Genomic DNA, 57,671 nt, shown 5'->3' on the forward strand with positions numbered 1-57,671 from the left:
TGTGCGCCGTGGTTCCAGGAAGGCCGGAAAGTAGGAACCGCGCCGCAGCTTGGGGATGCGCAGGTCGATGGCGCCGGCGCGGGTCTCCCAGGTGCGATCTCGGTATCCGTTGCGCTTGGTCTGCCGATCCTCACTGCGCTCGCCATAGCCGGCGCCGCACAGGTTCTCGACCTCCAATTCCATCAGGCGCTGGGCGGCGAAGCCGACCATCTCGCGTGAAGCAAGTCAGCGTCAGCACTCTTCCCAATCAGCTCCTGAAGAGCGATCCTGTCCTCGGTCATCGTGGTCTCCGTTACGGTTGATGGTCGTCAAGCAACCTCAACTTAGCCGAAGAACACAGTGACCGCCCGCTTCCGAACGGCCGGCCCGCCTGCGCCAGCTATGGGGGAGCGCTCCGGCGGGCCAGCCTCACGCCTCAGAAACCACGCGCTGGGACGCGACCTTTGCCCCGGTCCCGCCCTCGGCATCGGCGAACCAGCGCGCCATCTGCGTCAGGTTGGGCTGGTCGCGCGCGTCGAGATAGGCGGCGACGAGTTCATCCTTGCTCTCGAAATGGTAATAGAATGGTAATAGAGCGTGCGCTTGGTGATCCCCGCTTTTTCGGCGACGGCATCGACGCTGACGCGGCCGATACCTTCCGCATAGAAGAGCTTGGAGGCGGCCTGGATGATCCGTCCGCGCGTGTCCGCATAACGTGGCATGGCATCGAAAGTATACCGTACAGTGAGTATACTCAAGCAGCTTCGGCGGCGATCCTGTCCTTCTCACCAGCAAGGAGGAGTCGATCATGACCGAGTGTGTCGTTAAGGAAATCAGCGGAGCGATTGCGACGTTGACGCTCAACCGTCCGGAAAAGCTGAACGCCCTTAATTACGAGACCATCGACGCCTTGCTCGCCGCTCTCGACGGGATAGAGGACGATTTCCAAGTGCGTGGGGTGATCCTCACCGGAACCGGGCGCTCCTTTTCCGCCGGCGGCGACATCCCCGAATTCTCACGTTCCGTGGCACAGGGTCCCGAAGCGGCACTTCGGGACTTCGTAGCACGCGGCCAGCGGCTCACCGCCCGCATCGAAGCCTTTCGCAAACCCATCCTGGTGGCGGTCAACGGTCTCGCCTATGGCGGCGGCTGCGAAGTGACGGAAGCCGCACCGCTCGCCATCGCCAGCGAGCGCGCTGTCTTCGCCAAGCCCGAGATCCGTCTCGGCATGCCGCCCACCTTCGGCGGCACACAGCGCTTGCCGCGGCTGGCCGGGCGAAAGCGTGCCATGCAGCTGCTTCTCACCGGCGAGAGCTTCCCACCCGACCGGGCGCTGGAACTGGGACTCGTCAACGCCGTCGTTCCTCACGAGGAGCTGCTGCCGGCGGCACGGGCGCTGTTGGAGCGCATCCTCGTCCACTCGCCGCTCGCCGTCGCCACCATCCTCACCGCCGTCACGCGGGGCGTCAATCTGCCCATCGGCGAAGGATTGCTGGTGGAGGCCGAGCAGTTCGCCCGGATGGCGCCGACCGCCGACCTGCGCGAGGGGCTCGACGCCTGGATCGCCCGGCGGGTTCCGGCCTATGGCGGTACGTGGTCATCCACGGTCAGGAACTGAAAGATGGAAGGCTATACCAGCTTCACGAAGCAAGTCTCCGAAACGCTCCGGGCCGCTGATCGGCCTGGTCCGGTGCACATGCTCAATCTCATCCGCCTGCTCGGGCGGGCCGCCTACCAGGACGGCCCCGACGCCACGGGCCTTCAGGCCTACGAGGCGTACAGCCGGCTGAGCGCGCCGGCTTTTTCCCGAGCTTGGCGGGCCCATCCTGTGGCGCGGGGGGGCGAACTCTCCCTGGTGGGTCCGCCGGATACCGCGTGGGACATCACCTTTATCGCCGAATATCCCAGCCCGGCGGCGTTCGTGGAGATGCTCCGCGACCCGCGCTATCGCGAGCCGATGGCGCACCGTCAGGCAGGCGTCGCCGACAGCCGGCTCATCCGTTTCTCCGCATTGCCGCTCGGAACCAGCTTCGAGGGGTAACCGGACCGAAGCGGCGAAGGAGGCAGGCATGACCCGCACCGGATCCAGACGCTAGTGGTCCGCGCCTGACGCTCGTTTAGCCTTGTTGATGCTGGCGATGATGCGGTCTGGATCGGCGGGCCAGACGAAACGCTTGGCCGTCTTGTTGTGCTCGGCAATGAAGCGGTGGATGGCGGCCTGCAGGTCCACGATGCCGCGGAAGCTGGCTCGCCGCAGGCGTTTGGCCGTCAACTTGGCGAAGAAACCCTCCACTGCGTTCAGCCGGGACGCCGAGGTCGGGGTGAAATGGAAAACCCAGCGCGGGTGCTTCTCCAACCAAGCGCGGACCTTCGGGTGCTTCTGGGTGGCGTAGTTGTCGAGGATCACATGCACCACCTTGCCGACTGGCACCGCCGCCTCGACGACGTTGAGAAAGCGGATGAATTCCTGATGCCGGTGGCGTGCTGCGCATTGGCCGAGCACGGTGCCGTCCAGCACGTTGAGCGCCGCGAACAGCGTCGTCGTGCCATGCCGGGTGTAGTCGTGGGTCTGCGTCGCCGGCTGCCCCTTGGCGGCACACACCCGGGTCAGGGTCCCTTGCTGGCCGACCCGGGCTTCGTCCTGCCACCAGAGTTCCAGCAGCTTACCCTTGGCAGTGTCGGGGAGGATGCCGGCAACCAGGGCAGCGAAGTTCTTTGTGCTCCTCAAGCGCTTCGTCATCCTGCTGAGGATGCTGGGGACGCACCGACAGGCGACGGAACCCCGGGCGGCGCGGCAGCCCGCCACCGCAGCACGCCATCCTCGGAGAGAGTCGGGCCGGAGCGGACCCAGGACGCCACCTCCGCTTCCTGCTCCGCAGACAGCTTGGGCTTGGCACCCGGTGTCTTGCGATCCCGCAGCCCCGCCACGCCGTGAGCGTTGTAGCGGTGAACCCAATCCCGCAGCGTCTGCCGATCCACCCCGCATGACCGCGCCGCATCCTCCCGAGGCCGCCTCTCTAAAACCGGGGCCAGGGCGAAATGACGCCGTGCTACATCCACATCGCCACAGCGCACCGCCCGGAGACGCAACTCCGTCGAACCCATACCGGCCCACAGTTGGCCCAGCCGAAGCGTGCCGTCGTGGCGAGCCGCATCAGCTCGCCGACCTCCATCTGGCGCGGGCGCCGCAATTGTCGCTCTATTGCCAACCGGTGGAGGAGGCAACGGAATCCCCGGTGCGCGGCTGCTTCATCCATATGCCGGTGGTCGGAACGCTGCTCGACCTGACGCGCGACACCGAAGGAGTTGGATGCTGCGCACGCTGATCCGACAGGGATGGATAATCCGAGTGGCCCGTCGCGCCCCGGCGATCCATTTCGGCGCGTTGCGCGTTGTACCACCATGATCCATACAGCCGCCACGCCGGACGCCCGCCTGCGCCTCTCCTTCCATCCGCATGACGCGGTCGATCCCGCGCTGGACAAGCCTGTCCGCAGCAACATCTCGGTCGCGGTGGCCATCGGGCGCTGCCTGTTCGTCGCCTCCGATGAGGGCGCGCGGATCGAACGGCTGATCGCCGGTCCCGATGGGCACTACGCCGACCACCGATCCTTCGCCCTGACCGACTTCTTCGATCTGCCCGCCGGTTCCGAAGGTGAGGCGGATATCGAAGGGCTGGCGGTCGATGACGGCTGGCTGTGGGTGGTCGGTTCGCACAGCCTCGCCCGCCGCAAGCCCAAACCGCAGGAGCACAGCGGCGCCGACTGCCTGAAGCGGCTGACTGAGGTCAAGCGCGAGGCGAATCGCTGCCTGCTCGGCCGCATCCCGCTCGCCGCCATCGGCGACGGCGTGTTCGATCCGGTGCGCCGGCATGAAGGCCGCCAGGCTGCCTGTGTGAAGATGGGCCGCAAGCGCAACGCCTTGGCGAAGGCGCTGAAGGACGACGAGCATATCGGGCGCTTCGTTCACATACCGGCCAAGGAGAACGGGCTGGACATCGAAGGCATCGCGGTGCGCGGCGACCGCGTGTTCCTCGGCCTGCGTGGACCGGTGCTGCGCGGCTGGGCCTGCATCCTGGACCTCCGCATTGTCGGCAGCGGCTCCGACCGGCTGAAACTCCGGATGCCGGACGGCAAGCCCCCGGAGTATCGCAAGCGCTTCATCGATCTGGACGGGCTGGGCATTCGCGAACTGACCTTTGACGGCGACGACCTCCTCATCCTCGCCGGGCCGACCATGGATCTGGACGGGCCGGTCCATGTCTGGCGCTGGTCCGGCTGCCTGGACGCGGATGCCCCCACGGTGATTCCGCGCGACCGCCTGACCCGCGTGCTGGACGTGCCCTTCGGTACCGGCTTCGACCATGCCGAAGGAATCGCATGGCTGCCGGGCGGCGCCGGCAATTCGGAGCGGAGGCTGATCGTCGTCTATGACAATCCGGGACGTGACCGGTTGCATCCCGATGGCACCGGGGTTGACGCCGATATCTTCGCCGTGGCGGCTGATCTGTCTCCCCGCGGAGCATAGGCCCGAACTGATTCCTGCACCGGCTTCGCGGCGTTCCGGTCCCGGACGCCGTTCAGTCGGCCCCATGAACCTCCCGTTCCACCCGCGTCAGCAGGTCGGTGAAAAAGACCACGTCTTCCGGCGTCAGGCCGAGTTTGGCGTGACGGGGCAGGAAATCGGCGACGGGACGACCGCTTTCCCGCCCCCGCAGCACACCGTCACGGTTCACCAGCGATTCCCGCGCCAAGTCGGCGGCGGACTCGTGGCAGCGACCGCACTGTTCCTTGAAGCGGGGCGATGTGCTGGCCTGGGCGAGCAGCATCTCGTACATCGGCTGAACGAGATTCGGCGGCAGATGGTGATTTCCCAGGAAGACGAGCAGGTCGTCCTTGTAATGGCCGCCCTGGAGCCTGCCGTCCTTCACCGTCAGAAACCGCTGGGCGAAAGGACCGGCGTGGGCATGGCAGTCCCCGCAGGTCTGTTCCCAGAATCGGTGCAGGTCCGTTGCCTCGCCCGCCGACGCCGAGAGGAGCAACGCAACCACCGAGACCAGAAGCCTCGCTCCCAGGGCGAAGCCGGTTATGTGCTGAGCCATTTCGCGACATCCTCCGCTTTCGGCAGGCCGCCCGCATGGACCACCTTCCCGTCGATGACGATGCCCGGTGTCGCGACGATGCCGTACCCGGCGATGGCCGCATAGTCGGTCACCTTCTCCACATGGACGGGCACGCCCAGCCGTTCGGCTTCCGCCCGCACCATGTCTTCGGTCGTCCGGCAGCGTTTGCAGCCGGGTCCGAGAACCTTCACGTCCTTCATGGTTTTGTTCCTTCTCTCAGGCGAACAGGGCATTGAACAGGAAACCGACGGCGAGGATACCGAGCCCGACGACGCCGACGAACACGGCGATCAGGCGCGGCGACAGGACCTTGCGCAGGATGATCATCTCCGGCAGGGACAGCGCGATCACCGACATCATGAAGGCGAGCACTGTGCCGAGCGCCGCGCCCTTGCCGATCAGCGCCTCGACGACCGGGATGATCCCGGCGGCGTTCGAGTACATGGGAATGCCCATCAGGACTGCGGCCGGAACCGACCACCACGCATCCCGCCCCATGATGCCGGACAGCAGATCGGCGGGCACATAGCCGTGGATGAAGGCCCCGGCCGCGATCCCCGCGACGATCCAGAGCCAAACCTTGCCGACGATGTCCTTGACCGCGTCGATGCCCGCCTGGATGCGATCGACGATGGAGAGCTTGGCGACCGGCAGATCGACAACGCCGGAGCGGATGTCCCGCACCCACTCCTCCAGCCAACCTTCCAGATGCAGGCGGCCGATGACCCAGCCGGCCAGGATGGCGACGGCGAGCCCGAAACCGAGATAGGTGAGGGCCACCTTCCAGCCGAGCAGCGCGAACAGAAGGCCGAGCGCCACCTCGTTGACCATGGGCGCGGCGATCAGGAACGAGAAGGTGACCCCCAGCGGCACGCCGGCCGAAACGAATCCGATGAACAGCGGAACGGCGGAGCATGAACAGAAGGGGGTGACGATGCCGAGGCCCGCCGCGGCGACGTTGCCGACCCCCTCGCGCCGTCCGGCCAGCAAGGCCCGCGTGCGCTCCGGCGAGAAGAAGCTGCGCACCACGCCCATGGCGAACACGACCAGCGTCAGGAGCATCAGAACCTTGGGCGTGTCGTAAACGAAGAACCGGATGGCGTCTTCCAGGCGGCTGCCGCGCTCCAGCGGCATTTGCGACACGACCCAGTTCGAGACGGGCACGAGCTGGCTGTAGAGCACGAACCAGAGCGCAAGGGCAGCCGCCGTGGCGGCGCTCCAAAGCCAGGGGTTCGGCGGTGGCGATCCCGCTTGCGGGACCAGAGAGGTTTCGGTGCTCATGCCGCTTCCTTTCGTTCTGCGGCCATCGCGGCGATCACGGCATCGATGATGGCGACGATCCGCGGGCTGAGCGCCGGGTTGCGGCGGTATCGGACCCATTGGGCGTCGCGACGGTCGACGACGAGCCCGGCGCTCTTGAGGGCGGCCATGTGACGGGACATCCGGGACTGCGTGGCGGCAAGACGGTCCATCAGTTCGCACACGCAGTGTTCCTGCCCATCCCACAACAGGCGCAAGGCGCCGAGGCGGGTCGGGTCGGAGAGGACGGACATCAGGGAGGTCACCGCATCCACGCCCATGCTTTCACCCGCTTATGCTAATAAGCGCATTATCGCGCCTGCCGGACCCCGCGCGTCAATGTGACGACGGTGGGGCATCCTGTCGCAGGGCGCGGACCGGCGGCCGGCAGTGGTCCCGTAGGGTCACATCATGGCCGCATCCGACGCTGCCTCGGCGCGTTGGCGCGGGGTCGTGTCCGGGGAAATCGTATCGAGCCTCCGGGAATCGCCGCGCGTGGCCTTGAGCGCGTACCGCTCGCGGTTGATCTCCGCGGTGGTCGAGTGATGGGCCGAACAGGCACGGGGACGCGCCATATGTGATCCCGGGCCGGTTGAAAGCGACGGCGGAAGAGTGTATGCGGCGCCCAGCGGGGTGATCCATCGCGCGGCGTCGCGCCGGACACCGCGCGACCGGACTTCCCGGTCTGTCGTCCCAATGCCGGCCCGAGGAAATGATGCGCACCATGCCCCGACCGAGCCGCTCGACGTTGGCCGGGGCGCTCGTCGCCCTGTGGGCCGGGTTGGCAATGGTTGATGCAGCCGCAGCCGAGCCGCCCGTCCGCGTCGGCGTGCTGGCCTATCGGGGCGGTGACCATGCGAACGCCGCCTGGGAACCGACCGTCCGCTATCTGGCCGAGCGGTTTCCCGACCGCGGTGCCGAAATGGTGCCGCTGGACCTGCCCGGCATGGACGCCGCCGTCCGCGCTCGATCCCTCGACTTCGTGCTGACCAACACCGGCAACTACGTGGAGCTCGAGGCGCGCTATGGTGTCACCCGAGTCGCCACGCTTCATTCATCCCGTGCCGGGGCGTCCGGCGCGTCGATCGGCTCGACGATCATCGTCCGGGCGGAGCGCACGGACATCCGCGATCTGGCGGACATCAAGGGACGGACCGTCCTGGCCGGCGACCCGGATGCCTTCGGCGGCTTTCAGATCGCCTGGGGCGAGATGCTCAAGGCCGGTGTCGACCCCTATCGCGATCTGAAGGAACTCCGCTTCTCCGGCTTTCCCGTCGACCGCGTCGCCTTCGCGGTCCGGGACGGCACGGCCGATGCCGGCGTGCTGCGGGCCTGCCTGCTGGAGGAACTGGCGGCGGAAGGCCGCCTGGACCCGGCACGCTTCCGCGTCCTGGCGCCGAAGACGGTGCCGGGCTTCGATTGCGCCGTATCGACCGATCTCTACCCGGATTGGCCTCTGGCCCGGCTGGCCTCGACGCCGGAGGATTTGGCGAAGGCGGTCGTCGTCGCGCTGTTCGAGATGCCGGCCGATCACCCGGCGGCCAAGGCCGCGGGGTACGAGGGCTGGACGGTGCCGCTCGATTACCAATCCGTCCACTCGCTGTTCCGATCCCTGCGCATCGGGCCCTATCGCCACCTGCGCGAGGTCTCGCTGGTGGAACTCGCCCGCGAACATTGGGAATGGCTGGCGGTGGGCATGCTGGCCCTGCTGTGGTGGGCGATCCATTCGCTGCGGGTCGAGCACCTGATCAAGGTCCGCACCGCCGAACTTCGCGCCGCCAACCGCGACCTCGTGCACGAGATGGCCGAGCGCCGCCGGGCGCAGGAGGATGCGCGCGAGCGGCAGAAGGAGATGGACCATGTCGCCCGCTTGTCCATCCTCGGCGAAATGGCCAGCAATCTGGCGCACGAGCTCAACCAGCCGCTTGGGGCCATCGCCAACTACGCCCGCGGATGCACCCGCCGCCTCGAAGCGGGGACGGGGAACCCGGACCAACTGCTGGAGGTCACGCGGGCCATCGCGGAGCAGGCGGACCGCGCCGGCCAAATCATCGCGCGCATCCGCAACTTCGTGCACAAACGGCCCTCCCAACTGGAACCGATCGACGTGAACGATGCCATTCGTGCGGCGGTAGCGCTGTGCGAGGGTCAGGCGCGCAACGGCAACGTTCCGATCATCCTGTCCCTCGGTGACGATCTTCCACCCGTGCCGGCCGACCGTGTGCAGATCGAGCAGGTGGTGCTGAATTTGGTGAAGAACGCCCTCGACGCCACGACGGAAGCGGCGACCGGCCCCTCCGACCGCACGGTGACCGTCCGCAGCGGGCGCGATGGGGAGGGGCGGGTGGAGGTTGCGGTCGCCGACCACGGCCATGGCATGTCGGAAGAGGCGCGCAGCCGGCTGTTCGACCCGTTCTTCACCACCAAGGCAGGGGGAATGGGCTTGGGATTGTCGATCTGCCGCAGCATTGTGGAAACCCATGGCGGCAATCTCCGGGCGACCGACAATCCCGGGGGCGGTGTCGTCATGCGCTTCGTTCTGCCGGTCGCGAACGGAGCCCCGCCGTCCGGAGAGGAGCACCAGCACCATGGCTGACGCGAACCGCACCGTCTACATCGTGGACGACGATCCTGCGATGCGGCACTCGCTGGCGTGGCTGGTCGGCGCGCTGGGTGTGCCGGTGGAGACCTTCGCCTCCGGCGAGGCGTTCCTTGGCGTCATCCGTCCGGACCGGCCGGGCTGTCTGGTGACCGACGTGCGCATGCCCGGCATGAGCGGGCTGGAACTGCAGGACACCCTCGCCCGCTGCGGCTCGCTGCTGTCGGTGATCGTCATTTCCGGCCATGCCGACGTGCCCATGGCGGCACGGGCCTTCCGCGCGGGCGCCGTCGACGTCATCGAGAAGCCCTTCAACGATCAGGTGCTGCTCGACCGGGTGCATGAGGCGCTGGAGAAATCCACACGCGCCGCGGCGCTGCAGGCCCGCAAGGCCCACGTCCAGGCGCGCCTGGCACGTCTCACACCGCGGGAACGGCAGGTCGCCGAACTGGTGGTGGCTGGCAAGCCGAACAAGGTGATCGCCGCCGAGATCAACCTCAGTCCGAAGACGGTCGAGGTCCACCGCCACAACGTGATGGAGAAGCTGGAGGTCGGATCCGTCGCCGATCTGACGCGCTTGCTGATCGAGACGGATTGAGGCCGCATCGGCGCCGCAAGCCGCGGCATGATGTCACTGGGGATATCCCTAAAAAGTCTGGGGAAGCTCCCAATGGGAGCTGCGCAGTGCCGCCGGTACCTTTGCACGAGAACGCCTGCTGAATGGCAGGCGCTGAGGATCAGGTGCGAAGGGGTCGATCATGGACCAGTCACGGCGCAACTTCTGTCGCGGCATCGGCGCCGCCACGGTGGGAGCGGCCACGCTCGCGGCCGCTCCCGGTGAAGCTGTCTCGGGCGAGGTTGCCGGGCCGCGCAAGGGCGGCGATGCGGCGCACCGCTGGGCGATGGTGGTGGACGTGCGCAAGTGCGTTGGCTGCCAGGCCTGCACCGTCGCCTGCATCATGGAGAACGACGTCCCGGAGAACAGCGTCCGCACCATCGTCTCGACCTACGAGGTGACGGAGCAGGGCAAGACAGGCTCCTACATGCTGCCGCGCCTGTGCAACCACTGCGAGGACGCGCCCTGCATCCCCGTCTGCCCGACCGGCGCCACCTTCCAGCGCAAGGACGGCATCGTTGTGGTCGACAACACGGTGTGCGTGGGCTGCGCCTATTGCGTTCAGGCCTGCCCCTACGACGCGCGCTTCATCAACCACGAGACCCAGACCGCCGACAAATGCACCTTCTGCGTCCACCGCGTGGACGCCGGGCTGCTGCCGGCCTGCGTCGAGACCTGCGTCGGCGGCGCACGCATCTTCGGTGACCTGAACGATCCCGACAGCACCGTGTCGAAGCTGATCCGCGAGCAGGACCCGAAGGTGCTGAAGCCGGAGCAGGGCACCCAGCCGCGGGTCTTCTATATCGGTCTCGATCCGAAGTTCCAAGGCAAGGTGGACGGCACGCCGACACTGTGGCGACCGAGCGCCCAGCCGCATGCCGAGGCCCACGTCGAGAAGGAGCATGCGTGATGGACACGAACATCGTCGAAATCATCAACGTGACCCGCGAGGTCGCGTGGCTTCCCTGGGCCGTGCAGTATTTCTTCTTGATCGGCCTGTCGGTCGGCGGCGTGCTGCTGAGCCTGCCCGGCTACGCTTTCGCGAATGACGAATGGCGCAAGCTCGGCCGCGTCGCTCTGCTGGTGGCGCTGACCTGCGGGCTGGCCGCACCGGTCGCGTTGCTGTCCGATCTGCACCAGCCCGGCCGCTTCTGGCATTTCTACGCCGTGCTCCGTCCGACGTCCTGGATGTGGTGGGGATCGCTGATCATTCCCTTCTACGTGACCGGGCTGCTGGTCTATGGCTGGACCTGCTTCCGCGAGGAGTTGCAGGAGCATGGCCGGGTGGACAGCCGCCTCGCCGCGCTCTACCGACTGGCCGCGCTGGGCGGTGGGCGCGACGACCGGCTGATCCGCTATACGGGTCTCGTCGTTCTCGCCGGAGCCGTCCTCGTGGCCCTCTACACGGGTGCCGAGGTCGCGGTGGTCAAGGCGCGCCCGCTGTGGCACACCCCCTTCCTGCCGGTGCAATTCCTGACGACCGCGCTGGTCGGTGCCGCCGGTCTGGTGCTGATCCTGAACCGCTTCGCCGTCGACAACGACCGTGCGGTGGAGGCCCGGGCGAACCGGCTGCTCGCCGGGTTCCTCGGCGCCGTGATGGCGGTCGGCGGGCTGTGGCTGGCGCTCGGCCTGTTCGGGATCGACCGGACGCATGCGGAAGCTTTGGAAAGCGTGGCGAATTCCGAGGCATGGCGGGTGACCGCCGTCTGGGCGGTGCTGGCAACCGTGGTGCCCTTCGTCGTCGCCGTCGCCAAGCCGGCGGGGACGGGGCTGCTGACCGGCCTGATCGCCGTCCACAGCGCCTGGATGTTCCGCTGGACCGTCTTCATCGGCGGCCAGACCGTGCCGAAGACCGGTGCCGGCTTTTACGAGTACGCGCTTCCGGCCGGTCCGGACGGCCTGCTCGGGATCATCGGCACCGCCGGCCTGTGGCTCTTCCTGCTGCTCGTCATCACCGCCGTCCTGCCGACCCCGCCCCAATCGGCGCCCCGCCCGGTCCGTGCCGCTCATACCGCCGACCGCACAGTGGCCGCTGCCGAGTAACCGCGCAGGGGATCAACGGAGTCACCATCATGTCCATCACCCGTCGCCTCCTCCTGAAGACCACCGCCGCGGGCGGCGCGCTCGCCGCCTTTGTCGGCGGATTCTCCGAAACCGGCCGCAAGCTGGTGAAGGGCGCCTGGGCCGGGGAACAGCCCGACCACCCCATCTCCGGCAATGCGCCCAAGCCCGAGTTCTGCGTCGATCCGAAGAGCGGCGACATCGCCCTGACGCCCGGCCAGATCGTCGCCAACGTCGCCTGCCTCGGCTGCACCACGCTGTGCGGCGTGCGCGTTCGCGTGGACGTCGAGAAGAACAAGGTGCTGCGCGTCGCCGGCAACCCCTACAGCCCGCTGTCCACCGACCCCTTCCTGCCCTATGGCACGCCGATCAGGGAGAGCTTCAAGTCGCTGTCGCGGCTGGACGAGAAGGGGCTTCAGGGCCGCTCGACCGCCTGCGGGCGCGGCAACGCGGCGCTTGAGATGCTGACCTCGCCGTTCCGCGTCACCACGCCGATGAAGCGCGTCGGGCCGCGGGGCTCGGGCAAGTGGGAGCCGATCGCCTTCGAAAAGCTGGTCGAGGAGATCGCCGAAGGCGGCGACCTGTTCGGCGAGGGGCATGTCGATGGTCTGCAGGCTCTGCGCGACATCAAGACTCCCATCGACCCGGCGGCGCCGGAACTGGGACCGAAGGTCAACCAGGTGGCCCTGCTGTCGTCGGTGAACGGCGGGCGCGAGCCGTTCGTGCGGCGCTTCTTCAACCAGGCGCTGGGCACCATCAACTTCGCCGGCCACGGCTCCTACTGCGGCGGCGCATATCGCTCCGGCTCCGGTGCCGTGTTCGGCGACGCCAAGAAGATGCCGCATGCCAAGCCGGACCTGCAGAACGCCGAGTTCGTGCTGTTCATCGGCACCGCGCCGTCGAACGCGGGCAACCCGTTCAAGCGGCAGGCCATGCTGCTCGCCAAGGGGCGCACCGACGGCGTGCTGAACTACGTCGTCGTCGATCCGGTGCTGACCAACGCCGACAACCGCGCGGCGGCCGAACGCTCCAACTGGATCCCGATCCGGCCGGGCACCGACGGCGCACTGGTCATGGGCCTGATGCGCTGGATGTTCGAGAATGGGCGCATCGACGCCAACTACCTGTCCCAGCCCAACGGCAAGGCTGCCGAGGCCGCGGGCGAGGCGGGCTGGTGCAACGCCACTCACCTCGTCATCGTGCAGAAGGGCCACCCGCGCGAGGGCCGCATGCTGCGCGCCTCCGACATGGGGTGGGTGACGCTGGACGAGAAGGAGCGGTACGGCGACAGGGACGCCTTCGTGGTGCTCGACCCGGCAGGCACGCCTGCGGCCCACGATGTCCTGGCGGGACCGGCGGCGCTGTTCCACGACGGCAGGGTGGCGGCGCCGGGTGGCGACCTCGCCGTGAAGACCAGCCTGACCCTGCTGCGCGACGAGGCCTCAAGGATGGACCTGCGCGGCTATGCCGAGATCTGCGGCATCCCGGCCGACGTCATCGCCGGTCTGGCGCACGAGTTCACCAGCCACGGCAAGAAGGCCGCCGCGAACGCCCATGGCGGCATGATGGCGGGCAACGGCTTCTACAACGCCTTCGGCGTGGTCACGTTGAACACGCTGATCGGCAACCTGAACTGGAAGGGCGGCACCATCTTCGGCGGCGGCCGGTTCCCGGACGAGCAGGACGGCCCGCGCTACAAGCTCGCCAGCTTCCCCGGCGCCGTGAAGCCGTCCGGCACCGCGATCAGCCGTCCGGTGCCCTATGAAAAGTCGTCGGAGTTCAAGGCGAAGAAGGAGGCGGGCAAGCCCTATCCGGCAAAGGCGCCCTGGTACCCCAATGCGCCGCAGTTGACGACCGAGTATCTGACCAGCGGTGTCGTGGACGGCTATCCATACCCGCTGAAGGCGCTGTTCCTGTGGAACAGCAACCCGGTCTATGGCATCCCCGGAATCCGCGCGGCGGTGGAAGCGAAGCTGAAGGATCCGAAGGCGCTGCCGCTGATCGTGGCCATCGACCCCTTCATCAATGAATCCTCGGCCTTCGCCGATTACATCGTGCCCGACACGGTGCTGTACGAGACCTGGGGCTGGGCCTCGCCCTGGGCCGGCGTGCCGACCAAGACGACGACCGCGCGCTGGCCGGTGGTGGACTCCCGCACCGCCGCGCTGGCGGACAGGCAGCATGTGCAGATGGAGACCTTCCTGATCGCCACGGCCCGGCGCCTGGGCCTGCCGGGCTTCGGCCCGGACGCCATCGAGGACATGGAGGGCAACAGGCATCCCCTGAACCGGCCGGAGGACTGGTACCTGCGGGGCGGCGCCAACATCGCATGGCTCGGCAAGCAGCCGGTGCCCGACGCCTCCGACGAGGACATCGCGTGGTCCGGCGTGGAGCGCGTCCTGCCTGCGCTGAAGGCCACGCTGAAAGAGGAGGAGTGGCGCAAGGTCGCCTTCATCCTCGCCCGCGGCGGCCGCTGCCAGAACCAGGCCGAAGGCTTCGAGGGCGACAAGGCGACCCACCGCTTCAAGGGCGGGCTGCTGGTCTACAACGAGGCGCTTGGTGCCTCGAAAAGCAGCGTCACCGGCAGGCGGTGGACCGGAACGGCCAGCTGGATGCCGCCGGTCTTCGCCGACGGCACGCCGGTGAGCCGTGTCCACCCGCCGGAGGACTGGCCCTTCCAACTGGTCAGTTCCAAATCGGTGCTGGTCAGCGCCTACATGATCGGGGCGACGCGGCTGCGCCACCTGCACCCGGAGAACCCGGTCGGCGTGAACGTCGAGGACGCCCGGCGGTTGGGCATCGAGACTGGCGACCGCATCCGCATCGCCACGCCGGGCGGGACCGAACCGGCGACCGCCATCGTCCGCCACGGCGTCATGGCGGGCGTCCTCGCGGTGGAGCATGGCTTCGGGCACAAGGAATTCGGCGCCCGCGCCCATGTGATCGGCGACCGCCGGCAGCCGGACGTGCCGGAGATCGCCGCGGGCATCAACCTGAACGACCTCGGCCTCGTCGATCCGACCCGGGCGGGCGCCTCGGTGTGGGTCGATCCGATCGCCGGCACCGCGGTCCGCCAGGGCATTCCCGCCAGGCTCGAGCGCGTCGCCGCGGCGTAGTGGCCGCGATGCCGCTGTCTCGGTGCCCTGGTCCCGATGCTTGCGGCTAACCGACGGGCCGTTTCCGTCCACGACGTGCGGCGTTTCGCCCCGGCTGCTTCGGTGACTGTCTCACCGACACGGCCGGGGCCGGGGGGTACGATGCCTGCGGTTGGGGGAATGGCCAAGAGGAAGCCGGTGATGCGTCGGTGGCGGTTGGGTCTCGTGCTGATGCTGCTCGCCGTTGCCCTCGCCGCGGGTGGGTGGGCGGTCTGGCTCCGCCCGGTCGCCGTCGCCGTCGCAGCGGTCGAGCATGACGTCGCCATCGAGGTCTACGGCATCGGTACGGTGGAGGCGCGCGTGCGCTCGGCGGTCGGGCTGGAGGTTGCCGGCACGGTGACGGGGCTGTTCGCCGACCACGAGGACCGTGTGCCGAAGGGCGCCGTCCTCGCCCGGCTCGACACCCGCCAGCAGGACGCCCGCGTCGCCGAGGCGGAGGCCGCGCTGCAACAGGCCCGCGCGGCGCGCGCCAAGGCGGAGGCTGCCATCCTCAAGGCGAACTCGCTGCTCGACAAGCGTCGGCAGGCCGCCGGACGACGGCAGGAGCTGTTGTCCAAAGGCAGCGTGTCGGTCGAGGTGGCGCAGGACAGTGCCGCCGACCTGCGCGTCGCCGAAGCGGAACTGGCGCTGGCGCGATCCGACCTTGCGCTGGCCGATGCCACGGTGGCCGACGCCGAAGCGCGGCTGCGTTACGAATCCGCGCGGCTCGACAGCTACACCCTGACCGCACCGTTCGAGGCGCTGGTGATCGCCCGCCACAAGGAGCTGGGCGCCGCCGTCAATCCCGGCGAACCGTTGTTCACCCTGATCGCTCCGGACAGCGTGTGGGCGCTGGTCCACATCGACGAGGCCTCGGCTGGCGGCCTGACGGAAGGGCAGGGGGCGGCGGTGCGGCTGCGCTCGCTGCCCGGCCGGACCTTCGCGGCGCGCGTGGTGCGCATCGACCTGGAGAGCGACCGCGTCACCGAGGAGCGGAAGGTCTACCTGAAATGCGAGGTCTGCCCGTCCCGCGTCCACCTCGCCGAACAGCTGGAGGCGACCATTGCCGTCGGTTCCCTGCCACGTGCCGTGCTGGTGCCGCAGGCGGCGGTCGACCGTTTCGACGGGCGCAACGGCATGGTGTGGACCGTCGAGGACGGCCGGCTCGCCCGCCGCACGCTGAGCTTCGGCCGCCACACGCTGGACGGCCGGCTGGAAGTGAGCGGCGGCTTGCCCGACGGCGCGCGACCGGTCGTCGCCGCGGTGTCCGGCCTGCGCGAGGGCCGGCGCGCCGAACCGCTGGAGACGGCGCCATGAACCTCGCGCTGCGCGATGTCCGCCACAATCTCGGCCGTTTCCTGCTGACCTGCCTGGGGCTGAGCCTGCTGCTGGGGGTCGTGCTGTCGATGATCGGCATCTACCGCGGGCTGGTGGACGAGGCGCTGACGCTGGTGCGCCAGCCCGGAGCCGATCTGTGGATCGTCGAATCCGGCACCCGCGGACCCTTCGCCGAGGCCTCGCGCATATCCGGCGATCACCGTGACGCGGTGGCGCGACTGGCCGGGGTGGCCGCGGCCGGCTCGCTGACCTTCCAGTCGGTGGAAACGGAGCATCGCGGGCGGACGTTGCGCCTGTACGTCGTGGGCTACGAGCCGGGCCGGCCCGGAGAGCCGCGGCGCCTCGCCGCCGGCCGGCCGATCACCCGCAGCCATTACGAGATGCTCGCCGACCGTCGCGCCGGGCTGGAGATCGGTGAGCGCGTGCGGCTGGGGCGGGACGTCTACGAGGTGGTCGGGCTGACCGACGGCATCGTCGCGTCCGGTGGCGATCCGGTCGTCCACCTGACATTGCGGGACAGCCAGCGCCTGCAGTTCGAACTCGATCCGCCGGCCGCCCGCCGCGAACTGGCGCGCGGCGGCCTGCCGGCCGGGCTCGACACGGTGAACGCGGTGGTGGCGCGTATGCTGCCCGGCGTGTCCGAGGCCCGCGTGGCGGCGGAGGCGGCGCGTTGGAAGCACGTCGCGGCGCTCACGCAGGGCGAACAGGAGGGGCTGCTGCTGAAGTCGGTGGTCGAGAAAGCGCGCCGGCAGATCGGCCTGTTCACGGCGCTGCTGATGGCGGTGTCGGCGGTGGTGATCGCGCTGATCCTCTACACGCTGACCATGGACAAGGTGAAGGCCATCGCCACGCTGAAGCTGATCGGCGCACCCGACCGCACCATCGTGGCCCTGATCGTGCAGCAGGCGCTTGCCATGGGCGCGATCGGCTGGGGCGCCGGCACGCTGCTGATCCTTCTCGCCAAGGACCATTTCCCGCGCCGCCTGCTGCTGCTGCCGGACGATGCCTTGATGCTGGGAGCGGCGGTGCTGGTCATCTGCGTGGTGGCGAGCGGGCTTGGCGTCCGCCTAGCCCTCAAGGTCGACCCCGCGACCGCGCTCGGAGGCTGAGCCGATGGCGGCACCGCTCGTCGAGCTTCGGGGGATCGCCAAGACCTATGGCAGCGGCGAGGCCGCCGTGCACGCGCTGAAGGACACGGACCTGCGGGTCTATCCGGGGCAGGTGGTCGGGCTGCTCGGTCCGAGCGGTTCCGGCAAGACGACGCTCCTGAACCTGATCGGCTGCATCGTCGAGCCGACGCGCGGCCGCATGGATCTGGACGGCGAGACGGTCTATGACGGGCGCTGGCTGAAATCCGACCTGCGCCGGCTTCGCCTGGAGAAGATCGGCTTCATCTTCCAGTTCCACAATCTTCTGCCGTTCCTCACCGCCGAGGAGAATGTCGCCGTCGCCCTCGATCTGGCGGGTGTTTCCGGCGGGGAGGCGCGGCGGCGGGCACGGGCCCTGCTCGACTATCTAGAGGTCGGGCACCGCCGTGCGTCGCTGCCGTCGCGGCTGTCCGGCGGGGAGGCGCAGCGGGTGGCCATCGCCCGCGCGCTCGCCAACCGCCCGCGCATCATCCTGGCCGACGAACCGACGGCGGCACTCGATTCCGGACGGGCCGGCATGGTGATGGACCTGCTCCGCCGGCTCGCCCTTGAACAGCAGGCCGCGGTCCTGGTGGTCACGCACGACGAGACGATCTTCGGCCGCTTCGACCATGCGGTGTCGCTGCGCGACGGGCAGGTAGACCTTCCGTAGCCGGTCGCCGCCTGCCAGCCCATTCGGTCCTACTCGGCGATCCGCTGAATATGGCGGTCGCGCTGTGCGGAATTCATGGCGTCCGCCCGCCGACCCTCGGCTTCGTCAGCTCAGACCTGGAGCGATACCTGGCGGAATCGCTTCAATCGGTGTTGGTGAGGCGCTGCGTGATGTCCCCGGCAAGGGCCCAGTCATACGCATCGATAGCTCGTTCGCTTGCCTTCGACCCGAAATCGATCTTCGCGAGATCGACCCAGTAAAGATTGGGAGATCTGGCGGAGTGAAAGAAATAAGTCTTGTTGGTCGAGTCGGCCAGCGTGAACCACAGTGTCGGCCATGCATCCTCGGCAACGCCGCCGGAGGTATCTTTGGCGCCCGGCGGGACTGCTACGGTGCGGGCAATGGATTGAGCGCCGGCGATGGCTTCCGGCACGCTCCTGGCCGGCGGCAAAGTTTTCAAATACGAAGCAGCCCGGACGAACCGGCTTTCCGGATCGATATCGCCCGGCATCGGTTTCGTGCCGCCGAAAAGCTTGTAATTCCGGACGTTGTTGAGCTGAGTCTCCAACGGCGGCTCGTTGGTCATCACGGTAAACTCTTTGCCCTGATGAACGGCCATTTTGCCGTCGACGAACTCGACGATGGCTGAATCCCCTTCGGCATCCGATATTGCGAGATGAAGCGGCCATTGCTTGCCGTCGTGCGCAACAGGAACGATCTGAACGTCCTTCAATCCTTCGACCGCTTCCTTGACCGAAGCGAAGTTGTCGAGCACGTATTGGGCCCATAGCAGATTCGACAGTCCGGGCCGACCGTCACGCTGCTCGTATCTGGTGTCGCCAAGATAGAGCAGGTTGGCCACGAGCCCCTTTTCGTTCATGCCGTCGCTCGTCGCGCTTCCAAACGAAGTGACGGCCACGCTTCCCAGTTTCGACGCCCAGTTGAAGGACTTGCCGTCACCGGTCTTCGAAACCCTCTCCAATCCGCGCGGATAGACGACCATCTTCGCAGCATCCGAGCGGTAAAGATCCATGGTCCGAGCGACGACATTGGCCTGACCATTCGTATTCGACAGGATGCGGGAACAGGCCGATGCGCCATGGATTGCTGTTGTTGCAAAGAAAGCAGCGACAAGCCCAACAGTCGTAACACGGGCCACTTTGTTTGCCATAACAAAGTCCTCATCCTGTGCATCCGGAACCGATATGGGGTTCCGTCAGCTTTCGCGCCAGCTTGATCGTCGTGGTGCTGCCGCAGCAGCGGTTCCCCTTCCTCTTGGAGGAGACGCATGCGCGGCCCGCACCGCCACCCGACGGCGACGACCGGACGTTCGGATCGTACGGCACAGGACTTTGGTGCACAAATCGGCGTGAGAGCGGAATTCACCAGCGGGTTGCGGTGATCAGGCGATCTTGCGGGAGACAGGCATGACACGGCCGGTCATGGAGACCCCATCCTCTCCGGAAACGGGGCCTCCGACAAACCCGGAGCGGTTCAACGCTTACCTGGGATTTGGGTATGACAAGACCACGATTCAGGCGTCGAAAAGCTCGAAGGTCTCGACGATCGGTGGCTTTGCCAGGAAATCCATGAGCAGCTTCAGGTCACCCGTCTGCTTGCGCCATGCGACGTAAGCCTGCTGCTGCGCCGCTGAGTCCCAGCCCTGGATCAGGATGAACTCGGTCGGATTTTGCGGATCCTGAAAGGAGTGGCTGTAGCGGCAGCCGGAGGCGACCCGCGTCACGGGAACCGTCTTCATGAGATGCGCCTTGAAGGCCGCGGGATCTTTGGCGCTCAGCCGCAGCACCACGGTCACGGGGTGCGATCCCGCGGGCGCGGCGGCGGCCGGTGGCTTTTCCGTCGCCTGGGCGTGTGCGGCAGACGACACGGCGACGAGGCCCAGAGTGGCAAAGCCCGCGCCCATGAAGACGGCACGACGATTCATGGAGGTCACGATGGTTTCCTTTCTTCCTTTGTTTATGGTGATCGGCAATTGCGGCGGGGGAGGGGGCGGAAGGCCGGGCGTTTACCCCATCCTTTCGGTCAGAAGCGGATGAAGTGAAAGGACGAGCAGAACGGCCATCGCGACGTTGAAGACCCGGTTGGCCTGCGGGTCGCTCAGCCAGCGCCGCAGCACCACCCCGAACCCGGCCCACGATCCCACGCAGGGACCGTTGATCAGGCAGAACAGGACGGTGATCACCATAAGATCGCTCACGTCGCCGGTCGGCGGCATGTAGGTCGCTATGGCGCCCGTTGCCATCACCCAGCACTTCGGATTGACCCACTGGAACGCTGCGGCCTCAAGGAAGGTCAGCGGATTGGCGTTCGTGGCCTCGTCTTTCATCGCACCCGAAACGGCGATCCTCCAGGCGAGCCAGAGCAGGTATGCCGCCCCGACCCAGCGCAGCACGGTGTGCAGCGCTGGAAAAGCCACGAACAGGCTGCCAAGGCCGGAGCCGACCGCGAACACCATGGCCCCGAAACCCAGGCTTACGCCGAGAATATGAGGAACCGTCCGCAGCAGCCCGTAATTGACGCCCGAGGCCAGGAGCATGGTGTTGTTCGGTCCCGGAGTTATCGAAGTGACGAAAGCGTATGCAGCAAAGGTGAGAATGAGTTCGAACGTCATCGAAGCGTCCTCAAGGAACGACTGCATTGCGGCGACCCTAAAACCATGACACTCTTGGGCATAACGTTATTGTGTCATATGACACTATTAGGGTGTTACGATGCGTCTTGCCTCGCCTTGGTCGGCGCGAATGGCCGATGTCCCCGGCCCGGTCCATGAACGGCTGGCAGCGGCCTTGGCCGACGACATCGCCCAGGGCGTCGTGCCGGCCGGAGCGCGCCTGCCGTCGCATCGCGATCTTGCCTACCGCTTGCGAATCGGGCTGGTGACCGTGACCCGCGCCTATGCCTTGCTGGAGCGCCGCGGACTGGTGAAGAGCGAGCGCGGGCGGGGCATGTTCGTTGCCGGCGGCACCGGCGCGGCGGCGAACGTCGTCGACATGTCCGTCAACACGCCGCCGCAAATGCTCGCCGACCGGTTGCTCGCCGCCACCTTTCAGGCGCTCGCCCGCGAGATGGATGCGGCAACCTTCGGCAGCTATCACCCGCCCATGGGCAGCCTCGCGCATCGCCGCACCATGGCGCGCTGGCTTTCCGATCATCGGATGGAGGTTCCGCCCGACCGGCTGCTCATCACCAACGGTGCACAGCATGCCCTGGCCGTCGCCTTCGCCGTCGCACTCGGGACGGGTGGCCGGCTGTTCACCGAGGCGGTGACCTATCCAGGCGCGATCTCGCTCGCCCGGCATGCCGGGATCGCCATGACGCCGGTCGCTCTCGATGACGAGGGCCTGCGGGCCGATGCGCTCGACGCGGCCCTGGCTGCCACGGCCGGCGCCGCCGGCCGGCGTGCCGTCTACGTGACGCCGTCCTTGCACAACCCGACGGGCGCCAGCATGGCAGCCGCCCGGCGCGCCGACATCTTGCGGGTCTGCCGGGCGCACGACGTGCTCGTCGTCGAAGACGATATCTATTCGCTGTTCGCACCGCGCGACCTCCCGACGCTCGCCGACCTCATGCCGGAGCGGACATTCTATGTGAACGGCCTTTCCAAGACGCTGAACCCTGGACTGCGCCTCGGCCTGCTGGCCGTGCCGCCGGCATACCTCAACGCGGCCCGCGCCGGGCTCCAGGCCACCTGCTCCATGGCATCGCCGATTTCCTGCGCCATTCTGGAGCGCTGGGTCGTCGATGGCACCGCGGTCTCCATCGGCACGTCCATCCGCATGGAGGCGGCGTGGCGCATGGCGTTGGCCCGCGAGACTCTGCCCGAACTGCGCGTGCCGTGCGACCACGCCGGCTTCCACGCCTGGCTACCCATGCCTCTCCTCGCCGCCGAGCGGACGGCCCGCCGCGCGGCGACGGCGGGCGTCATTCTGACGCCGCCCACTGCGGTGATGCCGGACCCGGACGTCGGCGACTCCGGCCTGCGCCTGTGCCTCGGCGGACCGTCGCGCGCCGACCTGTCCCGCGCGCTGACCACCCTTCGCAATCTGCTCGACAGCAGGGCGGACGAGGGGGAGGAGCGCTCCGTCGCCGTGTGAGGGCGGGTTGCCGGGCCGCGTCGTCACAGCCGGCACTGCGTCACGCAATGGTCTTCCGACGTCTTCACCAGGACGCCGACCTCTCCGAACAAGCCGGCCTCTTCGGTCAGCTCCGGCCGCAGCCTGAAGCTCAGCGCCGTCGCGGATGCCTCGGTGCAGGTGACCTCGTTGAATTCGACGACGCGCCGCACGCGGCTGTGGATCGCCTTGTAGACGGCCTCCTTGGCGGAGAAGAGAACGGTGAACGCCATACGGCGTTCGTGGAACGGCGCCAGCAGAGCGAATTCGCGCTCCGTCCCGATGTCCGGGGCCAACGCCGTTGCGTCGTCGCTGGAGACCACATGCTCGATGTCGATGCCCAAGCCCAGGTAACCGGGGCGCAGCCCGGCCATGCACACGACCATGCCCTGAGAATGAGAGATGCTGCCCACCACGTCCCCGGGCCAAAGCGGCGCTCCCCGCTTGCCGACCGGCAGCGGAGCGGGTGCGAGGCCGAGCAGCCCCAGAGCCCGTGCGGCGCAGGTCCGTCCGGCCAGGAACTCGATCTGGCGTTTCGGCACGGCCCTGCGCAACGCCTCCGGCAACGCGATGTCGCCATGGGCGAAGACCGCCCCGTCCGGCACGCGGTAGGCTCCCGTCACGAAGGCCAGTGGTCCTCCGGGCGCGCCGATGTCGAGGCGCATCTCACAAAGCCGGATCATGCCGAGGATTCCGGCCTAGGCCTTTTCCGGGACGATCCGCCCGTCCTCGACCGCCTTCAGGAAGTTGATCAACGGCTGGTCGTTGTAGGCGTCCAGGACGTGGGAGTAGGAGCGCAACTTCTGCAGCGTCATCAGCGAGCCGGGGCCGTCCGGTTGGGCCGTCGTCACATAGTTGCCGGCGATGATGTCATCCCATTTTTCAGCCAGAAGCTCGATGGCCGACAGAATCTTCTTGTAGTAGGTGGACCTTAGGGTCTCGCGCTCGATATCGAAGCTCAGGCTCTTCTGACAGATGATCCGGCCGGTGTCGTAACTGCCGTCCATCTCGTGAATGGTCACCCCATGAGGCTCGCCGTTCAGCCAGCTGGAGAAGTTCGGATTCAAGCCGCGCCCGTAGGGGAGCAGGCTGGTGTGCAGATTGACGAAGCGAACCTTGCCGAAATGCGGGTCGGAGACCGGCAGGACGCGGAGATACCCGAAGCAAATGAGCAGATCGAACGGGTATTCGGCATAGAACTTATAAATGTCGAAGGTCCGAACGTCGCGGTGGTAGACGATCTCCAGGTCGCGCTTCGGTACCTCGTTCTCGATGATATCGGAGAATTGGCTGAGCACTAGGATCTTCATTCGGACGCCGATCGTCTTGGGGTCTTGAAATCGCATCATCATCGGGCTGTCGGGGAGCGCGGGGCCGGAGGGCATCCATTCCGATGGGCGATGCGTGCTCCGGCCCTTCAGCTTCGACAAGCCTCTTCCGGCCGGGGCGCCGGATCAGCCTTCCGAGACCGTCCCGGCGCCCTCGTTCCGCGCGCGCTGCTCGGCCAGACGCTGCTTCAGTTCCTTGACGGTGACGCCCCCAACCGCGATGTCCTCGTCCGGCAGTTCGTGGATCGACACCAGGAAAAGCTCCTTCGGAATCCCGGTGATCTTCACGGAAATATCCGTCAGCTGCTGGATCAGCTCGGCCTTGACCTCCTTCGTCAGCGCTCCGGATTCAAAAACGATCACAGGCATGACTTGTCCTCCGACATGTGTGGTAGCGGCGACGGAATGAGAATCCCGGCCGATACCGATAGTTAGCAAAGGTTGAAAAATCATCCGCCGACACACCCGGACGCCATGTGACAGTTCGTCTCACGGCGGCCGGGATGCGGTCGGTCCGGCTATGCCACCGCCTTGGCGGACACCAGGTCCCGCAGCAAGCCGTGCAGGCCGGAAAGCTCATATACCGCGAGCGGGTTCTCCATGATCACGGCGTGCTCCCCTTCGATCTCCGCGAAGGTGAAGCGTCCGTCAGTCAGGTTGCTCCAGGCGATCATGTCCTGCCGCCCGCAGGAGACGTCGTAGCGCGGCCAGATCGAGGTCAGTTCGCACCGGCGCAGGGGCTTGGGGTCCGGCCGGTAGCTGGCCGCCAGCTTCGACATGCCGCGCAGCTTGACGAACACTTGGGCGAGCAGGTCGTCGTCGCTCAGGAACTGTTCCGGCATGCTCTTCATGCGGATCAGCTCGTTCTTCAGCTCGCCGTCGGACAACAGGTGATAGTTGGGGGGCGGAGCGCCGATGGTCGGCGCGCCGGAGCCGATCACAACCAGCCCGACCGGCTGTACCGTCATCCGCCGAGCCACCTCGTAGGCCAGGATGGAGCCGAAGCAGCTGCCCACGAAGACCATCGGCGCCCCCGCCAGCGGCGCAAGGGCCTTGACCATCGCGCCGACGAAGCGGTCGAAGGAGGCGCCCGAAAAATCGGAGGCGTTGAAATCCGGATACCGGTACGCGTGGATGCTGACGCCATCCGGCACCCGATCGCACCACGGGTCCAGAACCGATGGGGCGACGCCGACCTGCGGGAAGCCGATCAGCCGCGCCTTCACGCCGCGGGGTTGCGGAGGCGTCAGTTCGACGAAGACCGCCTGGACGGCCTTGTCGAAGCCCCGGCAGAACGCGACCACGTCCCCGACGGTCTCCAGCTTGAGGAAGTCCGCCAGGGTGAAGGTCGTCGCGAACGCATCCATGATCTGGCGCGCGACCCGCACCATCTGGAGCGAATGCAAACCGAGGTCCGCCAGAAGTTCGCCGTCCGTGGGCGCGTAGGGCAGGCCCTTGGCGATAATGCCGAGAACCGTTTCGCGGGTCCCATCGTCGGAGAACCGGCCCTGCTGCCCCGTCTCGGCCTGCATGAACCGCGCGACGGCCCGCGCGAAGCTGGCCTTGAGCTTCTGCGCGAGGCTCTCGTCCATGCGTTCCGCGTCATATTGGAAGCCGAGGCTGAGACGGTCGGCCGAGAGGTCCCAATCGACCGACAGGGGCATCATCGCATCGACGGCAAAGAAGCGACGTTCCGTCTCGTGCTTGTCACCCTTCTTCCGGTCCGGCTCGGCGAACTGGATGAAGTTGAAGACGGTGTTGATCTCGGCGCGGCCACCGAGCCACCCCGACAGGCGGTCGTGCGAAACGGCCTTGTGCGGGAACACGGCCCGGTCGAACTGGTCGAAGCTCCGCGCTTCCGTCAGCAGGTCGTTCCCCCGCGCCGTGGGAACCGGCAGCACGTTCAGGAAATTGCCGATAGCGTCCAGGGAGCCCTCGACCTCTGGGCGAAGCGAATACACCACGCCGATCTGGGACGGCTTGTCCCCGAACGCCTCGCGTAGGGCTTCGACGTGCAGGGCGAACAGGATGCCCTTGGTCGAAAGCCCGGCCCGCCGCGAGCAGGCGTGGAGGACTGGGAAGAACTCGTCGGAACCCAGGACATTGACCTGCTTCATCCGGGCCGGCTGCGAACGCCGACGCGGGCGCGCGAAGGGCTTCGGCGCGGCGACCTCGGCAAAGCGCGTCTCCCAGAAGGCACGCGTCTCGTGGCTGCCGTCGGCCTCGCTCTCGTTGTCGGTCACCGCCGCGAAGACCGTCAGATCGTCGGTGGTTTCGACGGCGATGCCGCAATAGCGCTCCACGAGTTCGCGGATGATCGCGTTCAGGCTGTACCCGTCGAGCGCGGCATGGTGCTCGGCCACCAGGATCTCGAAGACCTGCGGCGACCGCTCGAAGACCCCGAAGCGCACGAGACCGCCCTTCAGGAGGTCGAACCGGCTCGCGCGCTCGCTGAACACGCGGTCGGTGATCAGCGCTTCCTGCTCGGCGTGCGAAAGTGCGGTCAGGTTCTCATAGCCATGGTCGCCGTTGACCGAGTGCGGCTCGAACACGAAGGAAACGCCGTCGTCCTCGAACTCCACCCGGGCGGAGAGCACGGGGTGAGCCGCGCGGATGGCGTGCAGGGCCCGCCGAAACTTATCCGCGTCGAAGGGAAGCAGAACCGGCGTGATGGTCGCGTTGTGGAAGACCTGGGCGTCGTCCCGCGTCATCGAGGCGAGCAGCTTCAGGCGTTGCATGCTGGTTGCGGGCCAGCGGCGGACGTCTTGCCGGCTTGCCGGGATCGGGGCGGTCCCGCCCGCATCGCCCGCAACCTTTGCCGGGTCATCGGTCCCGTGCGGCAACAGGCCGGCGACGGTGGGATTGGCGTGCAGATCCTTCAGGCTGATGGCGATGCCCGCCGCACGCGCCTTGGACTGCATCAGGATGGCGCGAATGGAATCGCCGCCGTTGTTGAAGAAGTCGTCATTGACGGTCAGGTCCGGCTTGCGCAGCACCTCCCGCCAGATCGTCAGCAGCGTTTCCGCCTGCGCGGCGGTGTCCACCTTCGGCTCGGCGCGCGGAACGGAGAACACCGGGGCGGGGGCAGCCGGAGCGGGAGCCTGGTGCGGCAGCAGGCCCGCGATGGTCGGTTTGGCGTGCAGATCCTTCAGGCTGATCGTAATGCCCGCCGCGCGCGCCTTGGACTGCATCAGGATGGCGCGAATGGAATCGCCGCCGTTGTTGAAGAAGTCGTCATTGACGGTCAGGTCCGGCTTGCGCAGCACCTCCCGCCAGATCGTCAGCAGCGTTTCCGCCTGCGCGACGGTGTCCACCTTCGGCTCGGCGCGCGGAGCGGCGGGAGCCTGGTACGGCAGCAAGCCGGCGACCGTCGGCTTGGCATGCAGATCCTTCAGGCTGATGGCGATGCCCGCCGCACGCGCCTTGGACTGCATCAGGATGGCGCGGATCGAGTCCCCGCCATTGTTGAAGAAGTCGTCATTGACGGTCAGGTCCGGCTTGCGCAGCACCTCCCGCCAGATCGTCAGCAGCTTTTCCGCCTGCGCGGCGGTGTCCGCCTTCGGTTCGGCACGCGGAGCGGTGGTCTCGGTTTCCGTTTCGACAAGTGTGGAAGTCATGGTGTCGCCCGTGTCCTGAGCATCGATCAGTTGAAGCAGGCGCCGCTTGTCCAGCTTTCCTTGCGGCGTTCTGGGAAGTTCCGGCAGGATCTTCATCGTCCGCGGAAGCATGTAAGCGGGCAGTGTGGTGCGCAGCGCCGAAAGGATGGTCGCCTCGGTGATATCACGGCGCGGAACGGTCGTTCCTTTCGGGAAGCGCACCGTGCGGACCTGGGTTCCGCCGCGCGCGTCCTCGCGGAACGCGATCAGGTTCCATCGGTCCGTTCCGACGAGGAACGGATCCTGCTGCGCCTTGACGACGAAGCCGGCCTGTTCCAGCAGCGCGGTGATTTCCGCCCGCCGCCCGCCGGTCATCCCGCCCGGGTCGTCGTGCAGTTCCATCGATATGGCGTTGATCATCCCGAAATGGCGCGGCTGGATGCCGCGCAGGACGTCCAGTTCCGCGCGTTGCACGTCGATCTTCAGGACGTCGATGCGCTCGATGCCCGCCTCGTCGATCACGTCCGAGAGACGGCGCAGGCGGCACGGGTGGTATTCCGCGTCGAATCGCCCCTCCAGAACCTCGTCGAGGTTGTCGACCAGAAGCGCCGCCGACTGGTCGCCGCTCTCGGCGGCTTTCGTCAGGTAGCTCTTGATGACGTTCCGCTCGCCCGATGCATCCGCATAGGCCTGCTGGCTCGACATCATCGAATAGCCGGGATAGTAGGTGAAGGTCTCTTCCCGCTCGGTGTCGGACAGTCCGTACGGAAAGATCGACACGTTGGCGGCATAGCGACCCATGTTCAGTTCCAGCCGCCGGCGGATGGGCGTCAGAGGCTCGAACGCATAGACCTTGGCTTTCGGGATGTATGTGGACACGAACAGGCTGAACAGGCCGATGTTCGCGCCGACGTCCACGACGACGGCGTCCTCCGGATAAACGATGTCCTCGTCGACGTAGATGCGATCCTCGAAGATCTCCTTGAACTGATAGGTGGTCTCGTTGACGTTGATGCTGGAAATCCGATGCCCTGTCGGGACCTCGACCACCAGCTCGTCCTTGGCCTCGGTGAAGGACGGCAGCCGGTCCGCCACCACGCCTGCCACGATCCGCGGGTCTCCTTCGACGCTCTTGTCGATCAGGACGGCGGCGTTCCGGACGCCGGGCAGGCGCTTGATGCAGGCCTCGATCTCCCCCAGCTCCAGCCTTTGCCCGGCGACCTTCACCTGATCGTCGCGGCGTCCGAGGAACTCGAAGCTGCCATCCGGCAGACGGCGGACGAAATCGCCGCTGTCGTAGCATCTGGCGCCGTTCGCGGCGGTCGAGAACTTCGCGTTTTCGTCCGCGGATGCCCCGATGTAGCCGATGGCCACGCCCGCGCCGCCGATTTGGAGTTCCCCGTCGGCGCCGGCCGGCAGCTCGAAGCCGTCGGGGTCGACGCACGCCACCGAAACGCCGGTCAGCGGATAGCCCAGTGTGGGGCGCGTGAAGTCCTTCACCCGCGCCACCAGCGTGTTCACGGTGGCTTCGGTCGGTCCATAGACGTTCCAGACGTCGCAGGACGTCCACTGCCGGACCTCGTCCCAAAGGGCCTGGTCCATGGCCTCGCCGCCGACCAGGATGGCCTTGGGCAACATCTCGGGCCGGCTGCCGAATCCCGCCGCGATCATGGCCTTCAGGATCGTCGGCGTGACGTCCAGCGCCCACAGCCGGCTATCCGCCACGAAGTCGATCAGGGCTTCCGGATCGGCGCGGACATCGGCCGGGACGGGAACCAGGGTGCGCCCGAGCGCGGCCTGGAAGAACTGCTTCATCGACGCGTCGAACGCCAGCGGCGCGTTGACGGACAGCCGCAACCGCCCTTCGGCCGGCGTGAAGATGCGCTCCTTCAGCGCCCTGAGGAGATTGACGACCGAATGCTGGGCGACGACCACGCCCTTGGGCTCCCCGGTCGAGCCGGAGGTGAAGAGGATATAGGCCTCATCCTCGCCCGAACCCGGATGCGGCTTGTCCGACGACGGCGGATGGCCCAGCACCGGCAGGACCGGAACGTCCAGGACGGCCTCGGCGCGGGCCAGCTCGGACGGCTCGCAAACCGCCCCGGCCGCCTTGGCGACCGTCCGGATGTGCCGGATGCGGTCATCGGGAAAATCCTTCAGGATCGGCACGCAGGTCATGCCCGCGCGAAGAACGCCGAACATCGCCGCGGCCGCGTCGAACGACCGGTCCGCGAAGATCAGGATCCGGTCCTTCGGCTGGAAGCGCCGGCCCAGTTCCGCAGCGAGGCGGGCGGCGGCATCCGCCAGTTCGGCGAAGCTGTAGGAACGGTCCGCGGCGACGAAGGCCTCCGCCTCGGGCATTTCGGCCACCGTTTGCGCGAACAGGTCCATGATCGACGTCGCATCGGGACGGATCACCGGATGGACCGGCCGCTTGGGGCTCCCCGGCTCGTTCTTGATCGCGGCGGAGGCCGGCTCGGTCTGTTCAAGCGTATCCATCACACTCTCCTGGAGATCAGGTTGGTCATAGAGACCAGCGTCGTCCGGCGCCCCGTGAACGGCGCGCGGCCATGCAGGCAGCGGACGTTGTTGAGGATCATCACGTCCCGGTGTCCCCAGGGGAACGTGCGCAGGCAGTCTTCGTAGATGCCGCGGATCTCCAGGATCATCTCGTCGGGGATGGGGGAGCCGTCGCCGAACTGGACGTTGCGCGGCAGGTCTTCGCCGTATGCGTCCACCAGTGCGGCGAGCAGCGCCGGGTTCAGCGCGGCCCTGTGGAAGATGTGGGCGTGGTTGCAGAACAGCTTCCTGTCCGTGCCCGGCTCCAGCGCGAAAGCCTTCTGCCGCTGCCGCGTCCTCAGGTGATCCTCTCCGAGCCACTCGAAGGAAATGTCGTTGGCGCGGCAATACGCTTCGACGTCGGCGCGGTCGTCGGTCTGGAAGGCGGAGCGCCAGTCCATGTCGATCTCGCTGCGGAAGTTCCGCGTGTAGAGGACGTCGCGCTCCGAAAAGGCCTTCAGGATCGCCGGAGAGATGCGCGCGGTCGCCAGATATTCGTCGGCGACGGGCGTCTCCCCACCGGTCTCGGCAAGCGTATCGGCGTAGAAGAAGATTCTCTCGGGAATCCGCTGCGCGAACGACATCTCGTGGTGCAGCTCGATCCAGTTCGAGGACGAGAATTCGGTCGAGGTGAAGACGCCGCTCACCACCTCCGTCCGTGCCGCGGCACGCTCCAGGTAGGGCAGCGGCTCGCGACCGAAGCCGGTGACGACATCGCGGAACTGCGCGGGGGTTTCCACCGCGAAGCCGCGGAACAGGACGCCGCCATGCGTGGCGATCATCTCGTCCAGTTCGGGCTTGTGCCTGCGGATGTAATCGGACAGCGGCCGCGACCGCGTGCCGTCCTCGACGACGGCGATGAACTTTTCGGTCTCGTCGACGAAAGCCGACGGAACGGGGCGATCGGCGGCAACTGTGCGTGGGTTCAATTCGGGCGCCGTGAACTTCGCGGACATGGGAATCGTCTCCGACATGGGAATCGTCTCCATTGAGCGGTAATCGGGCGGGATGCCGTCAGCGGCGGAGGGTCAGCGGCGACCGGATGGACTGATAGGGTCGTGCCATCAAAGTGTAGATGCGCCGCTGGCCCGAGAAGGGATCGCGCCCATGCTGGCAGATCATGTTGTCGAGGATCAGGACGTCGCCCTTCACCCAATCGAAGCTGCGCTTTTCGGCGGCGACCGCCTGCCGCATCGCGGCGAGGTCTTCCGGCGAAAACGGCTCGCCATTGCCGAAGAAGGTGTTGGTCGGGACGTTTTCATAGCCGACCGCCTCAATCAGGGCTTCGGTGATATGCGGTTCGAGGCTGGTGACGTGGAAGAACAGGGCGTGGTTGAACCAGAGCTTTTCTCCGGTGACCGGGTGGTGCTGGAAGGCCGAGCGGTACTGCCTCGTCTTCAGCCGGCCTTCCGCGTCCCAATGAAAGTCGATGTCGCGCTCCTTGCAGAAGGCCTCGACTTGGGCGGGTTCCTCGGTCTGGAAGGCGGTCTGCCAGCTCACGCCGAGGCCGGGCGTGTAGGTGCGCTGGTACAGGATGCCATGGGCCTCGAACCGTTCGACCAGCGACTTCGGAAGTCGGCTCAGGATGCGCCTGTTGTCGGCGATCGGCGTGTTGCCGCCGGTGCCAGGCTTCGTGTGGCAGAAGAAGCAGATGAAGCATGGCCAGTTCAGAGTGTAGGACTGTTCGGCATGCAGTTCGATGTTCTGGTCCGGCGGATGATCCGTCGACGTGTAGACCCGGTCGCTGACCGCGTGGCGGGGCGAGGAACGCTCCGAGTAGTTCAGGATCTCGGTGGAGATCTGGGAAATGATGTCGAAGAACTGCTCGGGTTCGCGAACATCGAAGCCGCGCAGCAGCACCGCGCCGTGTTCCGTGACCAGCTTTTCAATCCGGTCCTTGTGATTGCGCACATACGCGACCGCATCCGGGGCGCCGGGCGCCGGATTGATCACGACCGGAAAGGACGGCTCGATGGCCGGCCTGTCCGATTGAAGCGCAAGGCTGGTCGTCTGGCTCATGGAGGAATGCGCCTTATTCAGTTGAACAGGGTTTCTTCATGTGACGCGCGATGAGGCGTGGCTGCCGACGGCGCCGGCTTCAGGCCGCATCGAGTATCGGGGCGGGCAGGTGTCGGCTTTCGAGCTTTCCGCTGGCCGACAGCGGAAAGGCATCCAGAAAGACGAAATGCCGGGGACGCATGTAGATCGGCAGCCGGCGCGCGACGGCGTCCTGGATCGCATCGCGCACGCCGGCCTGATCGCAGCAGTCGGGCTGCGTGACGACATAGGCGACGATGGTTTCCCGCCCTTGATCGCTGCCCCGGACGAGATCGCGGAGCTGCGTGCTGGCCTGAGCCACCCCCGGCACCGACACGATGACCTGCGTGATCTCCTCAAGCTCGATTCGATGTCCGCGAAGCTTGATCTGCGAGTCCAGGCGTCCGATGAAGTGGAGCAACCCGTCCCGCCCCAGGCGGACGCGGTCTCCGGTGCGATACATGATGGCACCCCGGCGCGGCTCGCCCGGGCAGGGCAGGAAGCGTTCGGCGGTGAGATCCGGGCGATTGATGTAGCCTTTGGCCAGCCCTGCCCCCGACAGGCACAGCTCGCCGGCTTCACCGGGGGGAACAGGCGAAAGGTTGGCGTCGACGATGAGGAATTCGTGCCCCGGAATCGGCGTGCCGATTGGGATCTGGTCGCCGACGTCATGGTCGATCAGATGTTCCGTCGAAAAGACGGTGTCCTCCGTCGGTCCATAGAGATTGTAGACCCGCGCAATTCCGGCGCGGTGAAGCTGCCGCACCAGGGGAGCGTGGACAGGTTCGCCGGCGAGCAGGCAGGCGCGCACCGCCCGCAGCGGCAGCGGAAAAGCCAGGAGCGCCGTGAGGGCCGACGGCACCGCATTAATCAGGGTGATTGCGGAGGATTGCGGCAGATCCGCCAGACTCAGGATCGAGTTGACAAGGAACAGGCTGCCTCCGCACGCCAGCGGCGCGAAGATCTCGAAGATGGACACGTCGAACGAAAATGAGGTCGCGCCCAGCGCGCAGTGGAGATCTTCCTGCGAAAAACGGTCCAGGGCCCAATCGAGAAGCCGGGCCCCGCTGCCGTGAGTCGCCATCACGCCCTTGGGCCGGCCTGTCGTGCCGGACGTAAACATCACATAGGCGAGGTCATCGGCCGCCACGGCTGTCGGATCGCATGGCCTGCGCGGCCCTGCCAGATCGTTCAAGGGCAGGATGCGGCAGCTTGGCGCTTGGCCCGCATACCGATCGGGCTCATCGGTGACCAACCAGCGGCCACTGGAAATTCCGACCATGTAGGCCACGCGGTCCTGCGGGAATTGTTTGTCGATGGGGAGATAGACGGCACCGAGCGCCATCACCGCGTAGACGGCTGCGATCGCGTCGAATGTCCGACAGGCGGCAAGAGCAACGATATCGCCCTTCCGCACGCCGGCCTCGTCCAGGGCGCCGCTGATCTCCTCGATGCGCGCCAGCAGTTTTCCATAGCTCCACTGGCGATCCGTCGAGCGTAGGGCAATGCGGTTCTGCATGCCGCGCTCGTTGCAGCGTTCGAAGAAGCGGCCGTGCAGCGATTCTGCATAAGCCGTTCCATATGCGTCGGTGGTGCGAAGCATTCAGGCACTCCAACAACCCACATATATTTGTATTATCCGGTGTATTCGGCTCAGCGTTTCTCTGATTACCGCCGCCGAATGCCCTTTTTCATCTCGCTTCGCTTCTCGGGCAGCGAGGATGCCGCTGCCTCCCACCGGCAAAGCACGTCATGCAGGCGACGCGATCCAGACGGAGTTCGGTCCAGAGCAGAGGGTTTCACTGCGTTCTCCCTTTGCCGGATCGGAGCCTTGCGGTCTCGTCCGGGCGTTTTTGCTAATATATATCTACCTCGGGTTAGAACACACTTGCATGTATTCAATCGTAGGTGTGTACCGTACCTGTATCATGCAGTTTTGGTAATGCAAGGCTGATATGTTCTGTCAAAGCGGAGCGTTTTGACGCACCAAAGCCCATGCGTGGGCGCAAGAATGCCTCGGGGTGGCTTGATCGTGCCCCAGGACGTGGTGTCTGAGAGGGCCTGTGTGCTCTTCGGCGAGCTGAATCTGCCGGTCTAATCGGCTGCAATGGGCAGCGGGTCAGTGACTGGAGGGTTGGCACAGCTCGGTCAGGCTTTCCATGGTCATGTAGCGCCGGCACACCGTCCACTCGTCGTGCTGTTCCAGCAGCAGGGCGCCAACCAGCCGTACAATCGCGCCTTCTCCAGGAAAGATACCAACGACGTTGGTGCGCCGCTTGATCTCGCCATTCAGGCGCTGCAGCGGGTTTGCGCTGTGTAGCTTGGTGCGCAGGTCCTTGGGGTAGGCCATGTAGGCCACCCTCACCGACCGCGAGCGCGAGGTGTTGGCTTGCGCCATCGGCGGTCTGATGAACAAGCCGATCGCCGGGGAACTCGGTCTCTCGGAGATAGCGGCAAAGGTGCACAAGCGCCACGTGATGGAGAAGATGGGCGCCCGGTCATTGCCCGATCTTGTCCTCATGGCCGCGCAACTCGGGATCCCCGCCCGGCGGCGACGGTGAATGGCCCGGGCCGGCAGCCCGGAAAGCAGGATAAGTGGGAAGCGGATTCGATGCGGTAAAACGCCGCAGTATTGACGGCTCGGGGCGCTTCCCTGTTGCTCGCGTCATTGCCTCCTGCCGGTTCCCCGAAACCTGCCCTTCGTTGAATTCCATGGCAGGGAAGGGATGATCGGCCCAAGGCTGGGGGCGGCATCCTTATCATGGACCCAATATATACGATCAAATGATCGGAAGAGATATCGTTTGAATTCTAAGAATTATCTTGTCGATAAGAACAATGATGCCGAAAGCATTCAAAAGCATGTTTCCCCGAAAGAATGCACATGTTTGGATGTTTTTCGAGCTTAATCTTACATTAATATTTATGGCGCGTATCTGATGTAGATAAACATACCAAAGAACGTGCCAAGATGCTTGAAAACGCCATGCGGCCTCGCATGACGGTGGAGGATTTCGTCCGAAAATGGGGACGGTCCTCACTGGGCGAGAGCCAGGGTTCGCACGAGCATTTCATCGATCTCTGTCATGTCCTGGCAGAGATGCCTCCTGCCGAAGCCGACCCGTCGGCGACCGATTACTGCTTCGAGAAAGCGGTCGCGAAGACGGACCGGCGTCCGGGACGGGCCGACGTCTGGAAGCGTGGCTGCTTCGCGTGGGAGTACAAGGGACCCGGCCGCAATCTGGACGAGGCCTATGCCCAGCTGCAGCGCTATGCGCCGGCCCTGGCCAACCCGCCGCTGCTGATCGTCAGCGACATGGCGCGGATCCGGGTCTACACGAACTGGACCAACGCGGTCACGGTGACGCACGAGATCGGCTTGCGGGATTTGCTCGATCCCGACCGGCGGGACATCCTGAAATGGGCCTTCTCCGATCCGGAACGGCTGCGCCCCGGCCAGACGCGGGCCATGCTGACGGAGGACGTGGCCGCCCGTTTCGCGACGCTGGCCGCCCGGATGGTGGCACGCGGGCACGACCGCTGGACCGTCGCCCATTTCCTGATGCGGCTGGTCTTCTGCATGTTCGCCGAGGATATCGGCCTGCTCGGGAAGGGCCTGTTCACCCGGTTGCTTGACGAGGCCGCGCACGACCTGGCCGACTTCGCAGCCCTGGCGGAGCAGCTGTTCCGGTCCATGAAGAACGGCGGGCGCCTGGGGTTCGAGAAGGTCGAATGGTTCAATGGCGGCCTGTTCGAGGACGCCGGCGCCCTGCCGCTGGACGGCGACGACCTCGCCATCGTGCGCGAGGCGGCGCGGCTGGACTGGTCGGAGATCGACCCGACGATCATGGGCACGCTGTTCGAGCGCGGCCTGAGCCCGGAGCGCCGCCGGGCGCTGGCGCGCGAGGTGGTGCGGCGCGACCGCGACGGCCGCTCCAAAGGGGCGGTGGGGGTCTACTACACGCCCGAACCCACCATCATGAAGCTGGTGGAGCCGATCATCACCCGGCCGTTGCGCCGCGAATGGGCGGCGGCACGGGAGCGGATCACGGCACTGCTCGCCGACGCCAGGGGGGCGGCACCCCGGCGACGCGAGCGGGCATGCCGCGACGCGCGGGCTCTCTATGACCGCTTCCTGAAGCGGCTGCGCCGGTTCCGCGTGCTGGATCCGGCCTGCGGCTCCGGCAATTTCCTGTATCTGGCCCTGCGCGAGTTGAAGGATCTGGAGCACGAGGTGGTGATCGACGGGGAGACCTTCGGCTTTCCCCGCCAGCTCGAACTCGATCTGAAGGGCAACAAGCGCCCGAAGACCATCGGGCCGGAAGCGGTGCTGGGCATCGACGTGAACCCGCTGGGCGTCGAGCTGGCCCGCATCTCCGTCTGGATCGGCGCGATCCAGTGGATGCGCCGCCATGGCTACGACGTGCCGCGCAACCCCATCCTGCAATCGCTGAAGACCATCGAGCAGAAGGACGCGCTGGTCGACCTGATCGGCGGCGAGACTCGCTGGCCCGATCCGCTGGCCTTCGCCGCGGCCGGGAACGACGGCGGCGATGAGGATGACGGGGAGCCGTACCGGATGGTCATCGTCGGCAACCCGCCCTTCCTCGGCGACAAGACGATGCTGGGCGAATTGGGGGAGGAGTATGTCACGCGCCTGCGCCGCCTGTTCGAAGGGCGTGTGCCGGGCGCGGCCGACCTCGTCTGCTACTGGTTCGAGAAGGCGCGCGCCCTGCTGGAAGAGGGTAAGGTCGAGCGCGTCGGGCTGGTCGCCACCAACTCCATCCGCGGCGGCGCCAACCGCAGCGTCCTCGACCGCATCCGCGCCGACGGCACCATCCTGGAAGCATGGTCCGACGAGCCCTGGACGGTGGACGGCGTCGCCGTCCGCGTGTCGCTGGTGTGCTTCGGCCCCAAGGGCCTGGACGAAACACCCCGGCTGGACGGCCGCGAGGTGCCGGAAATCTTCGCCGACCTGACCGCGGGCGGCGTGGATTTGACGACGGCGAAGCCGCTGGCGGAGAATGTCGGGGTGTGTTTCATCGGCACCCAACAGAACGGCCCCTTCACCATTCCTGGAGCGCTTGCTCGGGAATGGTTAAAGCTTCCGATGAATCCAGATCGCTCTCGGAATCAAGAAGTTCTCAAACCCTGGATCAACGGATTGGACATAACGAGGCGCAGTTCCGATACATGGATCATTGATTTTGCGATGATGGACGAAGGGAATGCAGCGTTTTACGAAGTGCCTTTTTCTCATCTGGAACAAGTCGTAAAGCCCTTTCGGGAAAGAGTGCGGCGCGAAAGTCGTCGCAAAAATTGGTGGAGGTTGGGCGAATCAATGCCTACTCTCCGAGCGTCATTGTCTCCCTTGAACCGCTTTATTGTGTCGCCTCGTGTTGCGAAACATCGCTCTTTTATCTGGGCAGAGGCTGGAACCCTGCCGGATTGTCAAGTGGTCGCCATTGCTCGCGATGACGACATTACGTTCGGTGTTTTGCACAGCCGATTCCACGAACTCTGGGCCTTGCGTCTCGGAACAAGCCTGGAGGACCGCCCCCGCTACACACCATCCACCACTTTCGAAACCTTTCCCTTCCCGGAGGGCCTGACGCCTGATCTCCCTGCCTCATCCTACGCCGACGATCCCCGCGCACAGGCCATTGCCGAGGCGGCAAAGCGGTTGAACGAGCTGCGGGAAAACTGGTTGAACCCACCGGACCTCGTGACGCCGGAGCCGGAGGTGGTGGAGGGCTTTCCCAAGCGCCTGCTGCCGCGCGACGAGGCCGCCGCTGCGATCCTGAAGACCCGCACCCTGACCAATCTCTACAACCAGCGCCCGACCTTTCTGGCGAACGCCCATGCGGCTCTCGACGCCGCCGTCGCCGCCGCTTACGGCTGGCCGGCCGATATTTCCGATGAAGAGGTTCTACGCCGCCTCCTGGCTCTGAACCATGCGAGACCGGCGGCGGATGCGGTGAAACGCCGGAAGAAGGCGGCGAAGCCGATCGACAGAGATCAAGGTCATCTTCTGCTTCCGCTTCCGGGCGGAAAACCGGCGCAGTTCGACTCTGCAGGAAAGCCCGCGACGGAGCCGCAACCCGTTGCGGAGCCTTCGCGTATAACGCCGCACCGGAGAAAGGCCGGGTGACCAGGGATCAGAACTTGCACAAACAAGAAGGGGCGAGCCGTAGCCCGCCCCGCATTTTGTGTCCGCCGAGGCGGACTTGTTAACGGCTGGACCACGGTTGCAATCCAAACGCAACGCAATGCGCATCACACGCGGTAGGACCCGCAGTCGAGTATGACGCTCTTGCAGAAATCAGAATATCACAGGACGCGCATTGCGCAAACTATCTTGACGCCGCCGTTTAACGGGCGTTATGTATGGTCACGCTCACGCTGTTAAGCGATTCGAGCGGAAAGGAGGGTGGAATGGTAGATAATATGCCGTCTGCCGCCAGAAGAGGTCGGGCAGACTACCCAAGGTAGCTGCCCAACGCCCTGCGTTCATAGACTGCCTGCGGTGGGGTCGGATCCCGCCGCAGGTTCTTTTCATGCGCGTTCATGGCTCGGTCGTCAAGAGACGATGCAGAAGCGCTGAATACAAACAAGAAGGGGCGAGCCGTAGCCCGCCCCGCATCTTGTGCCTGCCGAAGCAAGCTTGTTAACGGCTGGACCACGGTTTCCCATCGGCTAAAACAGGCAACGTTTCCAGTTGAAAAGAGAATAGCAGAGACCTTCACATGGTCAAGGGTTGTGATAGGCTTGGTGGCAAAGAGTTTTCGGCGAATTCATGCCGATTGAACTCACGTGCATTCAATTCGTAAGCGGACGATCCCATGCAGCCTTACCGCCTTTCCCTTGATCTCGGCACCGCTTCCCTTGGCTGGTGCGTGCTGGACCTTGATCATGACGAAAAGCCGAAGGGCATCCGGCGCATGGGCGTGCGCATCTTCACCGATGGACGCAACCCGCAGGACAAGAACTCGCTGGCAGTGGCGCGGCGGATCGCGCGGCAGATGCGGCGGCGGCGCGACCGGACGCTGGTGCGCCGCGCGCGGCTGATGGCGGGGCTGATCCGCTTCGGCCTGATGCCGGGCGACCGGGCGGCACGCAAGGCGCTGGAGCGGCTCGACCCTTACGAGCTTCGCACCCGTGGGCTGACCGAACGGCTGGAGCCGCAGGAGATCGGCCGCGCGCTGTTCCACATCAACCAGCGCCGCGGCTTCAAGGCGATGCGCGGCACCGGCGACGAGGAGGAGGCCGGCAAGATCCGCTCCGGCATCGACCGGCTGGACATGCAGATGGCGGAGGCCGGCACGCCGACGCTGGGCGCCTTCTTCGCGTGGCTGCGCGCGAACGGGCGCAGCGTGCGCGCCCGGCTGGTCGGCCGGGGCGCCAAGGCCGAATACCCCTTCTACCCGGCGCGGCCGATGCTGGAGGCGGAGTTCGATGCGCTGTGGGCGGCGCAGGCGCGCCATCACCCGGACCTGTTGACGGAGGAGGCGCGGACCACGCTGCGTCAGCGCATCTTCCACCAGCGCCCGCTGAAGCCGCCGCAGGTCGGCAAATGTTCCCTGATCCCCGAGGACGAGCGCGCCCCGCGCGCGCTGCCCTCGGCGCAGCGGTTCCGTCTCTACACCGAACTCGCCAACCTGCGGATCATCATGCCGGACCGCAGCGAGCGGCCCCTGACCATGGAGGAACGCGACCTGATCCTGCGCGCGGCGCGCGCGAAGCCGGCCCGCAAGGCCATCGGCTTCAAGGACATCCGCAAGGCTCTGAAACTCGGCTCCGACATCGGGTTCTCCCACGAATCCACCCGCCGGCCGGAGTTGGCGACCGACGAGACCTCGGCGGTGCTCGCCGACAAGAAGCGCTTCGGCCCGCGCTGGGCGCGGCTGACCCTGGCCGAGCAGGACGAGGTGGTCGAGCGGCTGCTGTCTGAAACCGACGACGGGGCGCTGATCGACTGGCTGGTCGCGCGTTGGGATCTGGAGCCGGACGCCGCGGCCCGTGTCGCCGACGCGCGGTTGCCCGACTTTCACCTGCGCGTCGGCCGGAAGGCCCTGGCCGCGCTGCTGCCGGTGCTGGAATCCGAATCGCGCGAGGGACGGCCCATCCGCTATGACGAGGCCGTGCCCGTCGCCTTCCCCGGCGCCCACCATTCGGACCGCCGGCCGGGCGAGCGGCTCGACCGGCTGCCCTACTACGCCAAGGTGCTGGAACGCCATGTCGCCTTCGGCACCGGCGATCCCGGCGACGGGGAGGAAAAGCGGCTCGGCCGGCTCGCCAACCCGACGGTTCACATCGGGCTCAATCAGGTCCGGACGGTGGTCAACGCGCTGATCGACCGCTACGGCCCGCCGCACGAGATCGTGGTGGAACTGGCGCGCGACGTGAAGCAGACCCAGGAAAAGCGTCGCCGGACGGAAAAGGAGCAGGCGGAAAACCAGCGCCGGAACGAGGAGCGCAAGGCCCTGCTGCGCAGCGTCAACGCGCCGGTCAATGGCCGCAACCTGATGAAGCTCCGGCTGTGGGAAGAGCAGGGGGCCGGGGTCAACCGCCGCTGTCCCTACACCGGCGAGACCATCGGGCTGGAGATGCTGCTGTCGGAAAAGGTCGACATCGACCATATCCTGCCCTTCTCCCGCACGCTGGACGACAGCGCCGCCAACAAGGTGGTCTGTCTGGCCGCCGCCAACCGCGACAAGCGCAACCTGACGCCTTACGAGCGCTGGCACGGCGACGAGGCGCGCTGGTCGCGGATCCTCGGCTGCGTGGAGGATCTGCCGCCCAACAAACGTTGGCGCTTCGCCGAAGGCGCCATGAACCGCTGGGGAGAGGAGAAGGAGTTCCTTTCCCGGCAGATCACCGACACGCAATATCTGGCCCGGCTGGCGCGGGAATATCTGCGCCATGTCTGTCATCCCGACCGCGTGCGCGTCTCGCCGGGGCGGCTGACCGCCATGCTGCGCCGGCGCTGGGGCGTCGATTCCATCCTGCGCGACCACAACCGCGGGGGCGGCGAGGTGCCGGTCGACGCGACCTTCGCCAAGAACCGCGACAACCACCTGCACCACTCGCTGGACGCGGCGGTGATCGGCTGCATCGACCAGGGCATGGTGCAGAAGCTGGCCCAGGCGGCGTCGCGCGCGGAGGATCTGGGGCTCGACCGCCTGATGGACGACATCGACGATCCCTGGGACGGCTTCCGCGACGAACTGGCCGCCCGCGCGCGCGGCGTGACCGTCTCGCACAAGCCGGAGCACGGCACCGGCGGCCGCCTGCACGAGGACACGGCCTATGGCCCGACCACGGAGGCGGAGCGGGCGGACGGCTTCAACCTTGTCTACCGCAAGCCGCTCGACGGGCTGACGGAGAAGGAGGTCGCACGCATCCGCGCCCCCGACCTGCGCAAAGCCATGCAGGAGCGCGTCGCCTTCCACCGGAACGGCCCTGACCGGCTGGACGCCAAGCAGGCGGTGGCGAAGGCCGCTGAGGATCTGGCGGCGACCGAACCCTGGGTCGGCATCCGCCGTGTCCGCCTGCTGGCCAAGGAAGCCGATCCGATCTGGCTCGCCGGGCCGGACGGCGAACCCTACAAGGGGCTGATAGCCGGCGACGTGCACCACATCGACATCGTGGCGCTTCCGGATGGCCGCTGGGCCGGGCGCGCCGCCACCCTGTTCGAGGCTCGCCGCACCGCCCTGCCCGACGGCCGTGCCGCACCCTATGTGCCGGCCGACGGCGAGCGCTTCGTCATGCGCCTGCACAAGGGCGACCTTGTCAGGCTGGACCATGACGGGCGCCTGCGCATCATGCGCGTGGCCCGGCTGGAGCCCGCCAACAACCGCCTGCGCATGGTCGAGCATGTGGATGCCGGGGAACTGGACAAGCGCCACGCCGATCCGGACGATCCGTTCCGCTGGCTGATCGTCGCCTTCGACAAGCTGCGCACGCGCAAGGCGAGGCGGGTGACCGTCGATCCGCTGGGCACGGTGCGCGATCCCGGTTTCCCGAAATGGGCGGCGTTGCCCGTTTCCGGCGAGGCGGAGCCCGCCTGATGACCGGCCGCATCGTCGAGATCGCCGAGGATGGCCGCCACCTGTCGCTGTCGCGCGGCTTCCTGGTGGTGGAAGGGCAGGGGCGGGAGATCGGGCGCGTCCCGCTCGACGACATCGGGGCGGTGGTGGCGAACGCCCATGGGCTGACCTACACCAACAACCTGCTGCTGGCCCTGGCGGAACGCGGCGTCGTGGTGGTGCTGTGCGGGCCGAACCATGTGCCGGCGGCCTTCCTGTGGCCGGTGGACGGGCACCATGTGCAGGCCCAGCGCATGCGTGCCCAGCTGAACGTTTCGGTACCGCAGACCAAGCGCCTGTGGCAACTGCTGGTGCGCGCGAAGGTCCGCCAGCAGGGTGCGGTGCTGGAGGCGCGCGGCGCGCCGGCCGGCGCGTTCGAGGCGCTGGCTCGCAAGGTGCGCTCCGGCGACCCCGACAACATCGAGGCGCAGGCGGCGCGCCGGTACTGGCCGCTGCTGTTCGGAGACGATTTCCGGCGCGATTCGGAGGCCGGCGGTGTGAACGGCCTGTTGAACTACGGCTACGCCATCCTGCGCTCCACCGTGGCGCGGGCGGTGATGGGGGCGGGGTTGCACCCCACGCTTGGCCTGTTCCACCGCAACAGGGCCAATCCGCTGTGCCTGGTGGACGATCTGATGGAGCCTTTCCGCCCCTTCGTCGACCTCGCCGTGGCCCGGCTGGCCGATGCGGGGCACGAAGCGGTGACGCCGGACACCAAACGATTCCTGGCGCTTGTCCCGTCACTCGACCTGCCGACGGCGGAGGGGACCACGCCGCTGTCCACGGTGGTGATGCGGGCCGCGACGTCGCTGGCGCAGGCCTATGAAAAGGGGGAAGCGGCGCTCGACCTTCCGGCCGGGGAAGGCAGCAAAGCCTGGGCGCCGATGCCTTTGGAGTGGCCTGCACCCCCACCCGCGCGGTTGAACGTGCCGCAACCGGCCTGACGGACCGCGGCGATGTTGAGCGGATACCGGATCATGTGGATGATGGTGCTGTTCGACCTGCCGGTCCTGACCAAACGCGAACGCAAGGCCGCGACGACCTTCCGCAAGTTCCTGCTGGACCAGGGCTTCGAGATGTCGCAGTTCTCCGTTTATCTCCGCCACTGCGTCGGCAAGGAGCAATCGGAAGCGCTGACCCGCCGAATCGAGAAGGCGGTTCCACCCACGGGCAAGGTGCACATCGTCTTCATCACGGACAAGCAGTATGAAACCATCGTGTGCTTTGATGGCCGAGTCCGTCAGCCCTCTCGGAAAAATCCGGAGCAATACGTTCTTTTCTGACCGCCCAAGCGGCGGAATCGAGGCAGTGGAGTGGCGGGATAAGGCTGTTTTTTCAAAGCCTTACCCCGCCACGTAGTGTAGCCGATGGGAAACCGTGGTCCAGCCGCAACAGGTGGCGCAGCGCCGTGGTACTGCCGTCCAAGTGTAGCCGATGGGAAACCGTGGTCCAGCCGCAACGGTCGATACCTGGGCAAGATGGCCCGCGTGAGTGTAGCTGATGGGAAACCGTGGTCCAGCCGCAACCGCAAGCACGCCTCGCCAAGGCGCAGACCGAGTGTAGCCGATGGGAAACCGTGGTCCAGCCGCAACGACGGCGACCCGTCGCAGATCAACGGATCCAGTGTAGCCGATGGGAAACCGTGGTCCAGCCGCAACTAGCCGAGTAGGCGCCCGGCCTTTGGCGAGAGTGTAGCCGATGGGAAACCGTGGTCCAGCCGCAACGGTGGTGACGCGCCCGATGGCGCTACAACCAGTGTAGCCGATGGGAAACCGTGGTCCAGCCGCAACAGCAAGAGACGCGCGGCCTGCGGAAAGTCCAGTGTAGCCGATGGGAAACCGTGGTCCAGCCGCAACAGCTTGTGCAGGCGGGCATGCGATCCTCCTAGTGTAGCCGATGGGAAACCGTGGTCCAGCCGCAACAGTGCCACTGCCATCAGGTCGTCAGGGCAGAGTGTAGCCGATGGGAAACCGTGGTCCAGCCGCAACCGTTCCTCTTCAAACAGCATGGGGATTGGGAGTGTAGCCGATGGGAAACCGTGGTCCAGCCGCAACCAGCCGCCACGCCACGCGCGGGGCGTAGCAAGTGTAGCCGATGGGAAACCGTGGTCCAGCCGCAACTGCGTCATGAGGATCGCGTGCTTGCCCTTGAGTGTAGCCGATGGGAAACCGTGGTCCAGCCGCAACTCCTTCGGCGTTCTCAATGATACAGGGACCAGTGTAGCCGATGGGAAACCGTGGTCCAGCCGCAACGGCGTGCTCTACGTCCTGCCCACCGCCGGCAGTGTAGCCGATGGGAAACCGTGGTCCAGCCGCAACAGCGGCGATGGCCTCGAAATCCAAGGCCTTAGTGTAGCCGATGGGAAACCGTGGTCCAGCCGCAACAGACCACCATCACCCCCTACACCGACGAGGAGTGTAGCCGATGGGAAACCGTGGTCCAGCCGCAACCGACGATGCGGCCTCGTCCGCTCGCGCCGGAGTGTACGGTATTCGGTAGCAAACACACCCACGGCGAAAATAGGGTGAAATTGCAGACGCGGGACGGGCGAACCCCACCCGACAAAGGGGCGCAGCTCTCTCTAATTCCGCCAATTTCCTGCTATCGACAAACCCATTGTATGGTCCGCCGATTTTGCCATATAAATGGACATCTCTGGGAGAGGTTTTTGCACAAAACCTAGAGTAATCAACGGTTTGGTGGGGACAATGCCTAGGACATACGAGCAGACACATCCGTGGCTAACTTTTGGGCTTGATCTCGCATCGTTCAAATACCCGTTGTGGATGGCTTTGGGCGAGGCATCGTCTAAATGCGAGCACATCGCTGGGGTCCCGCTTGCGCCAGCGATTGCTCAACGAGTGCATAGTCTTTACCTAGCCAAAGGCGCTTCGGCGACTACGGCAATCGAAGGCAATACGCTTTCAGAGGAAGAGGCTGAGCAGGTAATTCAGGGAACGCTGAAGCTTCCACCATCGCAGCAGTATTTAGCTCAAGAGCTTGAGAATATTGTAGAGGCGGTGAATGCCATTACGAATGAAATTGCTAATGATGGTGCATCTCCTTTGACTATCGCTTTTTTGAAGCGACTAAATAGTATGGTACTTAAAGATCTTGAGGTCGATGAGGGAGTTGTTCCTGGAGAAATTCGTCAGCATCGCGTTATGGTGCGGAAATATCGATGCGCCCCAGTCGAGGATTGCGAGTTTCTTTTGGAGAAGCTTTGCGAGACTTTGAACGGATTTCCTTCCCCAAAAGGGCAGGAGTCGGCGTTTGCTATTATTAAAGCTGTTTATGCTCACCTATATTTTGTGTGGATACATCCGTTCGGCGACGGGAACGGCCGGACGGCTCGATTGATTGAACTTTATATTTTGCTTTCGGCAGGCTTCCCGCAGCCTACCGCTCACATAATGAGTAACTACTATAATAGAACTAGGCAAAAATACTACGAGGCGCTGGATGCCGCAATTGAGGGCGAACGCAAGGTAATAGACTTTATTGCTTATTCCGTTACGGGGTTCGTGGAAGGGCTGAGAGAGCAGATCGATTTCATCAGAGCGCAACAGTGGAAAGTTGCCTGGGTGAACTACGTTCATGAGATTTTCCACGATAAGAACAGCGCTGCGGAGAGTAGGCGCCGACGTTTGCTTCTAGCGCTCACGGATAAAACAGAACCAGTGCCGCTGACAAAGTTGACAACTCTTACTCCTGAATTGACGCTTGAATATCACGGCAAAACCCCAAAGACCGTGGTGCGCGATATCAATGCTTTGATGGCAATGGGACTCGTAACAAGGCGAAGAGGTCAGATTTCTGCGAGGCGCGAGCAAATCCTGGCGTTCTTACCGTGGCGGAATGTTGAGGCAATCAAACAGGAAAAAGAAGCAGATTGAAATCCGCCCGCCAGATCGCTTCTGGCGGGCTTCATGTTCCCAGCGTTATGCGGCCCGGCCGCGCTGCCAGTATCCGGACCAATCCACGGACGGCGGCAGCGCGGCGGCGCGGAAGCCCACGGTGCGGAACTGTTCGCCGTTGCTGGTCCGGCGCTGGTCTTCCCGCCACGCCATCTCAGCGGCGTAGCGGTTCAGGTACTTGCCGCCGATCCGGTGATACTGGCCCCACTGCGCACGGCGCAGACGGGCGAAATAGGACTCCGCTTGGTTGGTGCAGGCTTCATCAGCGCTGTAGGCTTCCTGATGGTTGATGCGCTTCATGTTGAAGCGGGCATGGAGGGAGTTCCAACCGGCGGCTTCATCGGCATGGACGGTGGAGGCGCGATCAACGCGGGCCTTGATGAAGGCGACGCTTTCTTCTTCGGAGCGGAAGACCTGAGTGACAGTCCGGCCGTCGCGCTCGCGGGCCACGACAACCACCTGACGCTTGCCTGTCTGGTTCTCGGCAAGGCGACGGTCCTTCCGGTCTTCCTTGCGGTTCTCGGGGCGGACATGACCGCCGACATAGCAGCCGTCAACTTCCACATCGGCGCCGTCACCACCAAGCACGACGCCGCGGACTTCCGCTGCCATGGCTTCCCGGAGCTTGTGCGCCAGGACGTAGGCCGTCTTGTACTGCACGTCGAGATCGCGCCCGAGCTGGAGAGCGGAGATACCCTTGACCGCGTTGACGAAGATGATGATGGCGATCAGGTAATCTCGGATCGGCAGCTTGCGCGAGGCAAACAGGGTGCCGGAGGTTTCGGAGAACTGGCGACGGCACGCCTTGCACTTGAACACGTTACGGGTGGTGTACTCGTAGCACTTCGGGCAATCGCAGTAGGGGCACACGGCGGCGCCCTTGGTGTCGGGCCAACGGATTTGACGGAACAGCGCGCGGGCTTCCCCGTCCGTCATGCGCGCAACCTGTTTCAGGCTGACGGTGCGAGCAGTGGCGGACATGAGGAAGTGTTGGGCCATGGCTAGAAGTTCCATAAACGGCTTTAATAAGCCATTTATGGCTTTTATCCACGCCTCTTGTCAACGGAGAAAAAGCCATATATGACATGACAACGCCATTTTCGGGATGAAAGGGACTGCCATGGATGAAGCGGGATGGAACGAAACGGCCAAGGGCCTGTTGCGCGCGGAACTAAAGCGTCGCGATCTGACCTACATCGACCTAGCGGAGCGGCTAAAGGTCGTTGGCATTGAGGAAACCCCGAACTCGATAGCCAAGAAGGTGAACCGGGGAACGTTCAGCGCGGCCTTCCTGCTAGCGTGTATGAAGGCGATAGGGTGCTCAGCAGTTCGTCTTCCCAGCGAGTGAGCCTAACGGCTCACTCTAATGAGTCCACGCGCACCATTCCCGCCCCAGTAACTTTCCCATCAGAACGGCTAACATTTACCGACGCATTGACCGGAGTCCCCGTTCTAAGCGCCTTGAACAATATATTCATCTGATCTTCAGTCAAAAATAACTCTCTCGCTTCGGCGCAAAGCTCTTCTCCTGTAGCTAAGTGACGGACATCAACACTGAAGACGCCATGTTCTTTTCTCTGTATCTCCGTCACGTCAAATTGTCCGCTCAACGTGCCGTCGTTTCGACTTGCCCTCGGCTTTTGCAAAAGCTCTTCGGCGCGCTCAGATGTTACGTCAACCCCAAGCACCCGCGCCCCTCCCGCAGCAATGACGCCGCGCAGTAGAGCGTTATGCCCCAAGCGAACCTGTTCTAGCGTTGCAGCTGACTGCGCACTTTTTGCGGCAAGCTCGCCTATCAACCTAGTCCTTTCTGTCTCCTGCTTAGACCTCTCTGTCTCTTCCTTCTCTCTCTGTATATCTTTCTCGGCATTAATCTTGGCCTGTTCGGTTCTCTGATTAGCGTCATTTATTGACGTCCCGGATTGCACATATTCACGGAACATCGTGGCGCCAAAATTACCTACAGCCCATATGAAAAAACATGAAATCGCCACGGTTGCGAGGTGTTTTGACTCCATTTTTTCCACCACAGCTTTTGCTACATCGGTTATAGATTGGTCTGCATCAAAACTATACCCCCTACCGTTTCTAAATACAAGCACATCTATTTCAAGAAATTTCTTTTCGTCACCGCTTAGTCTTCTTGATGCACTGTTATATTTAACAACTGAGTAACCTCTATTAATACACTTCTGGTATTCCAAAAGCACATCCATGATTGATGTCTTGATGGATGTCGAGCTTTCTTCTTGCGGTATCCTAAGTAATTCACAGCCCCAGCCATCGATAACAATGCGCTTTATGTTAAGGACTTCGGAGAAGTTACTATAAACCATGTCAGCGATAACCGACCACAGGTCATCTTCAGAGCGCAGGGATAGTTGGCCATTTTGCAATTCCATGGGATGCGCCTGCCTTCAAGTGGGTGGTCCAGTGCTGTTTCCCACGAGAAAACCAGATAGGCAAATTCAATCAGGGGAATGCGGCAATGTTACGCCGCGCTCACCTTCCACGCTGTAACCTTCCCATCTTCCACCCGCTCCACCAGATCGGCGGCTTGCCGGGTGACAGCGTTGTGAACCAGCTTCGTGACCAGCTTTCCGGTGCGTGCGTCGGTGGTGTCCAGCCCCCGGCGCTGCATAACCTCGACGGCGATGTCTCGGACGGTCATGGGGGCTGGTGCGATGCGGAGAACGTCCAGCACCATGCGGGCCAGTTCCCCCGGCTTGAACCAGTCATTCCGCTTCCTAACGGCCTTGGGTGCGATCTCTTCGGGGACGACATCCGGGGCGCATAGGTGCAGAACGGCGTCGATGTGAACAAGGTCCGCCCGGTGCTGGGCGATGCGCTTCTCAAGGTCAGCGATGATGCCGGAGACTTCGGCGCGCTTAGCAGTCAAGCCTGAGATGAGGTAGGTGTCGCCCATGGCTTCCTCATTGGAGGGGAATGGGCTATAGTGTAGCTAAATCAATGGCTTGGCGGCTATCTGCCCGTGGGTGTGATTGCTACCGAATACCGGGAGTGTAGCCGATGGGAAACCGTGGTCCAGCCGCAACCATCGCGCCCGCAGACCAACGTCACCGTCAAGTGTAGCCGATGGGAAACCGTGGTCCAGCCGCAACCGTGATCCGCGACGCCGTGTGCGAGACGATAGTGTAGCCGATGGGAAACCGTGGTCCAGCCGCAACCGGTCGATGCCGCGGACCCACTGCCCAGCCAGTGTAGCCGATGGGAAACCGTGGTCCAGCCGCAACTACGCCGAAGTCGACGCGACCGCCGGCGCCAGTGTAGCCGATGGGAAACCGTGGTCCAGCCGCAACGATCTCGACACCGGGTCGCTGCTGCGCGTCAGTGTAGCCGATGGGAAACCGTGGTCCAGCCGCAACAGTGACAGGGACCGCACGTTGGCTTGATTGAGTGTAGCCGATGGGAAACCGTGGTCCAGCCGCAACCCAGCCAGCGGGCGCTCGCCCGTCTGGTGAAGTGTAGCCGATGGGAAACCGTGGTCCAGCCGCAACTATCTCTATGGACGGGCAATCGAACGGTCAAGTTTAGCCGATGGGAAACCGTGGTCCAGCCGCAACCTCCCAAGACGATTGCCCGCAAGCTGTGGGAGTGTAGCCGATGGGAAACCGTGGTCCAGCCGCAACTGGCTCATGCATGACCGCGTGTTCATGTATAGTGTAGCCGATGGGAAACCGTGGTCCAGCCGCAACTGGGCTGGTAGAGGCGTGATCGGCAGCACAAGAGTACGGTATGACCGTTCCGCTACCAATTCCATGGCTGCCGGCCACTTCGCGGCAACCGTCGCCTATTGGTTATGAGTCCGGGCCTCACGGCGCCATTGCGGCCCAGGTCAGTTCGGGCGCGGGAAATTGATGCACAACACGGCGCACTGATGGAGGTGGCGCCAACCGGTCGCCGATCGTTGTACACACCGCTTTGCCCCCGTGTCGCCTCCAGGCCCATACCCTTCATCAGCCGGGCCGCCCGGTGCAGGGTGCCACGTCGATGCCCTTTCGCTGCAACTGCCGCCACACTTTGCGTACCCCATAAACCCGGGAATTTGCGTACCGGACCCATCAGCCGCGCAGCCTGGCGCCATCCATCAATGCGCTTAAAGACCACACGGTCATCAATCTCGATAATAGATTTTCTCGCGACATACACACCTTTAAATGCATTTTTTGGCGCTATACAATCGCGCTTGACTAAATAAAATGGCATAGATACCCTTTTTACGCGTACAAATTTGGGGTCAAACCATGCAATCCGATCCGTTTGCCACTTTGATCAATCAAATACTGCAAGGCCTTACTCAGCAGCTGAATGGGGAGATCGGACCTGCCATCCGGTCGGCCGGGTATGATCCTTACAACAACGTGGCCTCCGGGTCTGCCAGCATCGGGATCGGCAGCGCCTCCTATTCTGTCAATGACCTTACGGGTGTATCGTCTTTGCAGATCACAGACTTGGTGGCGACCAACATCACCGCCTCCGGGACCAACATCAGCGGTCAGGTGAATTTCCAAGCCGTGCTGAACAGCCCTTTGAGCGCCAATTTGGGCGGCAGCGTTGAGGTATGGCCGATCGACATCGGCGTGTCGGGCAACATCCGGATCACCGGCTGCTCGATCTCCGGCTCCGCCCAGCTCAATGCCAGCATCAGCAACAATCAACTCTGCCTCAATTCGATCAGCAACCTGAGCGCGTCCTTCAATTACAACGACGCGTCGATCTGGATCAACGACCTGGGCGTGCTGAACTATCTGCTGTCGCCGTTGGAGAGCCTGATCCTCGACGCCGCCAAGGGTGCGATCCGCAACCTGATCTCCTCCCAGATCGACAGCATCGTCGCTCAGCAGATCGGCCAGCGCCTGCCGCAGTGCGCGTCGCTGGGATGAGGCTGCGGATCGAGCCCCTGGTCCGGACCGCGCAGCGGATCGGTCCCCTGCACCCGGTTGCGGGAACGGCACCCGCAGGGGATGGACGGCAGCTCGAAGTCGCGCTGGAGCGGCAAAGCCGTGGCAACTGGTGCTGGTCCGCCGTCACCTGCGCGGTCGCTGCCCATTACGGCGACCGCTCCTGGACACAGGAACGGCTGGCTTGGCGCATTCTGGCGATCGACGATGTGCGGCCGGACCGGGAGCCGCCGCGGGCCCTGCTGGAAGACGAGAAGTACAACCAGCAGGCAGCCCTGGAGCGTACGCTCCGCTATGTCAACTGCCTGGCCGGCTGGAGCAGCGGCCGCCCGCCGTTCCGGCGCCTGATGCGCGAGCTGGACGAGGGCCGCCCCGTCGCCGTCGCCATCCGCTGGCGCTCCGGGCAGCAGCATTACGTGCTCGTGGACGGCTACCGCCGCGCCGAGCGCGCGATCACAGTCGCGGACCCCCAGCGCGGGCGAAGCGAAGTGTCCTTCGACGACTTCCCGCTCCGGTACCGGGACGGCGGCGACTGGACGGAAACCTATTGGACACACAGTCCTTACCAGATGCCGCACCAGGAAGGGGAGCTTCACGATGAGTAGCTACGACATCGCGCTGGTGTTGGACGCTGGCACCCTGAATACGGGAATGTCACAGCTGTTTGCGAACAGCAGCGCCCAGAAAACCCTGTTCCAAGGGACCGATCCGGTCGGCCAGCAGGGCGTCACCAGCATCGACTGGCAAATCGGCTCCGCGCCGCAGTTCGTCCTGTCGCCGCCGACGACGACCCAATGGAACGACCAGTACACCTTCACCCCATCGGGGCAGAAGCCGGCCAATCCGACCGACCAGATGTTCCAGGTGACGCTGTCGTCGGTCTCCACCACCATCAACATGCAACAGGGCTCGCCCGTCCCGCTGACCTTCAACATGACGGTGTTCGCCCAGGTGGGCATCGCCAATGGCCAGGTGCAGCTCAGCAACGTGGCCGTTCTCCCCACCAACCCCACGGCCGTGCAGCAGCTTTTCCTCGAACTGGCCGCGGGCATCGTCTACAGCAAGGTGCAGACCCTGCTGCAGGGCTACCAGATCCCGTCGAGCATCCCGGTGGAGGGGCAGGACTTCACCCCGCCCGTGATGACGGTGACGAACGGATATCTGGTCCTGGCCAGCAACCTAGTCGCCAACGGCACGCCGGACATCGCGGGCGTCCAGTGGCCGCAGCAGCCGCTGGGCGTGCTGGTCGGCCGCAATCTGCTGACGGCGCTGCTCGCCCAATACAACAGCGCGATCCAGCAGGAGCTGAGCAAGGCCACGGTCAACGTCAGCAACAGCAACTGGACGGGCAGCTACTCGTTGTCCGGCGGCATCACCAACGCCAGCGTCGCCGTCGCCTCCACCCTGCCCAACGTGAACGTGACGGCGACCTTCTCCGCCACGGCCGACGTCGGCGTGTCCTGGTGGCTGGTGCCGGGCGCCTGCGCCCTGGAAGCCGCCTCCAACCTCCTCTGACGACGGGAATGCCTCCATGGTTGATTTCGCGCAAGCCACATTCTCGACCACCCCGACCCCGCTGACCATCACGGTGGCGCCCACCGTGTCGGGCTCGAACACGGTGCAGCTCCAGCTGCAGCCGTTGCCCAGCTTTCAGATCAACTACGCGCCGTCGGGCAGCGGCTGGCAGAAGTTCAACGCCTCGGTGCTGGAGAACGCGGCGACCACGATCATCGCCGTGCTCAACCCCTTCATTTCGTCCGCCGTCCAGACGGCGGCGCAGAAACAGCTGAACGAGAACGCTTCCTTCACCGTGCCGACCATCCCGATCAGCTTCGATGGGATCAACCTGCAGCTGGCGCCATCGAGCCTCAACATATCGACCGCGGACGCCGACCACGTCCTGGTCACGGCAACCGTCAACATCAGCTGACCGCGCGGCGCCAGACCGCATCAAGCAATCTGAATCGGAGAGACGTTCATGAACGCTGACATGCGTGCCCTCGACGCCGGCTGGAATCGGCCGGGCGGCGCCCCCCTGCGTGCCGCGCTGCCTGATGGGATCACCCTTGACGACATACCGGCGCTGCCGCTGGCGCGCGCGGCGGACATGCCGGCCCATGCCGGCTTCGCCCGCGGCTCGCTGGGGGTGGAACTGGCCGGTTTGCGGCTGGAACTGGCGGACAGCGCCGTGTCGGCCCAGCGCAGCCAGGATGCCCTGGGGCGTGACGTGCTGGAGGTCCGCATCCAGGACATCCGCCTGCGCGGCCGGCAGACCCTGCAGGGCACCCGGATCTGGGAGTCCGGGCTGGATGGCGCCGGCACCGGCCTGCCGCTGAACACGCGGCGGCGCGGCGGCGCCGACCAGGACGCGCACCCCACCTGGATCGCCACCGCCAACGAGCAGCGTGCGGCCCTGCAGAACGTGCCGGGCGGCAACGGCGCCGCCCTGCTGTCCACCTATTCCAACCACCGCGCCGCCTTCAACGACGTGTTCACGGATCCGAACGGCTATGCCTTTCAGATCGGCTGGGGCACGCCGGAGATCTCGGACATGGCCAACGACACCAACACCGCCCTGACCGCCACCGTCCCCGCCGGCGGCTCGACAGGCGGCTCGGCCAGCGGTCCCGTGGTGAACGACCCCAACAAGATCTATGGGACGACCACCTACAACGGCAACGCGCAGAACCAGCAGCTGGCCCTGATGACCACGCTGGCCGCCATGGCCAGCTTCGCCAACCCGAACAACCCTACGGACCCCACCAACCCCTACAATCAGGCGGCCGCGGCGACGCTGACGTTCTCCAGCAGCATCCTGGGCAACACCCAGACGCAGAAGATCGCCGACGTGCCGTCCATGGACAAGCAGGGCGTCTACAATCTGGTGCAGACCGGCACGCCGGCCCAGCCGCATTCGGTGGACGACGTGCACGCCCTGCTCAACGGCAATCCGATCGGCGGGCGCGACTCCGAGGGCAAAAGCTGGACCATGTGCCTGGGCGAGGACGAGCGGGCCTTCGTCCGCCGGATGCAGGCGGACATCGCCGAGCACATCGCCCGCCTTGCCGCCCAGAAGCCCGTCGACCTGGTTTCCGGGCAGCTGGAGGCCGAGCTGGCCTGCTATGTCTACCTGCAGTTCGGCACGCGGGAGGACGGCGAGCCTTGCCTGCTGGACGGGCGGGTGGAGCTGGACGGCTTTGACCTGGACATCGACGACGGCGGCTGGGACGCCGCGTTGGGCGCCGGCCTGGCGCAGGACGCCCGCGAGGCGCTTGGCGAGGCGCGCTTCGTCAAGAGCCTGCTGCACGACCGCATCGCCGACACCCTGGAGCGCGCCCTCGTGCAGCCGATCGCCAAGGCCGTGCTGGGCAGCGGGTCGTGAGGATCGCCTCGGGGGCCCGCGACCCGGTCGGCACCATCCTGCAGGACCTGATGGCCGCCGACATGGCGGGGTTCGAGCGCGAGTTGTCCGCCGCGCTCGAACCCCAGGAGGGCTACCTGTCCGATGCCGAGATGGCGCTGTACCAGGGCGGAAAGAAGCTGCGCCCGCTGATGCTGCTGCTCACGGCGCGGCTGTTCCAGGCGGAGGGGCCGTTGCCGGTGAAGGTGCTGCGCGCCTCCGCCTCGCTGGAGATGCTGCATGTCGCGACCCTGATCCACGACGACATCGTCGACCACGCCTCGTTGCGGCGGGGCCAGCACAGCGTCAATGCCGCCCGCGGCACCGAGATGGCCATCCTGATCGGTGACATGCAGTTCCTGCAGGCGGTGCGCTGCTTCGTCGACGCCATCGAGGACCAGGAGGACATGCAACTGGTCAAATGGGTGCTCGATTCCGCCTTCGACATCTGCCGCGGCGAGATCGACGAGATGACCACGCAGCCCTTCTGGCATCCGGACTCCCTGCTCAGCCGCTACCTGACGACCATCGACCGCAAGACGGCGGTGCTGTTCGGGCTGGCCTGCGAGTCCGGCGCGGCCCTGATGCGGGCGCGCACGTCCGAGCTGCGCCGCCTCGGATCGTTCGGGCGGTACATGGGGCGGGCGTTCCAGATGATGGACGACATCTTCGACCTCGCCCATTCCGACGAGGAGGCCGGCAAGCGCAAGGGCATCGACCTGCACCAGCGTCGCATAACCCTGCCCATCATCCACGCCATGCGGCTGTTCGGCGACATGCATCCCATGGTGCGCTACCTGCGCAGCCAGGAAACGCCGCCCACCGAGCAGATCAACGCCTGGGTGGACGAGATCCGCCGCTCGGACGCTTTCACCCTTGCCTATGCCCAAGCGCGCGACACCGCCCTCCAGGCCGTGCAGTTCCTGGACGGCCTGCCGCCAGGGCCGCACCTGAAGGCGCTGCGCGACATCACCATGCACGCGGTCAACCGACCCTACTGACCTTCGTCCCGGGAGTACGTCATGGGCCTGTATTTGTTCAATTTCGTCTACAACACGCTGATGCAGAAGGCGAACGACGGCTCGCCGGGGAATGGCCTGTTCCTGCCCAAAGCCCTCGCAGGCATGACGGACAACAACCAGCAGCCTTACCTGCCCTTGCAGGAGAGCCTCTGGACGCTGAACAACATCGGCGGCTCGGCCGCCATTTCCAACGACCTCGCCACCAGCTGGTTCAACGCGTTCTTCCTGGCCTTGCGGGGCTTGAGCATGAAGACGCCCTCCGGCGCCATCACGCAGCAGATGATCGACGACGCGGGCGCGGCTGTCACATACATCACGGGAAAACAGCTGCGCGTCGTGGCGCTGCCCGGTGCGGGCGTGAATCTGGTCGCCACGAACATCGACATCCAAGGGCTGGCGAACATCAAGATCAGCGGCCAGCCGCCGCTGGTCACCTCGAACAACCAGGGCTACCAGGCACAGATCGCCCTCAACCTGAACGCCTACCCCGACAACGGCGCCAGTTGGTCGCAGCCCCTGGCCCTGTCCGGGTCAGAGCAGGGCACCGACACAAACAACGGGACGGCCTTCCAGGGGTTGGGCTTCGTCCTGACCCAGACGCTTTGCTTTGTCGACAAGTCCGGCACCGTGGTGGCGCCCCCGCCCAGCCTGGGACTGACCCCGTCCGCGGCGAACCCGAACGGCTTCGATTGCAGCGCCACCGGCATCGCGCTGCTGACGCTGACGAACGCCCAGGTGCTGGCCAACGGCACGGTCACCGTCGCGTCCCCGCCGGCGCTGCAATTCTCGCTCAACTCCCTCGACCTGGCGGCGGTGCAGGGGGCGGTCCCGACCTTCACCCTGCAGAACCTGGACTACCAGAGCCTGACGCCCGTCCCCTTCCCGCAGGCGATCTCCGCGGCGGCCTTCTATCCGCTCTGGACCGGGTTCTTCAAGCAGTTGATCGCCACGAACGACGCGGCGCAGATGCTGACGAACCAGATCAACGGCGCGCTGATGTCCCCGGACAACATGGCGCAGGTCGCGAACCTGCTCACCAGCCAGATCTCCAGCGCCCTCGACACCATCTTCGGCAGTACCCAGGTCGCCGACAGCACGGTGGACACGGACGCCAACGACGTCGACAAGTACATCTTCGACCGGGCCCGGGGCGCGCTGAACGACCCCAGCGGCTATGTCTATGTCCCCACCGTGATCCTGGGCTCCAAGTCGCCGCAGCTGGATCCCCTCACGGCGACGAATCTGTCCATCGGCGGCCCGTTCAGCACGTCCGTCCTGGGCCAGTCGGTCCAACTCAGCAACATCTCGTTGGCCAACTTGGTGATCAACGGCCTGTCCAACGTGATCGCCCCGCCGAACAGCACCATCTTCGGCGTCAACCAGCAGGCCACGGCGACCCTGCTGCTGGGCGAGGTCCCGGCGGGGACCCAGGTGAACGTGAACGACCAGAAGGTTACCGTGCCGTCGCCGCCGGTCACGGCCTCGACGCCGTTCAGCCTCGACATCCAGGTGAACCAGAACCAGCCGATCCCGATCAGCGGCACGCTGAACATCAGTCTGGTCAACAACAGCGGCACCCTCGGCGTGACGACCTCGCTCTACTCCGACGGCGACACCCCCCAGCAACTGGCGCTGACCTATACGCAGGTCACCCTGGTGGCCGGCTCCGGCGACGTGACCCTGGCCATAACGCTGCCTCCGGAAGACCAGCAGTTCCAAATCTTCATCAACGCCTTCCTGGGGCAGGACGCGCTGATCCAGGCCATCATCGGCGCCATCAACGACTACATCGGCCAGAACCTGGGCCAGATCAGTCAGGCCGCGACGCAGTTCGCGCAGAACGCGCTGAACAACCTGGGGAAGTGAGACCATGGCCTCGAACATCTATGCGACCCTGCAAGGCCTGCTTCAAACCAGCGCCGGCACCCAGGCCCTCCAACTTGCCCATGACCAGTTCCCCGGCCCGGTCCAGACCGCGATCAGCGACTACCTGAACGGCATCACGCTGCAACTGGGCAGCGAGGCAACCCTGAAGGTGGACCCGTCCACCCGGCAGCTCGAACTGCAGGCCCTGGTCGGGACCGCCAGCATCGACCTGCAGGCCACGGCCAGCGGAGCCACCCTGACCCTGGCCAGCACGAAGTACAGCGGCGCCCAGGTGGTGCTGACCTTCAGCGACGTGGACGGGGGTGTGGCGCTGACCCTCGACGCCACCATGGGGAACAGCCTGCAATGGCCGTTGCAGGCGGCATGGCCGCAGCTTCTGGACTGGACGCCGGCGAACCAGGCGGCCCTGGCGAACGGCCAACTCCACCTGACCTACGGCAGCGGAAACCTGGACTTCATCGGCCAGGGCTCGCTGGCTTATGGGGGCCAGACCTTCGCCGACGCCGAGCTGCGCGTGCAGTTCGAGGGCGGCCAGACCGGCGTGCTGGTGGGCGTGGTCGTCCCGACATGGTCCCCCGGCTCCTTCTGGCCGGCCCTCTCCGCTTTGACCTTCAGCAACAGCGGGTTGGTCGTGTCCACCGTGGCAGGCAAATCCACCAGCCTGTCGTCGCTGGGCCTGCTGGACGTGAAGTCCGTTCCGGCCTTGGGGGCGGATTTCGACATCGCCCCCGGATTCCTGTTCTTCACCTCGCTGAAGCTGACCGACAGCCTCGCGGCCATCGCCGGCTTCATGGGCAACGTGTCGCAGCTCGACCTGTTCGCCGCCTACGCCCA

General features: G+C 65.4%; 45 protein-coding genes, 4 pseudogenes and 2 CRISPR repeat arrays (1 of these 51 running past the window's edge). Of the genes and pseudogenes, 27 read left to right on the forward strand and 22 right to left on the reverse strand.

From position 1 onward, the window contains the following. Positions 1 to 281 (reverse strand): annotated as a pseudogene (locus VD964_RS24995) (transposase); the annotation flags it as partial. A gap of 210 nt (positions 282 to 491) precedes the next feature. Further along, a complete protein-coding gene (locus VD964_RS25000; RefSeq protein ID WP_324871191.1) occupies positions 492 to 701 on the reverse strand; it encodes a helix-turn-helix domain-containing protein in 210 nt (69 codons plus the stop codon). Between the two features lie 86 nt (positions 702 to 787). Between VD964_RS25000 and VD964_RS25005 the strand changes: the two genes are divergently transcribed. Together VD964_RS25005 and VD964_RS25010 are read left to right on the forward strand one after the other, a co-directional pair. Further along, complete coding sequence (locus VD964_RS25005) at positions 788 to 1,597, forward strand: crotonase/enoyl-CoA hydratase family protein (RefSeq protein ID WP_324871192.1); 810 nt, start codon at positions 788 to 790, stop codon at positions 1,595 to 1,597. A gap of 3 nt (positions 1,598 to 1,600) precedes the next feature. Further along, positions 1,601 to 2,020, forward strand: a complete 420-nt coding sequence (locus VD964_RS25010; RefSeq protein ID WP_324871193.1) for a DUF1330 domain-containing protein — start codon at positions 1,601 to 1,603, stop codon at positions 2,018 to 2,020. Between the two features lie 51 nt (positions 2,021 to 2,071). Here VD964_RS25010 and VD964_RS25015 read toward each other — a convergent pair. Continuing rightward, positions 2,072 to 3,084: pseudogene (locus VD964_RS25015) on the reverse strand (IS630 family transposase). 297 nt (positions 3,085 to 3,381) lie between these two features. On the opposite strand from VD964_RS25015, the gene VD964_RS25020 reads away from it, so the two are divergent. Then, positions 3,382 to 4,506: a DUF3616 domain-containing protein gene (locus VD964_RS25020; RefSeq protein WP_324871194.1), complete on the forward strand. Its 1,125-nt coding sequence runs from the start codon at positions 3,382 to 3,384 to the stop codon at positions 4,504 to 4,506. Positions 4,507 to 4,558: 52 nt separating this feature from the next. On the opposite strand, the gene VD964_RS25025 is transcribed toward VD964_RS25020, so the two are convergent. The 4 genes from VD964_RS25025 to VD964_RS25040 are packed head-to-tail and all read right to left on the reverse strand — an operon-like array spanning position 4,559 to position 6,681. After that, positions 4,559 to 5,080, reverse strand: coding sequence for a hypothetical protein (locus VD964_RS25025; protein ID WP_324871195.1), 522 nt, complete (start codon positions 5,078 to 5,080; stop codon positions 4,559 to 4,561). Next, a complete protein-coding gene (locus VD964_RS25030) occupies positions 5,065 to 5,301 on the reverse strand; it encodes a thioredoxin family protein (protein ID WP_324871196.1) in 237 nt (78 codons plus the stop codon). The genes VD964_RS25025 and VD964_RS25030 overlap by 16 nt, the downstream gene beginning before the upstream one ends. Before the next feature lie 16 nt (positions 5,302 to 5,317). Continuing rightward, positions 5,318 to 6,382: a permease gene (locus tag VD964_RS25035; protein ID WP_324871197.1), complete on the reverse strand. Its 1,065-nt coding sequence runs from the start codon at positions 6,380 to 6,382 to the stop codon at positions 5,318 to 5,320. Further along, the gene (locus tag VD964_RS25040; RefSeq protein WP_324871198.1) at positions 6,379 to 6,681 is read right to left on the reverse strand and encodes a metalloregulator ArsR/SmtB family transcription factor; all 303 of its coding nucleotides are present in this window, start codon (positions 6,679 to 6,681) and stop codon (positions 6,379 to 6,381) included. The genes VD964_RS25035 and VD964_RS25040 overlap by 4 nt, the downstream gene beginning before the upstream one ends. 443 nt (positions 6,682 to 7,124) lie before the next feature. Between VD964_RS25040 and VD964_RS25045 the strand changes: the two genes are divergently transcribed. The 8 genes from VD964_RS25045 to VD964_RS25080 all read left to right on the forward strand — a co-directional run bounded on the left by VD964_RS25045 (position 7,125) and on the right by VD964_RS25080 (position 17,948). Further along, the gene (locus VD964_RS25045) at positions 7,125 to 8,996 is read left to right on the forward strand and encodes a sensor histidine kinase (RefSeq protein ID WP_324871199.1); all 1,872 of its coding nucleotides are present in this window, start codon (positions 7,125 to 7,127) and stop codon (positions 8,994 to 8,996) included. Further along, entirely contained in the window at positions 8,989 to 9,597 is a 609-nt protein-coding gene (locus VD964_RS25050) for a response regulator transcription factor (RefSeq protein WP_324871200.1), read from the forward strand. Before VD964_RS25045 ends, VD964_RS25050 begins: the two co-directional genes overlap by 8 nt. Positions 9,598 to 9,757: 160 nt before the next feature. After that, positions 9,758 to 10,525: a sulfate reduction electron transfer complex DsrMKJOP subunit DsrO gene (gene dsrO / locus VD964_RS25055; protein ID WP_324871201.1), complete on the forward strand. Its 768-nt coding sequence runs from the start codon at positions 9,758 to 9,760 to the stop codon at positions 10,523 to 10,525. After that, the gene (gene nrfD / locus VD964_RS25060; RefSeq protein ID WP_324871202.1) at positions 10,525 to 11,658 is read left to right on the forward strand and encodes an NrfD/PsrC family molybdoenzyme membrane anchor subunit; all 1,134 of its coding nucleotides are present in this window, start codon (positions 10,525 to 10,527) and stop codon (positions 11,656 to 11,658) included. The genes dsrO and nrfD overlap by 1 nt, the downstream gene beginning before the upstream one ends. Before the next feature lie 29 nt (positions 11,659 to 11,687). Continuing rightward, entirely contained in the window at positions 11,688 to 14,792 is a 3,105-nt protein-coding gene (locus tag VD964_RS25065; protein WP_324871203.1) for a molybdopterin-dependent oxidoreductase, read from the forward strand. 159 nt (positions 14,793 to 14,951) lie between these two features. After that, a complete protein-coding gene (locus VD964_RS25070; protein WP_324871204.1) occupies positions 14,952 to 16,127 on the forward strand; it encodes an efflux RND transporter periplasmic adaptor subunit in 1,176 nt (391 codons plus the stop codon). After that, positions 16,124 to 17,257: an ABC transporter permease gene (locus VD964_RS25075; protein ID WP_324871205.1), complete on the forward strand. Its 1,134-nt coding sequence runs from the start codon at positions 16,124 to 16,126 to the stop codon at positions 17,255 to 17,257. Before VD964_RS25070 ends, VD964_RS25075 begins: the two co-directional genes overlap by 4 nt. 4 nt (positions 17,258 to 17,261) lie before the next feature. After that, positions 17,262 to 17,948 carry an ABC transporter ATP-binding protein gene (locus VD964_RS25080; protein WP_324871206.1) on the forward strand — a complete coding sequence of 229 codons (687 nt, stop codon included), beginning with the start codon at positions 17,262 to 17,264 and terminating at the stop codon, positions 17,946 to 17,948. A gap of 142 nt (positions 17,949 to 18,090) precedes the next feature. Here VD964_RS25080 and VD964_RS25085 read toward each other — a convergent pair whose 3' ends face one another. The 3 genes from VD964_RS25085 to VD964_RS25095 all read right to left on the reverse strand — a co-directional run bounded on the left by VD964_RS25085 (position 18,091) and on the right by VD964_RS25095 (position 20,580). Then, positions 18,091 to 19,119 (reverse strand): linear amide C-N hydrolase, encoded by a 1,029-nt coding sequence (locus VD964_RS25085; RefSeq protein WP_324871207.1) that lies wholly within the window; start codon positions 19,117 to 19,119, stop codon positions 18,091 to 18,093. 363 nt (positions 19,120 to 19,482) lie between these two features. Beyond that, a complete protein-coding gene (locus VD964_RS25090; RefSeq protein ID WP_324871268.1) occupies positions 19,483 to 19,893 on the reverse strand; it encodes a putative quinol monooxygenase in 411 nt (136 codons plus the stop codon). Between the two features lie 81 nt (positions 19,894 to 19,974). Then, the gene (locus VD964_RS25095; protein ID WP_324871208.1) at positions 19,975 to 20,580 is read right to left on the reverse strand and encodes a LysE family translocator; all 606 of its coding nucleotides are present in this window, start codon (positions 20,578 to 20,580) and stop codon (positions 19,975 to 19,977) included. Positions 20,581 to 20,710: 130 nt separating this feature from the next. Between VD964_RS25095 and VD964_RS25100 the strand changes: the two genes are divergently transcribed. Further along, positions 20,711 to 22,063: a PLP-dependent aminotransferase family protein gene (locus VD964_RS25100; RefSeq protein ID WP_324871209.1), complete on the forward strand. Its 1,353-nt coding sequence runs from the start codon at positions 20,711 to 20,713 to the stop codon at positions 22,061 to 22,063. Positions 22,064 to 22,086: 23 nt separating this feature from the next. Here VD964_RS25100 and VD964_RS25105 read toward each other — a convergent pair whose 3' ends face one another. The 8 genes and pseudogenes from VD964_RS25105 to VD964_RS25140 all read right to left on the reverse strand — a co-directional run. After that, positions 22,087 to 22,764 carry a 4'-phosphopantetheinyl transferase family protein gene (locus VD964_RS25105; RefSeq protein ID WP_324871210.1) on the reverse strand — a complete coding sequence of 226 codons (678 nt, stop codon included), beginning with the start codon at positions 22,762 to 22,764 and terminating at the stop codon, positions 22,087 to 22,089. A gap of 15 nt (positions 22,765 to 22,779) precedes the next feature. Then, positions 22,780 to 23,511: a formyltransferase family protein gene (locus VD964_RS25110; RefSeq protein ID WP_324871211.1), complete on the reverse strand. Its 732-nt coding sequence runs from the start codon at positions 23,509 to 23,511 to the stop codon at positions 22,780 to 22,782. 24 nt (positions 23,512 to 23,535) lie between these two features. After that, positions 23,536 to 23,778: a 4-oxalocrotonate tautomerase DmpI gene (dmpI, locus tag VD964_RS25115; RefSeq protein WP_149224374.1), complete on the reverse strand. Its 243-nt coding sequence runs from the start codon at positions 23,776 to 23,778 to the stop codon at positions 23,536 to 23,538. 149 nt (positions 23,779 to 23,927) lie between these two features. Beyond that, on the reverse strand, positions 23,928 to 29,504 hold the full coding sequence (locus VD964_RS25120) for an FkbM family methyltransferase (RefSeq protein ID WP_324871212.1): 5,577 nt from the start codon (positions 29,502 to 29,504) through the stop codon (positions 23,928 to 23,930). After that, a complete protein-coding gene (locus VD964_RS25125) occupies positions 29,504 to 30,520 on the reverse strand; it encodes a TauD/TfdA family dioxygenase (RefSeq protein ID WP_324871213.1) in 1,017 nt (338 codons plus the stop codon). The genes VD964_RS25120 and VD964_RS25125 overlap by 1 nt, the downstream gene beginning before the upstream one ends. Positions 30,521 to 30,578: 58 nt before the next feature. Then, positions 30,579 to 31,583, reverse strand: coding sequence for a TauD/TfdA family dioxygenase (locus VD964_RS25130; protein WP_324871214.1), 1,005 nt, complete (start codon positions 31,581 to 31,583; stop codon positions 30,579 to 30,581). Positions 31,584 to 31,662: 79 nt separating this feature from the next. Continuing rightward, positions 31,663 to 33,204, reverse strand: coding sequence for an amino acid adenylation domain-containing protein (locus tag VD964_RS25135; protein WP_324871215.1), 1,542 nt, complete (start codon positions 33,202 to 33,204; stop codon positions 31,663 to 31,665). Positions 33,205 to 33,720: 516 nt separating this feature from the next. Beyond that, a pseudogene (locus VD964_RS25140) lies at positions 33,721 to 33,960 on the reverse strand (transposase); the annotation flags it as partial. 49 nt (positions 33,961 to 34,009) lie between these two features. Here VD964_RS25140 and VD964_RS25145 point away from each other — a divergent pair. From VD964_RS25145 to VD964_RS25170, 6 genes are all read left to right on the forward strand, one after another. Further along, entirely contained in the window at positions 34,010 to 34,162 is a 153-nt protein-coding gene (locus tag VD964_RS25145; RefSeq protein WP_324871216.1) for a LuxR C-terminal-related transcriptional regulator, read from the forward strand. A gap of 410 nt (positions 34,163 to 34,572) precedes the next feature. Beyond that, positions 34,573 to 37,752 carry a class I SAM-dependent DNA methyltransferase gene (locus VD964_RS25150; protein ID WP_324871217.1) on the forward strand — a complete coding sequence of 1,060 codons (3,180 nt, stop codon included), beginning with the start codon at positions 34,573 to 34,575 and terminating at the stop codon, positions 37,750 to 37,752. A 691-nt stretch (positions 37,753 to 38,443) separates the two neighbouring features. After that, positions 38,444 to 41,671: a type II CRISPR RNA-guided endonuclease Cas9 gene (gene cas9 / locus VD964_RS25155; protein ID WP_324871219.1), complete on the forward strand. Its 3,228-nt coding sequence runs from the start codon at positions 38,444 to 38,446 to the stop codon at positions 41,669 to 41,671. Next, a complete protein-coding gene (gene cas1 / locus VD964_RS25160; protein WP_324871221.1) occupies positions 41,671 to 42,633 on the forward strand; it encodes a type II CRISPR-associated endonuclease Cas1 in 963 nt (320 codons plus the stop codon). The genes cas9 and cas1 overlap by 1 nt, the downstream gene beginning before the upstream one ends. Before the next feature lie 39 nt (positions 42,634 to 42,672). Next, positions 42,673 to 42,972, forward strand: a complete 300-nt coding sequence (gene cas2, locus VD964_RS25165; protein ID WP_324871222.1) for a CRISPR-associated endonuclease Cas2 — start codon at positions 42,673 to 42,675, stop codon at positions 42,970 to 42,972. Between the two features lie 74 nt (positions 42,973 to 43,046). Continuing rightward, positions 43,047 to 44,139: direct repeats of the CRISPR family, unit length 36 nt; unit sequence AGTGTAGCCGATGGGAAACCGTGGTCCAGCCGCAAC. 336 nt (positions 44,140 to 44,475) lie between these two features. Continuing rightward, positions 44,476 to 45,585, forward strand: coding sequence for a Fic family protein (locus VD964_RS25170; protein WP_324871223.1), 1,110 nt, complete (start codon positions 44,476 to 44,478; stop codon positions 45,583 to 45,585). Positions 45,586 to 45,630: 45 nt separating this feature from the next. On the opposite strand, the gene VD964_RS25175 is transcribed toward VD964_RS25170, so the two are convergent. Further along, positions 45,631 to 46,605 (reverse strand): IS1595 family transposase, encoded by a 975-nt coding sequence (locus tag VD964_RS25175; protein WP_324871224.1) that lies wholly within the window; start codon positions 46,603 to 46,605, stop codon positions 45,631 to 45,633. 121 nt (positions 46,606 to 46,726) lie between these two features. On the opposite strand from VD964_RS25175, the gene VD964_RS25180 reads away from it, so the two are divergent. Next, positions 46,727 to 46,954 carry a DUF6471 domain-containing protein gene (locus VD964_RS25180; protein ID WP_324871225.1) on the forward strand — a complete coding sequence of 76 codons (228 nt, stop codon included), beginning with the start codon at positions 46,727 to 46,729 and terminating at the stop codon, positions 46,952 to 46,954. A gap of 10 nt (positions 46,955 to 46,964) precedes the next feature. Here VD964_RS25180 and VD964_RS25185 read toward each other — a convergent pair whose 3' ends face one another. The 3 genes and pseudogenes from VD964_RS25185 to VD964_RS29935 all read right to left on the reverse strand — a co-directional run. Then, the gene (locus VD964_RS25185; RefSeq protein WP_324871226.1) at positions 46,965 to 48,008 is read right to left on the reverse strand and encodes a hypothetical protein; all 1,044 of its coding nucleotides are present in this window, start codon (positions 48,006 to 48,008) and stop codon (positions 46,965 to 46,967) included. 89 nt (positions 48,009 to 48,097) lie between these two features. Further along, positions 48,098 to 48,532: a hypothetical protein gene (locus tag VD964_RS25190; RefSeq protein ID WP_324871227.1), complete on the reverse strand. Its 435-nt coding sequence runs from the start codon at positions 48,530 to 48,532 to the stop codon at positions 48,098 to 48,100. Positions 48,533 to 48,626: 94 nt separating this feature from the next. Then, a CRISPR array of direct repeats spans positions 48,627 to 49,322; the repeat unit is 36 nt; unit sequence AGTGTAGCCGATGGGAAACCGTGGTCCAGCCGCAAC. Between the two features lie 129 nt (positions 49,323 to 49,451). Further along, a pseudogene (locus VD964_RS29935) lies at positions 49,452 to 49,676 on the reverse strand (IS3 family transposase); the annotation flags it as partial. A 195-nt stretch (positions 49,677 to 49,871) separates the two neighbouring features. Between VD964_RS29935 and VD964_RS25200 the strand changes: the two are divergent. The 8 genes in view from VD964_RS25200 to VD964_RS25235 are tightly spaced (at most 48 nt apart) and all read left to right on the forward strand, a layout consistent with a single transcriptional unit that may run on beyond the window. Then, complete coding sequence (locus VD964_RS25200; RefSeq protein WP_324871228.1) at positions 49,872 to 50,510, forward strand: hypothetical protein; 639 nt, start codon at positions 49,872 to 49,874, stop codon at positions 50,508 to 50,510. Beyond that, positions 50,507 to 51,133: a C39 family peptidase gene (locus VD964_RS25205; RefSeq protein ID WP_324871229.1), complete on the forward strand. Its 627-nt coding sequence runs from the start codon at positions 50,507 to 50,509 to the stop codon at positions 51,131 to 51,133. Before VD964_RS25200 ends, VD964_RS25205 begins: the two co-directional genes overlap by 4 nt. Continuing rightward, on the forward strand, positions 51,126 to 52,043 hold the full coding sequence (locus tag VD964_RS25210) for a hypothetical protein (RefSeq protein ID WP_324871230.1): 918 nt from the start codon (positions 51,126 to 51,128) through the stop codon (positions 52,041 to 52,043). Before VD964_RS25205 ends, VD964_RS25210 begins: the two co-directional genes overlap by 8 nt. Positions 52,044 to 52,059: 16 nt before the next feature. Beyond that, entirely contained in the window at positions 52,060 to 52,458 is a 399-nt protein-coding gene (locus VD964_RS25215; RefSeq protein WP_324871231.1) for a hypothetical protein, read from the forward strand. 48 nt (positions 52,459 to 52,506) lie between these two features. Further along, positions 52,507 to 53,910, forward strand: coding sequence for a hypothetical protein (locus VD964_RS25220; RefSeq protein WP_324871232.1), 1,404 nt, complete (start codon positions 52,507 to 52,509; stop codon positions 53,908 to 53,910). Next, a complete protein-coding gene (locus VD964_RS25225; protein WP_324871233.1) occupies positions 53,907 to 54,929 on the forward strand; it encodes a polyprenyl synthetase family protein in 1,023 nt (340 codons plus the stop codon). Before VD964_RS25220 ends, VD964_RS25225 begins: the two co-directional genes overlap by 4 nt. Before the next feature lie 21 nt (positions 54,930 to 54,950). Further along, a complete protein-coding gene (locus VD964_RS25230; RefSeq protein WP_324871234.1) occupies positions 54,951 to 56,816 on the forward strand; it encodes a hypothetical protein in 1,866 nt (621 codons plus the stop codon). A 4-nt stretch (positions 56,817 to 56,820) separates the two neighbouring features. After that, a protein-coding gene (locus VD964_RS25235) for a hypothetical protein (protein ID WP_324871235.1) crosses the window boundary here: on the forward strand, positions 56,821 to 57,671 show its 5' end (the start). 1,705 nt of this gene lie beyond the right edge of the window; the window shows 851 of its 2,556 coding nt (coding positions 1-851); it begins with the start codon at positions 56,821 to 56,823; its stop codon lies beyond the right edge, outside the window.

Origin of the sequence: Azospirillum sp. (assembly GCF_035628975.1) — a bacterium.
Taxonomy (GTDB): Bacteria; Pseudomonadota; Alphaproteobacteria; order Azospirillales; family Azospirillaceae; genus Azospirillum.

Bases quoted from the DNA above. Each gene is read 5' to 3' on its own strand.
- VD964_RS25000 (WP_324871191.1), bottom strand. From the start codon at position 701: ATGCCACGTTATGCGGACACGCGCGGACGGATCATCCAGGCCGCCTCC.
- VD964_RS25005 (WP_324871192.1), top strand. From the start codon at position 788: ATGACCGAGTGTGTCGTTAAGGAAATCAGCGGAGCGATTGCGACGTTG.
- VD964_RS25010 (WP_324871193.1), top strand. From the start codon at position 1,601: ATGGAAGGCTATACCAGCTTCACGAAGCAAGTCTCCGAAACGCTCCGG.
- VD964_RS25020 (WP_324871194.1), top strand. From the start codon at position 3,382: ATGATCCATACAGCCGCCACGCCGGACGCCCGCCTGCGCCTCTCCTTC.
- VD964_RS25025 (WP_324871195.1), bottom strand. From the start codon at position 5,080: ATGGCTCAGCACATAACCGGCTTCGCCCTGGGAGCGAGGCTTCTGGTC.
- VD964_RS25030 (WP_324871196.1), bottom strand. From the start codon at position 5,301: ATGAAGGACGTGAAGGTTCTCGGACCCGGCTGCAAACGCTGCCGGACG.
- VD964_RS25035 (WP_324871197.1), bottom strand. From the start codon at position 6,382: ATGAGCACCGAAACCTCTCTGGTCCCGCAAGCGGGATCGCCACCGCCG.
- VD964_RS25040 (WP_324871198.1), bottom strand. From the start codon at position 6,681: ATGGGCGTGGATGCGGTGACCTCCCTGATGTCCGTCCTCTCCGACCCG.
- VD964_RS25045 (WP_324871199.1), top strand. From the start codon at position 7,125: ATGCCCCGACCGAGCCGCTCGACGTTGGCCGGGGCGCTCGTCGCCCTG.
- VD964_RS25050 (WP_324871200.1), top strand. From the start codon at position 8,989: ATGGCTGACGCGAACCGCACCGTCTACATCGTGGACGACGATCCTGCG.
- dsrO (WP_324871201.1), top strand. From the start codon at position 9,758: ATGGACCAGTCACGGCGCAACTTCTGTCGCGGCATCGGCGCCGCCACG.
- nrfD (WP_324871202.1), top strand. From the start codon at position 10,525: ATGGACACGAACATCGTCGAAATCATCAACGTGACCCGCGAGGTCGCG.
- VD964_RS25065 (WP_324871203.1), top strand. From the start codon at position 11,688: ATGTCCATCACCCGTCGCCTCCTCCTGAAGACCACCGCCGCGGGCGGC.
- VD964_RS25070 (WP_324871204.1), top strand. From the start codon at position 14,952: ATGGCCAAGAGGAAGCCGGTGATGCGTCGGTGGCGGTTGGGTCTCGTG.
- VD964_RS25075 (WP_324871205.1), top strand. From the start codon at position 16,124: ATGAACCTCGCGCTGCGCGATGTCCGCCACAATCTCGGCCGTTTCCTG.
- VD964_RS25080 (WP_324871206.1), top strand. From the start codon at position 17,262: ATGGCGGCACCGCTCGTCGAGCTTCGGGGGATCGCCAAGACCTATGGC.
- VD964_RS25085 (WP_324871207.1), bottom strand. From the start codon at position 19,119: ATGGCAAACAAAGTGGCCCGTGTTACGACTGTTGGGCTTGTCGCTGCT.
- VD964_RS25090 (WP_324871268.1), bottom strand. From the start codon at position 19,893: ATGAATCGTCGTGCCGTCTTCATGGGCGCGGGCTTTGCCACTCTGGGC.
- VD964_RS25095 (WP_324871208.1), bottom strand. From the start codon at position 20,580: ATGACGTTCGAACTCATTCTCACCTTTGCTGCATACGCTTTCGTCACT.
- VD964_RS25100 (WP_324871209.1), top strand. From the start codon at position 20,711: ATGGCCGATGTCCCCGGCCCGGTCCATGAACGGCTGGCAGCGGCCTTG.
- VD964_RS25105 (WP_324871210.1), bottom strand. From the start codon at position 22,764: ATGATCCGGCTTTGTGAGATGCGCCTCGACATCGGCGCGCCCGGAGGA.
- dmpI (WP_149224374.1), bottom strand. From the start codon at position 23,778: ATGCCTGTGATCGTTTTTGAATCCGGAGCGCTGACGAAGGAGGTCAAG.
- VD964_RS25120 (WP_324871212.1), bottom strand. From the start codon at position 29,504: ATGGATACGCTTGAACAGACCGAGCCGGCCTCCGCCGCGATCAAGAAC.
- VD964_RS25125 (WP_324871213.1), bottom strand. From the start codon at position 30,520: ATGTCCGCGAAGTTCACGGCGCCCGAATTGAACCCACGCACAGTTGCC.
- VD964_RS25130 (WP_324871214.1), bottom strand. From the start codon at position 31,583: ATGAGCCAGACGACCAGCCTTGCGCTTCAATCGGACAGGCCGGCCATC.
- VD964_RS25135 (WP_324871215.1), bottom strand. From the start codon at position 33,204: ATGCTTCGCACCACCGACGCATATGGAACGGCTTATGCAGAATCGCTG.
- VD964_RS25145 (WP_324871216.1), top strand. From the start codon at position 34,010: ATGAACAAGCCGATCGCCGGGGAACTCGGTCTCTCGGAGATAGCGGCA.
- VD964_RS25150 (WP_324871217.1), top strand. From the start codon at position 34,573: ATGCTTGAAAACGCCATGCGGCCTCGCATGACGGTGGAGGATTTCGTC.
- cas9 (WP_324871219.1), top strand. From the start codon at position 38,444: ATGCAGCCTTACCGCCTTTCCCTTGATCTCGGCACCGCTTCCCTTGGC.
- cas1 (WP_324871221.1), top strand. From the start codon at position 41,671: ATGACCGGCCGCATCGTCGAGATCGCCGAGGATGGCCGCCACCTGTCG.
- cas2 (WP_324871222.1), top strand. From the start codon at position 42,673: ATGATGGTGCTGTTCGACCTGCCGGTCCTGACCAAACGCGAACGCAAG.
- VD964_RS25170 (WP_324871223.1), top strand. From the start codon at position 44,476: ATGGCTTTGGGCGAGGCATCGTCTAAATGCGAGCACATCGCTGGGGTC.
- VD964_RS25175 (WP_324871224.1), bottom strand. From the start codon at position 46,605: ATGGCCCAACACTTCCTCATGTCCGCCACTGCTCGCACCGTCAGCCTG.
- VD964_RS25180 (WP_324871225.1), top strand. From the start codon at position 46,727: ATGGATGAAGCGGGATGGAACGAAACGGCCAAGGGCCTGTTGCGCGCG.
- VD964_RS25185 (WP_324871226.1), bottom strand. From the start codon at position 48,008: ATGGAATTGCAAAATGGCCAACTATCCCTGCGCTCTGAAGATGACCTG.
- VD964_RS25190 (WP_324871227.1), bottom strand. From the start codon at position 48,532: ATGGGCGACACCTACCTCATCTCAGGCTTGACTGCTAAGCGCGCCGAA.
- VD964_RS25200 (WP_324871228.1), top strand. From the start codon at position 49,872: ATGCAATCCGATCCGTTTGCCACTTTGATCAATCAAATACTGCAAGGC.
- VD964_RS25205 (WP_324871229.1), top strand. From the start codon at position 50,507: ATGAGGCTGCGGATCGAGCCCCTGGTCCGGACCGCGCAGCGGATCGGT.
- VD964_RS25210 (WP_324871230.1), top strand. From the start codon at position 51,126: ATGAGTAGCTACGACATCGCGCTGGTGTTGGACGCTGGCACCCTGAAT.
- VD964_RS25215 (WP_324871231.1), top strand. From the start codon at position 52,060: ATGGTTGATTTCGCGCAAGCCACATTCTCGACCACCCCGACCCCGCTG.
- VD964_RS25220 (WP_324871232.1), top strand. From the start codon at position 52,507: ATGAACGCTGACATGCGTGCCCTCGACGCCGGCTGGAATCGGCCGGGC.
- VD964_RS25230 (WP_324871234.1), top strand. From the start codon at position 54,951: ATGGGCCTGTATTTGTTCAATTTCGTCTACAACACGCTGATGCAGAAG.